Below are 57671 nucleotides of genomic sequence, written 5' to 3'. Positions count from 1 at the left end.
TGTTTAGCAGCGCCAAAGATTTTTTCACCATATGCACCCGCGTTTGCTTCATTTTCAATGAAGACGGGTACTTGGAAAGCGTCTTGGAGCGTTGTTTTCAGGTCAACATTTTTCCATTTGGAATGAGGCGTAAACACGATTTGTTCATCGGTATCCACTAACCCAGGTATACATAGGCCAATACCTATGAGCCCGTATGGGGAAGAGGGGATTTGTGCCATCAACTGCTGTATTAATTCAATTAAAATGCGTATGGTCACATCAGGAGAGCTTGATGGGAGCTTGATCTGCTCTTCATGAAGAATGAACCCTTCGAGGTCGGTTAAAATGCCGTTGACATAATCAACGCCGACATCAATCCCGATGGAGCAGCCAGCACGTTTATTAAACATCAGTAAAACCGGTCTTCTCCCGCCGCTAGACTCACCTTGACCGATCTCATAGACGAGATGCTCTTTCATTAATGTACTTACTTGAGAGGAAACAGTCGATTTATTTAATCCAGTGCGTTCAGATAATTTTGCTCTGGAAATTGGCGCATGCTGGAGAATTTCTTTTAATAATAGCTTTTGATTTATTTTTTTCACAAAGTTCTGATCAGCAATATCCACGTTATCCACTCCATTTGTTTCGTCTTTAGATTAAGTTGAAAAAAAGTTACTTTTGTTTGCCTGTATTCTGTAAGAAGGATGATTTTAACTTTATTATAACGAAAATATTTCTAAAAAACTAAAAAATATGGAAAATTCAAAGTGAATTGATCATAGATTGAACATTAGTTTGTTGAATCAACTTACTAAGTATATTCATAGGAGGAATAAAAGATGGCCAACTCAAATATGAAAACGTTACACAACTTAGAAGGAATCGGAAAAATACAATATGAAGGAAAACAATCAAAAAATCCACTCGCTTTTAAACACTATGATCCAAACGAAATGATTGGCGGAAAAACAATGAAAGATCACCTGCGCTTCTCAGTCGCTTATTGGCATACATTGACTGCAGATGGAACAGACATGTTTGGAACTGGCACGATGCAGAGAGCCTGGGACTCCTATAGCGGAATGGATTTAGCGAAAGCTAGATTAGAAGTGGCCTTTCAACTTTTTGATCTATTGGATGTTCCGTATTTTTCCTTCCATGACCGTGACATTGCACCGGAGGGAGATACGCTTCAAGAGACCAATCAACAATTAGACATCATTTTAGATAGAATGAAAGAATACATGCGGGATAGCGGAGTAAAGCTGCTCTGGAACACGGCCAATATGTTCAAACATCCTAGATTTGTACACGGCGCAGCGACATCTTGTCATGCAGATGTCTTTGCCTATGCGGCCGCACAGGTGAAAAAAGGCATCGAAACAGCTAAAGAACTCGGCGCTGAAAACTACGTTTTCTGGGGAGGACGAGAAGGATACGATACTCTGCTGAATACAGATATGAAAAGAGAGCTTGACCACATGGCGTCGTTCTTGCATATGGCTGTTGATTATGCAAAGGAAATAGAGTACACAGGCCAATTTTTAATTGAGCCTAAGCCAAAGGAGCCAACCACTCATCAATACGATGCAGATGCAGCGACATCTATCGCCTTTTTAAAGCAATACGGATTAGATTCACATTTTAAATTGAATATCGAGGCAAATCACGCGACGCTTGCCGGTCATACGTTTGAGCATGAATTACGAGTAGCAAGAATACATGGATTGCTCGGTTCTGTGGATGCGAACCAAGGGAATACGCTGCTCGGCTGGGACACTGATGAATTTCCAACAGATTTATATGCCACAACTCTTGCCATGTATGAAATTCTGCAAAATGGCGGACTAGGAACTGGTGGTCTCAATTTTGATGCAAAAGTTAGAAGAGCTTCTTTTGAGCTTGAAGATATTTTGTATGCCCATATTGCGGGTATGGATGCATTCGCAAAAGGACTGCGGGTCGCTCATAGACTCATAGAAGATCGTGTGTTTGAAGATGTGATAAAGCACAGGTATCGCAGTTTTTCTGAAGGGATTGGCCGTGACATTTCAGAAGGAAAGGCAAACTTTCATACATTAGAAGAGTATGCGCTCAAACACCCTTTGATCAGAAACGAATCGGGAAGAGAGGAACAGTTGAAAGCCCGGTTAAATCAATATTTGTTAGAAGATTGATTAAAGGAGCGGACCTGTTTTGAAGGAGTGAAGACATGAAGTATGTGATGGGAATTGATCTTGGAACGAGCGGAGTCAAAGCAATATTAGTAGATGAGAATGGAAAGGTGTGCTGCGAGGCCTCTAAGCCTTACCGCCTCATTCAAGATAAACCTGGATATTGTGAGCAGAACCCAGAGGATTGGGTTGAGCAAACAGTGGCTGCGATGAAAGAACTGATGGCAAGACAGCCTGTTCATTCAAAGAAAGTAGAAGGCATCAGCTTTTCTGGACAGATGCATGGTCTGGTTCTTTTAAATGAATCCCGCAAGGTACTCCGCCCTGCGATTTTATGGAATGATACACGAACGACAGCGCAATGTACACGCATCACAAAAAAGCTGGGGGAACGGCTGCAAAAGATCACGAAAAATCAGGCGCTAGAAGGATTTACACTGCCAAAATTATTATGGGTAAAGGAACATGAACCAGAAATTGATCAACAAATCGACATGTTTTTACTCCCGAAAGATTATGTCAGATTTCGTTTAACAGGGTCTGTTCATATCGATCATTCTGATGCGGCTGGCACATTGCTGTTAGATATTGGAGAGCAAAAGTGGAGTGAAGAGATTTGTCAGGCATTTGATATTCCTCCTCATATTTGTCCGCCGCTTGTCTCATCAGAGGATGAGGTCGGTACACTATTGCCGCATATTGCACGTGAGGCGGGGATCGAAGAGGGTGCAAAAGTCTTTGCTGGCGGGGCAGACAATGCTTGCGGAGCAATTGGAGCTGGCATTTTATCCTCTGGCCGCACGTTATGCAGCATTGGCACATCTGGCGTCATTCTCTCTTACGAAGAGGATCATGAAAGAGCGCTTCAAGGAAACTTGCATTTGTTTCATCATGCAAAAAAAGACGCTTTTTACACAATGGGTGTCACCCTTTCAGCAGGATATAGCCTTAACTGGGTAAAACACTTACTGGCTCCAGAGGAATCGTTCCAATCGCTTTTAGAGGGTGCGGTTGATGTCGCGCCAGGAGCGAATGGATTGCTCTTTACGCCATATTTAGTCGGGGAGAGAACACCTCATGCGGATTCTACCGTTCGTGGAAGCTTGATTGGATTAGACAGCAGACATGAAAGGACACATATCGTAAGGGCTGTGCTAGAAGGGATTACCTTCTCGTTAAATGAATCCATCGCCTTATTCCGGCAAGCAGGGAAACACATAGATTCTATTGTCTCCATTGGGGGCGGCGCGAGAAGCCGGACATGGCTTCAAATGCAAGCAGACACTTTTCAGGCTGAGGTCATCCAGTTAGACAATGAACAAGGGCCTGCTTTAGGTGCAGCTATGCTGGCCGCCGTTGGCTGCGGATGGTATCCATCGCTTGAGGCATGTGCAGATCAGTTTATTCATCAAGCTGCTGTCTATGAGCCAGAGCAGCAGCATGCAAGTATATATGCTGATCTATTTCATCTGTATCAAAAGATCTATACACAAACAAGAGACATCCATGCCGGGTTAGAACAATACCGTTCTGTCTAGCAAGAAAGGTTACATGAAAGGAGGTGATGGGCTCGTTTCATCTTAGAGAAGGCAGAATAATATGATGAAAAAAGGAGAGGGATGAAAAATGAATTTGAAAAGATTGAGGCTGTTGTTTGTGATGTGTATTGGATTTGTGCTGACACTGACTGCTGTACCAGCTCATGCGGAAACGATTTATGATAATAGAATAGGCACACACAGCGGATACGATTTTGAATTATGGAAGGATTACGGAAATACCTCAATGACACTCAATAATGGCGGAGCATTTAGCGCACAATGGAACAATATTGGAAATGCTTTGTTTCGAAAAGGGAAGAAGTTTGATTCCACTAAAACTCATCATCAACTTGGCAACATCTCCATCAATTACAACGCAGCCTTTAACCCAGGCGGGAATTCCTACTTATGTGTCTATGGCTGGACACAATCTCCATTAGCTGAATACTACATTGTTGAGTCATGGGGCACATATCGCCCAACAGGAACGTATAAAGGATCATTTTATGCCGATGGAGGCACATATGACATTTATGAAACGCTACGTGTCAACCAGCCTTCTATTATTGGGGACGCTACCTTTAAGCAATATTGGAGTGTACGTCAAACAAAACGTACGAGCGGAACTGTATCCGTCAGTGAGCATTTCAGAAAATGGGAAAGCCTAGGTATGCCAATGGGGAAAATGTATGAAACAGCATTAACTGTAGAAGGCTACCGAAGCAACGGAAGTGCAAATGTGATGACCAACCAGCTGATTATTCGATAAAACCAAATGAAAAAAAGCCAGCAGTTTTTGCTGGCTTCAGCGTGTAGACAAACCCTCGCATTCGTTGTCAGGTCTGCGCGCTGGTGCTCACGAATGTTAAATTCGCTCCGCGCCAGTGCTCGCCCTTCCTAGACTTCAAAGGTTTTCTATCACGCTGAAAAGAAGACAAAGTGCTAAAATAAAAATCATTTTAGCACTTTGTCAACAATCTAAAGCCAGCAGTTTTTGCTGGCTTTTCTTCTGTCTATGATAATTTTTCAACTTCCACTCTGCCAGAAAAGAACGTCGCGCCGCCGCCCATATCTGCCAAGCGATCTGGTGTTAATCCATTGACTAAATGCTTTTTGCCTTTTTGATCAGCCCATAATCCTTGACTGACCACAACACCGGATAATACATTTTGACCGACTGACACGACCAGCTCACATTCTCCCCGGTCATTCAGCACACGCACCATGTCACCGTCTTCAATCTGTCTTGCCTTTGCATCTTGTTCATTCATATGAAGCTTAGGAAACTTCTCAAGCTTTTGATGCTTTTCATGAAGTGAGAAGGTCGAGTTAAGAAAATTATGATTCGGTCCCGGTATAAAGGTAAGCGGATAATCGCTTTCCTGATAGAGGGGCACATAGGTTGGTAGTGCTGGATAGCCGTCTTTTTTCATTTGTTCAGAATAAAGCTCAATTTTCCCGCTTGGAGTAGAGAGCTTTAAGTCTTGGAAAGGTCCTCGTTTTGCTTTGATCCATTTCTTTTCTTTTAATGCTTCGTACGAAATGTCCTCATAATGCGGATTTTCCGGATGGTGAAGGGCTTGTTCCATGAGCTCCGCATCTGTCTCGCGGAAGGCTTCATCTTCAAAGCCCATCGCATGGGCTAACAGGCGGAACACTTCCGTATTGGATTTACTTTCTCCATAGCGTTCAATCACCGGCTCTTGAATTTGAATATAATGGTGCCAGTATGATGTATAGAAATCCTCATTTTCAAAAGCAGAGGTTGCCGGCAGGACAATGTCTGCATACGCAGCTGTCTCTGTCAGAAATAGGTCATGAACCACTGTAAATAAGTCCTCTCTCAGCAAACCTTCTCTTACTTTATTTGCTTCAGGTGTCACAACGGCTGGGTTGCACGAGTAGACAAAGAGTGAATCAATGGAAGGCGCTGCATTCGTCAGCACACTGCCTAGCTGATTCATATTAAATGATCTAGGCGTGCGGTCCTTTAATAGATCCGGCCGCTGAAGAGCGGTTTCATTATAGCTGAGAAAAGAAGAGTTTGATTTCATCGCACCGCCGCCCTTGTAGAGCCATTGACCAGTCAGGGCAGGGAGGCAGGAAATGGTTCGAATACTCATCCCGCCATTATCATGGTGCTGCAAACCATTGCCAATGCGAATGAGAGATGGCGATGTCTCTGCGTACATTCTCGAAAGTGTAAGGATGTCCTCTTTAGAAACCCCAGTGATACCCTCAACGGTATCTGGATCATACTGCTTCACATGCTCACGCAGCTCTTTATGACCGGTTGTATATTCCTCTAAAAAGGCTTCATCTGTCAGTCCTTCTTTAAAAAGGACATGCATGATGCCAAGGGCAAGTGCGCTGTCAGTACCAGGTCGAAGCGGAATAAACCAATCTGCCATCCGTCCGGTTTGGTTCTTGTGAACATCAATCACGACAATCTTTGCTCCTTGCTTTCGCGCTTTTTGTGCGAGGGTGATTTGGTGCATATTGGTCGACACAGCATTGATGCCCCAAAAGATAAATAGTTTCGTATGAATGGTGTCTTCTGGGTCTGTCCCGATGCTTGCACCCATTGTATATTTATAGCCAGTCGTTCCTGCTGACTGACAGATGGTCCGGTCTAACTGACTTGAACCAAGACGATAGAAAAAGCGGCGGTCCATGCCTTCTGCATTCAGATTGCCCATGTTCCCATAAAAGCTGTAAGGCAGAATACTTTCTGGACCTTTTTCTTCAATCAGCTTTGTCCATTTTTGACGAATGGTTTCAATGGCTTCTTCCCACGTAATCGGTGCAAATTGACCATCGCCTTTGCGTCCAACACGTTTCAAAGGAGTGGTCAGCCGTTTTTCATCATATAAACGGGCTGTGACATTCCGCACCTTGTTGCATATGTTGCCTTGGGTAACTGGGTGGTCTGGATCTCCCTGCACTTTTACGATCTTTCCATTTTCTTTATGTATCAAAAGACCGCACTGATCCGGGCAATCTAACGAACAAACTGATTTGAATATTCCGTCTTTCATTGCTGTATAATCGGTCATGAATTTTTGGCTCCCTTTCTGCAATCCGTTATCACTTTGTATGGACTTTATTTTAGCATGTTCGGAGATGGAAGGTAAGAAAGAGATGATGAATTGAAGAAAATGAAAAAGCCCCTCAAAAGGGACTTTTAAAAACGGGTGACCTGTACAGGAAATTCTTTTACCCCAAAAACAAATGTGCTTTGAATGGGTTTTAGCTGATCTGCCGCACAGGTGATGTCTTGAAACGTCTGGAGTAAAACCTCAAGGGCAATGTTGCTCTCAAGGCGGGCAAGCGGTGCACCGAGACAAAAATGAATGCCAAAGCCAAAGCTCATATGAGGATTTGATTTCCGGTCAAGGCGGAACGTATCTGGATCGTCAAATTTCTGTTCATCGCGATTTGCAGAAGCGACCCAGCTAATGAGATAGTCACCTTTTTCAATTTTTGAGCCTGCAATCTCCACATCCTCGGCCGCGATTCGCCCAATGGCTTGAACAGGCGGGTAATAGCGTAACGTTTCCTCGGTCAATTGAGGAATAAGAGAGAGGTCCTGCCGTACTGCTTCGGCGATATGCGGCTGCTCTGTAAGCAGTCGTACTGCATTTGTAATTAAATTGGTCGTTGTCTCATTACCAGCAACAAGTAATAGAATACAAAAGCCAAGCAGTTCATTCTCGGTTAAACGCTCACCATCGATTTCCGATTGAATGAGAAGTGAGATCAGGTCATCAGCAGGGGAGTCTTTTCGTTTTTGGATTAAGTGAGCAAAATAAGCGGACAGCTCTTCCTCTGCGCGTTTCTGCATATCGACAACTGCCTGAATGGCTTCTTTTGATTCATCCTTAGCACCTGCCACTAGGGCATCAGAATGTTTCTTAATCAGTTCTCTATCTTTTACCTCTGCACCGAGAAGCTCAGCAATAATCATCACAGGCAGGGGAGCTGCTAGATCTTGCACGATATCAAACGTACGTTGATCCTTGACTTGTTGCAGCAGGTCATGTGTCAGGTCTTTAATCTTACCTTCTAATTGCTTGATCGCTTTTGGCGTGAATGCTTTATTCACGAGTGCTCTCATCTTTGTATGTTTTGGAGGGTCCATTGTTAAAATACTCGTTTTTGAGGTGCTTCTTCCTCGCTGTGATGAGAACACTTTCGGCTGCTTGAGAACAGACTGGATATCCGCATATCGAAAGAGATCCCAGCACTTTCTTGTCTCATCATATCTCATATCACTCTGCGCACGTAGCTCATTGTAAATAGGAAATGGGAAAAGAAGGTCATCGGTAGAACGGATTTCTTTCATTGGAATGACATTGACATAGTTTTCTTTCACTTTCATTATGAACGCTCCTTTTTCACTTGGTTTCTCTTTCACCGTATCACCAGTAAAATGTCATTTCAACGGACATGTTTTCTAAAATATGTCAATAGTCTAATCGGAAGATTCAAGCACATTCATCGTATAGGAAAATAGAAAGTCATTAAAAATGATAGCGCTTTCTAAAAAATAGAATTGAAGTCACCGAATCAAAAATAAAATGGGGAATTCAGTCGAAAGAAAGGGTACTATGATGCAAATACGAATAGTTCTTTTGGTCTAATTTGTTGTTTCGTAAAAGCGCAGTCAGCATACATATAGCAAGCGGTTCGCTATACAATCGGGACTTTTGAAAAGCACTAGCTCTTTCTTGACACGATTTCTCATCATGTTACGATAACTAACGTGTGAAAAACACGAACAAAAAGCGAACAAGGGAGAGGATCCATATCATTGATCAAAAGAAAGTTGCTTTCATTGGAGCAGGTTCTATGGCGGAAGGAATGATTGCAGGGATTGTGCGATCAGGACAGATGCCGCTAGGCCAAATTTACGCAACAAACAGACAAAATCAACATCGATTGAATGAACTAACGAAACGATACGGAATACAAACAGCCACAATGGATTCTTTTCCTTTTGAAGAAATGGATATGTTGATCCTGGCCATGAAGCCAAAGGATGCTGAAACAGCACTTGAATCGTTAAAACCTCATATTCAGAGAGACCAGCTGATCATGTCTGTCCTTGCAGGCGTTAAGCAATCATATATTGAAGATATGCTGCATGAAGGGCAGCCTGTTATGAGGGTGATGCCCAATACGTCAAGTACGATTGGGGCTTCAGCGACCGCTTTATGTGCTGGACGTTATGTGAAAGACGACCATATCAGCATGAGTCAGGCTCTTTTATCTGAAATGGGCGAAGTCTATACCATTCAGGAAGAGCAAATGGATATTTTCACTGGAATTGCCGGAAGCGGCCCAGCCTATTTTTATTTCTTAATGGAGAGAATCGAAGAAGCAGGAGAAGAAGCAGGTTTATCTAAGGAATTGTCTCGTCAAATTGGCGCGCAGACACTTCTCGGTGCTGCGAAAATGCTGCAAGAAACAGAAGAAGACCCTTCTACTCTAAGAGAGAAAATTACGTCACCAAATGGAACAACGGCTGCTGGATTGAATGCATTAGATGATTTTGGCGGTGGAGAAGCGATCAAGCAGGCCGTCAAACATGCTGCTAATCGATCAAAAGAGATCAGCAATCAGCAAAAACAAAAAGTATCTATATAAATAGAGCTCAGGTACAGGAGTGATAAGGTGTACGCAGATAAAGAGAAAAAACGAATTGTTGTGAAAATCGGAAGCAGCTCTCTTACTAGCTTTCAAGGGGAGATTAGTTTAAAAAAACTAGAAAACCTCGTCAATCAAATTGTGAAACTCAAAGATGCAGGACACGAAGTCATTTTGGTTTCATCTGGTGCGGTTGCAGCTGGTTACCGAAAACTAGGATTTATCGATAGACCCAAAACACTGCCGGAAAAACAGGCATCTGCCTCAATTGGGCAAGGCCTTTTAATGGAATCATATTCTACTTTATTTTTATCACACGGTTATATTGCCTCACAGCTTTTAATCACAAGAAGTGATTTTTCCGATGAAACACGCTATCAAAATGTGCGCAACACGATGAATGTGTTATTAGATCGAGGCATCATCCCAATTATTAATGAAAATGACACAGTGACGATCAATCGGCTGAAGTTCGGAGATAACGATACATTGTCTGCAAAAGTAGCTGGATTGATTGATGCGGATTTCCTTGCCATTTTATCTGATATTGATGGCTTGTATGAAGATAACCCGCATACAAACCCAAATGCGAAGAGAATTCTTGAAGTCACAGACATCACAGAAGACATCGAAGCAGCGGCTGGAGATGCAGGCAGCAGTGTGGGCACAGGCGGAATGAAATCAAAGCTCGATGCGTTTAAAATTTCCATGGCCGCTGGCATCAATGGCTTTTTAGGAAAAGCGGATACGCCTCACATTTTAGATAAAGCGATCAATGGGACAGAGGACGGCACTTATTTTACGGCTGATGAAAATTTAGCTCCGCTGAATTACAAGAAGCAGTGGATTGCCTTTCATTCTGGACCAAAAGGCGAGATCGTTGTTCAAAAAAAATCACAGGAGCACCTCATGCACCGCGAGAAATGCCTTGATTCCGATGGCATTGTCAATGTAAAGGGTTCGTTTAAAAAAGGCGATGTCGTCCGTATTTTAGATCAAGATGGAAGAGAAATAGGGCTTGGTATTGTGAATTATCCATCTGATGAACTTGCACTGAGCAGTGACTCGTTACAGGATGAAGTGGTTCATGTCGTCGATCTTGAAGCGTTTGTTTGTCATTTAGATTTATCGATACCAGTTTGCTAACCAAAAGGGAGGAATTCCATGACACTGACAGCTGAAGTTGTCACATCGGTCAAAGAAAAAGCAAAAAAAGCAAAGCACGTTTCAAAAAAACTAGGTTTACTTCATACAGAGGATAAAAACGAGGCGCTGCTTAAACTAGCAGAAGCGTTAGAACAAAAAAGCACCTTCATTTTACAGGAGAACCAAAAGGATGTAGATGCAGGGAAGGAAAAGGGCTTCTCAGAGGCACTCTTGGATCGTTTAATGTTAAATGAAGAAAGAATTCATGAGTTTGCTGAAAGTTTGCGGCTTGTGACGAGATTAACAGATCCTGTTGGAGAAATATTGGATGAATGGACTCTTGAAAACGGCTTGCACGTGAAAAGCCGAAGAGTACCGCTCGGCGTGATCGGGATGATCTATGAAGCGAGACCGAACGTCACTGTCGATGCAGCAGGGCTTGCCCTCAAGGCAGGTAACGCAGTGATTTTAAAAGGCGGTTCCTCCGCTATTTCTTCCAACAAAGCCATTGTCCGTGTCATTCATGAAGCATTGGATCAAACAAAGATCCCGCGTGATGCGGTGCAATTGATTGAACAAACAGACCGTTCATCGGTTCAAGCGATGTTCCATCTGAAAGATTGGATCGATGTCTTAATTCCGCGAGGGGGAGCTTCTTTAATCAAAACAGTGGTTGAACAATCCACCATTCCCGTCCTTGAAACAGGGACAGGAAACTGCCATGTCTTTATTGATCAAACAGCCAATGTAAAAAAAGCCATTGAGATTGTCATCAATGCAAAAACGAATCGTCCGGCTGTATGTAATGCACTTGAGACGCTGATCATCCATCGTGATTGGCTGAAAGAGAATGCTGCATCATTGAATGAAGCTCTGCTGGAGCACCATGTCACTGTACATGGTGACGAGGCAGCACTGTCTCATTTTTCAAACGCCATTCCTGCTGAGGAAGTGGACTGGGCAGATGAGTATTTAAGTCTTGATCTTGCAGTAAAGGTAGTCGATTCAATCGAGGAAGCCATACACCATATTGATCAGTACGGTACAAAACATTCAGAAGCCATCGTGACAGAAGATGAAAAGCAGGCACTCACGTTTTTAAACGCAGTCGATGCGGCGGCGGTTTATCATAACGCATCTACCCGCTTTACAGACGGCGGCGCACTTGGATACGGGGCTGAAATTGGCATCTCCACTCAAAAACTGCATGCAAGAGGGCCAATGGGACTTCCTGCACTCACGACAACGAAGCTGCTTCTATCTGGCGATGGCCAGATTAGAGGCTAGAAGAGATGCAAAAAACACTACCTTTTTTATAGGGTAGTGTTTTTTAGTGTATGATGAAGAATTTCATTTGTTAGAGCAAGTTTTCTTCATGACTTTCTCAAATTTAAAGAATTCAAATTCCTCAGGTGCTGATGGCTCATTTTCTTGATCATCTGCATGAGGTGCGTTCGGATCTGGATGTTTCATGTGATAAAATTCAACAATTTGAAAGCCGCACTTATTGACATAAAAATGAATGTTGCGTTTTTCAAAATACGGGGTCACAACCTCCCATACCATCGTTTCTGGATATTGCGCCTCGATGGCTTTCCATGCTGCCTGACCAATGCCTTTTCCGTGTGAGGATGAAGAGATGTATAATAGGTCAACTGAGTTGTGATGGGTCTCTTTGTTGATTTTAATGACAACTCCGCCTGCCTTTTCACCATTTAGCTTAATATGATAAACAATGTGTTCATTTGATTGAAAAGATTCATCAATCACTTCATCTGGAGGAATCGGTCCATCATGCGCATCGCCAAATGCGTCGATCACGCCAGCTGTAAAAGCTTTCTGCAGCTCTTTTTTCATAAAAGGGAAATCCTCTTTATTTGCAATTTCTAATGTCACTTCATGTTGAGTTATGTTGTTCATGTTTTTATCCTTTCCCAGCGTAGTGGTGGTTCTGCATGTTATCATGATAAAGGGTGGAGTAACTCCATAGTCAAGAGAGGAGCCTTAATCATGATCAATGATGTGCAAAAAACGTTTTTCACTGGAGAATTTGCCAAGCTATTTGATGTAAAAAAAGATACCCTGTTTTATTACGATAAAATTGATTTATTTAAGCCAGCTGGTGTCCATGAAAATGGGTACCGTTACTATACACTCGAGCAATTTGATCATTTTATAGCGATTCAATCCCTTCGAGCTGTTCAATTTCCGATAAAAGAGTTAAAACAATATTTTACAGAGCCTTCCCGCGAAAGGCTTCAAAGCCTAGCAGCCGAACAAATAGAAAAGGTCAAACAAGAGATTGAAAAACTTCAAGATATCCAGTCTTTTCTTATGCGGGTGATGGAGACGACGCAAGAACTATCATCTATAAAAATAGGAGAGGTTCTGTTTCAAGAGATGCCAGAAGAACCTGTTGTATTAAGTGCATCGAACCCAATTGACATGAATACATCCGTAGAAGAAATATCACGTATTGTTGGAAAATTTCTAAAGGGAATTGGTATAAAAGGTGCTGCGGCAAATGGTGCTGTCTTAAAAAAGGAGCAGTTTCTTCAGCGTCACTATCATCAGTCAGATCAGCTGTTTTGCCGAATGGAAGCGCCAGGAGCAGTTAAAAAACCTGCGGGCCTCTATGCTGTGATGTATGATCAAGGATCATATGAGGAGATTGAGTCTGCTTATTCGCGCTTGTTAGATGAAATCGAGAAAGAGGAAATGATGCTGGATGGAGATGTATTTGAGGAGTATTTGCTTCATTCACTCATGTCTAAAGATGAAGCAGAGTATATAACGAAACTCAGTGTAAAAGTGAAAAAGCGAGCTGATTAACAAAAAAGAGGATAGACCGCATGGGCGCGTGTCTATCCTCTCTTTATATTTAACCCACTTGATTCTCCGAAAATTGGCTCATATATAAGTCTGCATAAAAGCCTTTTTGTTTCAAGAGTTCACTGTGCGTTCCTTTTTCAATGATGGTGCCATCTTTCATGACTAGAATAAGGTCTGCATCCTTGATCGTCGACAGCCTGTGTGCAATGACGAAGCTCGTTCTGCCTTTCATCAATTCATTCATCGCTTTTTGAATGTGCATCTCTGTCCGTGTATCCACACTGCTCGTCGCTTCATCTAATATCAAGATCTTTGGATCAGATAAAATCGCACGGGCGATGGTTAACAGCTGGCGCTGACCTTGGGACAGATTGCCGGCATCTTCTGTTAAGAGTGTGTCATATCCGTCTGGTAGTGTGCGGATGAAGTCATCAGCATAAGCATGTTTGGCGGCTTTGATGACATCCTCTTTTGAGACGTTCTGCCTGCCATAGGCAATATTGTCGTGAATCGTTCCTTCAAAAAGCCACGTATCCTGAAGAACCATCGCAAATAAGTCGCGTACTTGCTGACGGCTGAGGTCAGTTGTTTTGACGCCGCCGATGCGGATAGAGCCTTGATCTAATTCATAGAAACGCATTAAAAGATTGATGATGGTTGTTTTTCCAGCGCCTGTTGGCCCGACAATAGCAACCGTTTGTCCTTCTTTTACATCTAAAGTCAAATCTTTAATAATCGGATGGTCTTTTTCATACCCAAATTGAACTTGTTCAAAGCTCACATCGCCTGAAAGTGATTCAAGATCAATTGCTGCATCTTCCTCGGCACTTTCTTCTTCCTCATCGAGGATTTCAAATACCCTTTCAGCAGAAGCAATCGCTGATTGAACCAAGTTGGCGACGCTTGATGCCTGCACGAGCGGTTGAGACATTTGCTGCGTGTATTGGATAAACGCCTGCACATCTCCGACACGAATATTCCCATTAATGACAAGAATACCGCCGGCTACACTGACTGCCACATAGCCAAGGTTCCCGATAAACGTCATCAATGGCATCATTAAACCAGAAATGAACTGCGCTTTCCTTGATGATTCATACAGCTGTTCGTTTAATTGATCAAACGTATCAATCGCTTTCTTTTCGTAGCCATACGCACGAACCGTTTGATGCCCTGAGAACATTTCATTAATATGTCCGTTGATCATCCCGAGCTCTTTTTGCTGCGCTTTAAAATGCTTTTGAGAAAATGACGTAATGCCGCGAATCGCAAACAGGCTGAGCGGCAGCGTTAAACAAACAAGCAAGGTCAATAGCGGACTAATCAATAGCATCATGACGACAATCCCAATGACCGTAATGACAGATGTAATCACTTGGGTGAGTGCCTGCTGAAGCGATGTATTAATATTATCGATATCATTCATCACACGGCTCAGCGTGTCCCCATGGGTTGTTTTATCAAAATACCGAAGGGGGAGACGTGTGAGCTTGTCATTTGCTTCTTGCCGTAATTCAGCAATGGTCTGTTGGGAGACACCCGCCATCACATATTGCTGAACGAATGAAAAGAGAGAGGCAATGACATATAGCGCGACAAGCAGTAATAAAATACGTGAAATGACATCAAATTGAACAGCTGTTCCTTGAGTAAAGCTGTCAAACAGGGAAGAGGTGGCATCCCCTAGCAGCTTTGGACTAATGACGTTAAAGACGGTTGAACCGACCGCTGCAATGAAGACAATGATCAATTGAATTTTCCTCGGTTTTAAATAACCAATCAAACGAAGCAGTGTTTTCTTAAATTCCTTCGGTTTTGTGACAGGTCCTCTAAGGTGGCCGCCTTTATGGCCCATGCCGGAAGACATTTTCTTACTCATCCTCGCTCCACCTCCTGACCTTCCTGGGATGCAACAATCTCTTGATAGACAAGATTGTCCTTCAGTAATTGTTCATGTGTTCCGATACCTGCGATTTTCCCATCATCTAGTACGATGATTTTATCACTATGCTTCACTGTGCTGATTCTTTGCGCCACAATGATGAGGGCTGCATGCGCTTTTTCAGCTTCTAATGATGCCCGAAGCTTCGCATCTGTTTTGTAATCAAGTGCTGAGAAACTATCGTCAAACAGATAGAATGACGGCTTTCTCACTAGCGCTCTTGCAATAGAAAGACGCTGCTTTTGACCGCCAGATAGATTCGATCCACCCTGGTCAATTTCCGCATTGATTCCGCCATCTTTTTGCAAAACAAATTCTTCTGCCTGCGCCGTTCGCAGCGCTTGCCAGACGTCCTCATCGCTTGCATCCTGCCTGCCAAAACGCACATTATCGGCAATGGTGCCGCTAAATAAAACCGCTTTTTGAGAGACATAGCCCATCTGGCTTCTTAGTTTCTCCTGAGGCAGCTCTCTAATGTCTACACCATCTAGTGTAATCCGGCCATCTGTTGCTTCATAAAAGCGTGTCATCAGCTGGAGAAGAGTGGTTTTCCCAGAACCTGTACTTCCGATAATAGCTGTCGTTTCGCCAGTTTTGGCTTCAAACGTAATGTCTTGAACTGCCGGTTTCTCAGCTTTTGAGTAATAAAATGACACATCTTCAAAACGAATGGATTGGGCTGGCGCGCGCAGGTCAATAACAGTTCCTTCATTGTCTTTAATCTTCGGTTCCATGTTTAACACTTCGTTCATGCGTTTAGCTGATGCTTGTGCTCTTGGAACCATAATAAAGCTCATCGACAGCATAATAAGTGCCATTAAAATCATCATCGCATATTGAATGAAAGCAATGAGATTCCCAACTTCCATCTCTCCGGCATCAATTCGGTTTGCACCTAGCCAGACAATACCGATATTCGTGAAGTTCATGATGATCAGCATAAATGGAAACAAGTAAGCCATTAATCGGTTGACTCTAAGGCCAGTATCCTTGTAGGATGTGTTGGCTTCTTGAAAACGCTCCTTTTCATCATCTACACGGTTAAAAGCACGAATGACCCGGATGCCTGAAAGAGATTCTCGCATAATTAAATTCAGCCGGTCTGTTTTCTTCTGAAGCTGGCCGAATAATGGAATGGCTTTTCTCGATACCAAATAGATAAATCCGCCAAGAAGGGGAAGAGCTGCTAAAAAAATGAGAGACAGGACAGCATCTCGGGATACAGCCAAAATAATTCCGCCCACAAGCATGAGCGGTGCTCTCGTCATCATTTGTAAAATCATGATCGTGACATCTTGGACTTGTTTCACATCATTTGTTGATCTTGTAATAAAGGAAGACGTCCCGATCCTTTGAAATTCTTCTAGTGAAAATTGTTCGACATGCACAAACAGCTGTCTTCTCATATCACGCCCGAAGCCAAGTGCAGTCTTTGATGACAAGTAAGACTTCCAGATAGTGAGCAAGATGGCAAGTAAAGAACAGGCCACCATCCAGCCGCCAACCTTCCATATGTAAGCAATATCTCCTTGGACGATTCCGACATCGACGATATCTGCCGTAAGCGTCGGTAAATACAGCTGGAGCATGCTGCTTAAAAAGGTGAGGATAACAATGGACACAACGGACAGCCGATACGGCTTTAAAAACGATAAAATTGATTTCATACGAATACCTTTCTTCCATATAGTGTGTTGTTCTGTAACCCATCATATACAAAGAGGGATTATTTCCACAAATGAAATGTCCTGTTTTAATAAATTATTTATATTGTTCAATTTTAGAAAAGAAATCCTTCACAAACACATAAAAATCATGGGCAGAAGGAGACATTTCTCGTGACTTAGACGCAATAATTCCAACAGTTCTTCTCACTTGCGGAAAATCGATCGGAATTTTCGCTGTAAATCGCGGTGTGGTTTCATAAAAGGCGCTTTCGGGTAATAAGGTAACGCCCATACCCGCTGATACAAGACCTTTAATGGCGTCTAAATCCTCTCCTTCAGATGAAATGGTTGGCTTATAGCCTGCCTGCTTGCAAGCATCAACTGCAATTTGTCTCAGCACATACCCTTCAGGAAATAACACGAAATGATCCTTTCTTAAATCACTTAAATGAATACTCTTTTGTCCGCTAAAGGGGTGGCTAACCGGCAAAAGGGCATAAATGCTTTCTGAAAACAAAATATTTCCTTCTATTTGAGGATCGTTTGTCGGTACGGGTCCTAAAAAGGCGAGATCAATATCCCGATTTTTTACAGCTTCAATGAGAAATTTATAGGATCCTTGACGAAGTAAAAAATCGACCTCTGGATATTCCTGCTTAAAGGCGGAAATGACTGAAGGAAGCACTTGGCTTGCTAGACTTGTAGGAAAGCCGATATTCACCGTTCCTTTGTGCGGATCTAAGTATTCATCAATTTGCTCTTTCGCATAATCAATGGCTTTTAGTGCCGTTCTGACATGATCTAAAAATTGTCTGCCGATTTTCGTTAATTTGATATTTCGGCCTTCTCGTTCGAATAAGGCCACTCCAAGTTCTTCTTCTAAATTCGCAATCTGCCGGCTGATAGCAGATTGGGCGACATGTAAGTTTTCAGCCGCTTCTGACACGTGCTCACGGTCTGCGACTTCTACAAAATAACGTAACTGACGAAGCTCCATTTTTACACTTCACACCCATCTATCTCAAAAAGAGATTGTTTTCATCTAAATTATATATTGTTTATATTAATTTGAAAACTTAAAATAAGTTACAGAGTTTGTGAGATTTTATGACTGTGAAAAAACGGATCTTTTAAACGGGGGAGAGAAACGATGACTTATAATCAACTACCACAACCACAAGGTCTCTACCGTCCTGAATTTGAACATGATGCATGTGGAATCGGACTGTACGCTCATTTAAAAGGGGAAGCGACACACAGCATCGTCAAAAAGGGATTACAAATGCTTTGCCAGCTTGATCACCGCGGCGGGCAAGGCAGTGATCCGTATACAGGTGATGGTGCCGGCTTAATGGTACAGCTGCCAGACGCTTTCTTTAGAAAAAGCTGCAAAGACTTTGCACTTCCTGAAAAGGGCCGTTACGGGGTAGGAATGGTCTTCTTTTCAAAAGAGGATGACGAGAAAACGCGTCAAGCCATCGAGCAAAAAATCAACGGATTCATTAAACAAGAAGGTCAAACATTAATTGGCTGGAGAACAGTCCCTGTCGATGCCGGTAAAATTGGTACTGTCGCAGCGAAGAGCTGTCCGGTTGTAAGGCAAGTCTTTATCGGGGCAAACGACAACATCACAGATCGTTTGTCATTTGAAAGAAAATTATATGTCATTCGTAAGCAGGCTGAGAACTGGGGAACAGCAGAGGAAAAGCAATTTTACTTTGTCAGCTTGTCGAGTCAAACCATTGTATACAAGGGGCTTTTAACATCAGATCAAGTCGATGCTTTTTATCTTGATCTTCAGGATGAAACATTTGTTTCTGCATTTTCACTTGTTCATTCACGATTTAGTACAAATACATTTCCTACATGGGAAAGAGCCCATCCAAACCGTTACTTGATTCACAACGGTGAAATCAACACATTAAGAGGAAACATCAATTGGATGAGAGCAAGAGAACAACAATTCGTATCTGAAGCTTTCGGAGACGATTTAGACAAGATTTTGCCAGTGCTGAATGCAGACGGAAGTGATTCATCCATTCTAGACAATGCCTTTGAATTCTTTGTGCTTGCAGGCCGTACACCTGCTCATACAGCGATGATGCTGATTCCAGAGCCTTGGACTGAAAACACGCACATGTCAAAAGAGAAACGGGCATTTTATGAATACCATAGTTCTCTCATGGAGCCGTGGGATGGACCAACAGCCATTTCCTTTACAGATGGTAAACAAATCGGTGCCATCTTAGACCGAAACGGATTAAGACCGGCAAGATATTACGTCACAAATGATGATCATATCATTTTCTCTTCTGAGGTCGGCGTGATCGACACAAATGAAAAGGATGTCAAATACAAAGACCGTCTCGAGCCGGGCAAAATGCTGTTAATCGATTTAGAAGAAGGACGAATTATTTCTGACGAAGAAGTGAAATCGACGATTGCGAATGAACTTCCTTATCAAAAATGGCTTGATGAAGAAATGGTTCATGTCAATCGCTCAGAAGAAAATTCAGAAAATTCTAGTATAATGGATGATTTATTGACTCGTCAGCGTGCGTTCCATTATACGTACGAAGACATTCAAAAATATTTAATTCCTTTACTAGAAGAAGGTAAAGACCCAATCGGTTCAATGGGAAGCGACACACCGCTTGCTGTGTTATCAGATCGTGCGCAGTCTCTGTTTCATTATTTCAAGCAGTTGTTTGCACAGGTGACGAACCCGCCGATTGATGCTATTCGTGAGCAGCTTGTGACATCTACCATGACTTGGTTGGGTGCTGAAGGAGATATTTTACATCCGAATGAATATTCATGCCGAAGAATTAAACTTTATACACCGGTCTTAACGAGTGGACAATTTAACGGCTTGAAAACGATTGTTCATAATGCCTTTAAAAGCAAAACGATTCATACTCTATTCACCGATGATTTAAAGCGCGGATTGGATGCGATGTTTGAAGAGGCGGAAAAAGCGATCCGCGAAGGCGTATCTTTATTAATCCTTTCAGATCGTGAAATGACAGAACAAAAAGTGCCGATTCCACCGCTTCTAGCGCTAAGTGCACTGCATCAGCATCTTGTACGCCAAGGCTTACGGACAAAGGTTAGTCTGATCGTTGAATCTGGAGAAGTCAGAGAGGTCCATCATTTTGCCGCACTGATTGGCTACGGAGCAGATGCGATCCATCCTTATCTTGTGTATGAAACGTACAAACAGTTGATTGCAGATGAAGCGATCTCTTTCAGCTTTGATGAAGCAGTCACAAAGTTTGGTAAAAGCGTGACCGAAGGTGTCGTCAAAGTCATGTCTAAAGTGGGAATTTCCACTGTGCAAAGCTATAGAGGAGCGCAAATCTTTGAAGCTGTCGGCATTAGTGAAGATGTCATTCAGGCGTATTTCACGGGAACAGCTTCTCAGCTTGGCGGGATTGATCTTGAGACCATTGCACACGAGGCAAAACTCCGTCATGAAGCAGGGTATCAGGCAGCGACTGACCAAACACTCGAATCAGGCAGTGATTTCCAGTGGAGAAAAAATGGAGAGCACCATGCCTTTAACCCAAAAACGATCCATACGCTTCAGTGGGCATGCCGCAATGAAGATTACGATCTATTTAAGCAATATACAAAGGCAGCGGACGAAGAAAGAATCGGCTTCCTTAGAAATTTATTTTCTTTCCAGCCAAAACAAAAACCAGTTCGTTTGGAAGACGTTGAATCTGCTGAATCCATCGTGCGCCGATTCAAGACAGGTGCCATGTCATTTGGGTCTTTAAGTAAAGAAGCGCATGAAGCGCTTGCGATTGCCATGAACCGAATTGGCGGTAAAAGTAACAGCGGAGAAGGCGGAGAAGATCCTGCACGTTTTACAGTTGATGAACGCGGCGATGATCGCAGAAGTGCGATTAAACAAATTGCTTCTGGACGCTTTGGCGTAAAGAGTCATTACTTGGTCAATGCAGATGAACTCCAAATTAAAATGGCGCAGGGAGCAAAACCTGGAGAAGGCGGACAGCTGCCAGGAAATAAAGTATACCCTTGGGTTGCCGATGTACGCGGCTCTACACCAGGCGTCGGATTGATTTCACCACCGCCGCATCATGATATTTATTCCATCGAGGATTTGGCGCAGCTGATCCATGATTTGAAAAACGCGAACCGTGATGCCCGCATCAGCGTCAAGCTTGTGTCTAAAGCCGGCGTTGGGACGATTGCAGCAGGTGTAGCAAAAGGGACGGCGGATGTCATTGTGATCAGTGGATACGATGGCGGCACAGGAGCTTCGCCGAAAACGAGTATTAAACACACAGGACTTCCTTGGGAGCTCGGTTTGGCAGAAGCACATCAAACCCTTGTGTTAAATGGTCTTCGCGAGAGAGTCGTTCTTGAAACGGACGGCAAGTTAATGACTGGACGCGATGTTGTCATGGCAGCGATTTTAGGAGCAGAAGAATACGGCTTTGCAACAGCTCCACTTGTCGTATTGGGCTGTGTGATGATGAGAGCATGTCATTTAGATACTTGCCCAGTCGGCGTCGCTACACAGAATCCAGAGCTTCGCAAAAAATTCATGGGGAACCCTGATCACATTGTGAATTTCATGATGTTTATTGCAGAGGAAGTAAGAGAAATCTTAGCGGAACTTGGCTTTACATCAATGGATGAATTAATTGGACGCACGGATGTTCTAGGAGTCAGTGAACGAGCAAAAGCACACTGGAAAGCAGGGCAGCTAGACCTTGAAACACTGCTTTATCAGCCAGAAGGAGCTCGTACATTCAGAACACCGCAAAATCATAAAATTGATGAATCACTGGATATGAATGAAATCCTCCCTTATGTACAGGAAGCGCTGAATCATCAAACACCGGTTGATCTATCATTGAATATTCGCAATATCAACCGTGTGGCCGGAACCATTACTGGAAGTGAAGTGTCTAAGCGCTACGGGGAAGAAGGCTTGCCAGAGGATACGATCACACTAAGGTTCACTGGTTCCGCAGGACAAAGCTTCGGCGCATTTGTGCCAAAGGGCATGTCTCTCTATTTAACAGGCGATTCAAATGACTATATCGGCAAAGGACTCTCTGGAGGCAAAATTGCGGTCAAAACCTCTGATCACTTTGTACAAAATGGACATGAAAACGTCATTGTCGGAAACGTCGCATTCTACGGAGCGACAAGCGGAAAAGCCTTTATTAACGGGCGTGCAGGTGAGCGCTTTGCCGTTCGTAATTCAGGTGTGCATGTGGTCGTTGAAGGAATCGGTGATCACGGCTGTGAATACATGACTGGCGGACGTGTCGTCATTTTAGGAGACGTCGGAAAAAACTTCGGCGCAGGCATGTCTGGCGGCGTAGCTTACGTCCATACATCCGATGCGAAACAGTTCAAAAGAATGTGCAACATGGAAATGATCATGTTTGAAAAGCTCACAGATCATGAAGAAGAACAAGAAGTGAAACAGCTGATTAAAGAGCACCTTCATTATACAAACAGCTCAAAAGCATCGGCACTTCTAGAAAACTGGGCGCAAGAAAAGGATCAATTCATCAAAGTTATTCCGAGAAATTACAAAATGATGCTTCAAAACATTGAAGAACAAAAACAAGCGGGCCTCAGTCATGAAGAAGCGGTCATGTTCGCCTTTGAAGCAAACACAAAACCGAAAAATCAAGAAACGGCAAACGGGCAAAAAGCAGCCCTCGCTCATTAAGAAAGGGGAGAGGACAATGGGCAAAGCAACAGGTTTTATGGATTATAAAAGAGAAAAGCCAAATGAACGTGACCCTCTCACTCGTCAAAATGACTGGAAAGAATATTCAGCTCCTTATACAGATGACGTATTGAAGAAGCAGGGCGCTAGATGTATGGATTGCGGCACACCGTTTTGTCAAATTGGGATGGAGATCAGGGGCGGCGTCTCAGGCTGCCCGATCTACAATTTAATTCCAGAATGGAATGACCTTGTGTACCGTGGGAGATGGAAAGAAGCGCTCGAAAGGCTGCAAAAAACAAATAATTTCCCTGAATTTACTGGGAGAGTATGTCCAGCACCTTGCGAAGGGTCATGTACAGTTGCCATCAATGATCCAGCCGTTTCGATTAAAAATATCGAACGCACGATCATTGATAAAGGCTTTGAAAATGGATGGATCACACCAAGAATTCCTTCAAGCCGTACAGGCAAGAAGATTGCCATTGTCGGCTCAGGGCCAGCAGGACTTGCAAGTGCGGATCAATTAAACCAAGCAGGCCACGCCGTAACAGTGTTCGAACGGTCTGACCGCCTTGGCGGGCTGCTGACATACGGCATTCCAAACATGAAGCTGGACAAAGAAGTGGTGGAGCGAAGAGTCAAACTGTTGAGACAAGAAGGCATTGATTTTGTAACGAACACAGAAATCGGCGTCGATGTCACTGCCGACGAACTGAAAGAACAGTTTGATGCGGTCATCCTTTGTACAGGTGCACAGAAGCAGCGTGACCTGTTGATTGAAGGCCGGGAAGCTAAAGGGATTCACCTTGCGATGGATTATTTAACCCTCGCAACAAAAAGCATGCTTGATTCAGGATTTAAAGACAAAAACTTCATTGATGCAAAAGGAAAAGACGTCATTGTCATTGGCGGGGGAGATACAGGTGCGGATTGCGTCGCAACTGCACTTCGCCAAAAAGCAAAAAGTGTTGTTCAGTTCGGGAAGCACCCAAAACTTCCGGATACACGTGTAGGGGATAACATGTGGCCTGAACAGCCTTACGTCTTCTCACTGGATTATGCTTATGAAGAAGCACAAGCAAAATTCGGAGAAGATCCGCGTCAATATTCCATTCAAACCACAAAAATTGTGGCAGACAAAAATGGGAAATTAAAAGAGCTTCATACCATTCAAATGGAAAAGGTGAAAAACGAACAGGGGAAGTTTGAATTTCATGAGATTCCAGGGACAGAAAAGGTATGGCCTGCTCAGCTAGTCTTTATTGCAATTGGTTTTGAGGGAACTGAACAGCCACTCGTGAAACACTTTGGCGTGGACAGCAAAAACAATCGCATTGACGCAAAGTATGGGGAGTATACAACAAATGTAGAAGGCGTATTTGCAGCGGGAGATGCAAGACGCGGGCAAAGCTTGATTGTCTGGGCGATTAATGAAGGCAGACAAGTGGCGCACGAGGTAGACCGTTATTTAATGGGGAGTTCGGTTCTGCCAAAATAGGTCATACAAAGGGTGTTTACACATATAAAGAAAAGCCATGGCCAAAGAGTGGTCATGGCTTTTTATGATTCAGAAATGGTGTGGTTGATGATGACTTTTTTGCGTTTAAGCTGCGATATGACTAAACAAATAAAGACAACTAGAACAAAAAGAGAAATGGTCAAAAAGCCAAACATATATGAGCCCGTCACTTCTTTTAAACAGCCCAGAATATTAGGTAAAAAGAAGCCGCCAATGCCCCCAGCAGCACCAACAATTCCGGTCACGATCCCAATTTCTTTATGAAATACTTGAGGCACCAGCTGAAAAACTGCGCCATTCCCCATCCCAAGACACATCATCCCGGTAAATAAAAGGGTAATGACCAAAGGTAAAGCTGGAAGACTGCTCACCCCTCCTAAGCAGATGCCGATGACTGCGAATAATCCAAGCAGTACTTTCATTCCACCTATTTTATCCGCAATGAGACCACCGATGGGGCGAAAGAAGCTGCCCGCCGCCACACAAAGAGTCACAAAATCACCTGCATGAATTTTCGAGATACCATATTGATCCACAAAGAAAATACTGAGAAAACTGGAAAGCCCGACAAATCCTCCGAATGTAATCGCATAAAGCAGGCAGAAAAACCATGCCGATTTCACCTGAAATACTGAAAAATACGACCGTAGCGGCTTTGGAGCGGGCTGATTTGGTGCATCTTTTGCTGTGAAAATAAAAAACAAAAAGACAAGACTTAACGGAATCAGGGCGAGCCCCATGACTGCATGCCATCCATAAAACTCGGCAAGACGTGGACCAAATAGTGTGGAGATCAGTGTTCCGCTGTTACCGGCACCTGCAATCCCCATGGCCACGCCTTGTAAATGAGGAGGATACCAGCGGCTTGCCATTGGCAAAGCAACAGCAAAGCTTGCTCCTGCTACTCCTAACAAAATACCAATCAGCACGAGCTCGGAAAGGGTTGTACCAGCGATGAACCCCCAGATGAGCGGGATGGTGGTGAAAAGCATGCCAATTACCGCTGTCTTCTTAGGTCCTATACGATCAGTGAATAAGCCAAGTACAATCCGAAAAAAAGAACCAGATAAAATCGGAATGGCAACAATCATGCCTTTCTCTGCGGTCGATAAAGCAAAGTCTTGCGCAATAAAAGCACCCAGTGCCCCTAATAAGACCCAGATCATAAAGCTCACATCGAAATATAAAAAGGAACTTAGCAATGTCTTAGGGTGACCACTTGATTTTAACTCTGAGAATTTCATAAAATGCCCCCTCTATTTTGAATTTTCTGACTTAAAGATAGCGAGTTATCCCAAGTAATAAAAGTATCATGTTAGAAAAATTGACATGATTACACACTTTTTTACAGGCATGTGCCATAATCTATCCATACAATGTGTTGGGCAAGAAGCTTAGAGAGGTTGATTTCATATGGCAAAACGCAAACTCGTGTTTATCGGAAACGGCATGGCGAGTATGAAATGTATCGAGCAGATGATTCAAAAACAGCCAGAACACTATGCCATAACAGTTATTGGAAAAGAGAAGCGCCTTGCCTACAATCGAATAAAACTTTCATCGATTTTACAAAAAAGCGACTCATTATCTCAAATTGAACTCAAGGAAAAAGAATGGTACACCGCGCATGACATCATCATGTACAAAGGGGAAACAGTCGTCCATATCGATACAAACAAGAAGTGTATCATGACAGAAGCGCGCCGGGAAATTCCCTATGACAAGCTCGTCATCGCAACAGGATCATTGCCGTATTTTCTTCCAATTCAGGGCGTGTCCAAAAAAGGGATTTATGCTTTTCGTACAATTGATGATTATGAGGCCATTTGTGCGGATGCGATGCGTTATCAACGAGCAGCAGTGGTCGGAGGCGGTGTGCTTGGTGTAGAGGTGGCGGCTGGCCTGCAGATTGCGGGACTTGAGACAACCATCATTCATCATGCCGAGTGGCTCATGCAGCGCCAATTAGATGAAACGGCTGCTAGTCTATTACAGCAGCAATTAACGCGCAAGGGCATCCAGGTGAAAACAAATGCCCATACCATTGCATGCTTAGGGGACGAGAGGGTAGAAGGCGTTCTATTGAAAAATGGCGACATCGTGGATGCTGATCTTGTTGTTTTCACAACAGGTATCCGTCCAAACATACAGCTTGCAAAAAATCACGGCATTCATACGCGAAAAGCCATTGTCGTCAATGACATGATGCAACCAAATGTCCAAGATATTTATGCCATTGGGGAATGTGCAGAGCATAAAGGAATGGTGCATGGCCTTGTTCAGCCCATTTATGAACAAGCAAATGCACTTGCCAATCATCTATTAGGCGAGCAAATTACATCTGTACCTCATCCCATTTACTCAACAAAATTAAAAGTACCTGACATGCCTATCTATTCTGCGGGATGTATTGAACTCCATTCCCCGTATACGTCAGTGGTGACATATTTAGATGAAGAGCAAGAAGTGTATAAAAAATTCGTCTTTGAACGCGAGGCACTAACAGGTTTTTTATTAGTTGGAGAGCTGGAGAAAGCCGATCAGCTTTTGCAAGATGTGAAAGTGGGGCGTGATAAAAGTGTCGTCATGAAAGCTCTTCATGAGGAGCAACCATCTCCTCTAGATTCATTAAAAATGGACGATCTCGTCTGCCAATGTCAAAGCGTTACAAAACGGACGATTTTGAACACCATATCCGTCCATCAGCTGACAAGCTTAGAAGAGGTTCAAAAACAAACAGGGGCAGCAACTGGCTGCGGCGGCTGTCAAGAGCTCGTCCGTGCCTGCTGTCAGTTATCATCACATGAACAAATAGATGAGCCGGCCTCTTTTTGTTCATGTACAGAAGCTGATGAGCAGACCATTTTTTCGTTTATCAAAAAGCAACTGCTGCTGAATGTGGAGGAAATCAGAAGACATTTTCATTGGAAAACGGAGAACGGCTGCAGCAACTGCAGGTCTGCCATTCCATACTATCTCGAGCAATTCCAATCACCGATTGAAAAAATCAGCGATGCTGATCAAGAAGACATGTTGCCTCAGCTATACGGAGGGCGTCTTGAACTGGATTTCCTGAAAATCATGACGTCTTTGTTAGAACAAAAACTGATTGATCAGGCAGAGCTGACAGAGCATAAACGAATACGGCTCATCGGCGTGTCAAAACAGGCGGCACAGATCGTCAAAAAACATTGGCCCATCATGGCGAAAGAGAAAAGAAGACTATCTCATGTCCTTACATGTGATTGTAGTCACGATCCAGCTGTCACAGCACTAGTAATGGAGTTTGAAAGACAAGTAGAAGACACACTTTTACCAGCCGTCACCTCTATTCATGTCGCCGGCTCTTCCTGCACGTGTAAACTAGCTCCAATATATGACATTTGTATGAAGAGACAGCTGGGGGAATGGAACATTTATATAGGAGGTGACGTATGTCAGCCGAAGGCCGGCCAGCTTTTTTACACTTTGCCTCAATCAAGTGAGCTGATCCCTTTTTTAAAAGCGCTGCTTGAAGATTATAGAAAAAGTGCATACTTTCAAGAATCCATCGGCGATTGGCTTCTCCGATATGGACTTATTTCTATTCGAGAAAAATTGCTTGATGAGGAAAGAAGAAAAGAGCTCTGTGAACAATTTGACCAAAGCAGACAAAAGGATGTGAAGGTATGAGTCAGTCTTTTTTACGATATGCCCAGCAAATATCAGAGCAGGAAGAACGAAAGCGAGTGTATCCATCCCAATGTCCATTTTGCAGTATGCAGTGCAAAATGCAGCTAGTAGAGCAGCATGTGGAAGGACGAACCAGATATCAAACGATTGGCGTACACAATCCAACTACGCACGGGAGACTTTGTATAAAAGGGCAGCATGCACACCAGCACGCACTGCACAAAGAACGTTTGAATCACCCGCTCATCAAAAGAAACGGGCAATTTGTAAAAGCGTCATGGCAGGAGGCACTTAATGAAATCAAAACAAACATGGAATCCCTTCAGATGGCACACGGGCATGATGCCATCAGTGTGTACGGAAGCGCATCTATTACAAATGAGGAGGCGTACTTACTCGGAAAGTTTGCGAGAGTGGCGCTGAAAACGAAATACATCGATTACAACGGGAGACTTTGTATGTCGTCAGCAGCAACTGCGGCGAATCAAACATTCGGACTTGACCGGGGTCTTACGTTTCCTCTCAGTGACATCAAGCATACACGGGTATTGATATTGGTTGGAACGAATATAGCAGAATGTCAGCCAACCTTCATGCCGTACGTCGAAGAGGCGAAAAAAAACGGTGCATTTCTCATCGTCATCGATCCGCGCAAAACACCGACAGCCCAATTAGCCGATTTACATGTCAGCCTGAAACCAGGATCAGATGCTGCACTGGCAAACGGCATCTTGCACATTATGCTTCATGAACATTTAATAGATGAATCATTTATTCGTCATCGAACGTCAGGGTTCCAAAAATTAAAGGAGCACGTCTCGCGCATGTCCCTCTCAAACATTGCTGAGCAAACCGGTGTGATGATTGAAGTTCTGCAGAAAATAGCAAGGAAATTCGCACAAGAAAAGACAGGCATGATTTTCACAGCAAGAGGCATTGAGCAGCAAATAGACGGGACAGCATCTGTGCGAAATTTCCTGAATATTCTGCTTGTTACTGGGAAGATCGGCCGCGTTGGGTGCGGCTATGGCGCAATAACCGGGCAAGGAAATGGCCAGGGGGCAAGAGAGCATGGACAAAAAGCAGATCAGCTTCCAGGGTATCGAGATATCACAAATTCTGCTCACAGAAAAGAAATAGCTGACATATGGAACATTGATGAAAAAGAACTCCCTGGAAAAGGCGTGTCTGCTTTTGAGATGTTTGAAAAAATGCAGGAAGGAGAGATAAAAGCGCTCTTTTTAATGTGCTCTAACCCCGTTCAGTCAGGCCCGCATGCGCGCTTTATTCAACAAGCCATCAAGAAATTGTCCTTTTTTGTAGCTGTTGATTTATTTATGTCTGAGACAGCTGCGCTGGCAGATGTAATTTTACCTACTTCGTCATATTTAGAGGATGAAGGTACGGTGACAAATGTAGAGGGGCGCGTTACGCTTAGAGAAGCAACCTATCCACTTAAGCATCAAAGAAAACACGATTGGCAAATCATTTGTGATATAGCAGCTGTATTAGGCAAAAGCGGCTATTTCTCCTTTTCATCCGCAGAAGAGATTTTTGAAGAATTAAGAGCCGCAACGAAAGGCGCAAAAGCGGATTACTCAGGCATGACCTATGAAAGACTGAGGAAGGAGCAAGGCATATTATGGCCTTGTACGCATCTAGAAGACCCAGGAACCGAAAGATTATTTGAACATGCATTCTCACATTCTGACAGTTTAGCAAAGTTTGCCGTCGTCACACACGGAAAAAATGTGGCAAAGGAACCAGTCAGTCAAGAATATCCTCTTTATTTAACGACGGGCAGAGTGATGGCTCACTACCAAACGGGCGTTCAAACAAGAAAAAGTACCTCTCTTGTTGCCCGGCAGTTTGAATCTTATGCAGAGCTTCATCCTGACACAGCAAAAACGTATGGACTTCAGCACGGGGAGCTTGTGACCATCCAGTCAAAAAGAGGAAGTGTCATCATGAGATGCCGCATATCAGACACCATTCGAAAAGATACCGTGTTTGTTCCATTTCACTGGAGTAAACATCAATCCATTAATCAATTAATTAGTGAACAACTAGATCCGCACAGTAAAATGCCAGGCTTTAAATATTGTCCTGTAGAGCTGTCAGCCTATGTGAATTAAAAAATATGTGAGAAATCATAACATGTATTTTCCATCTATGTTTAGATGATGGTACTTTCTAAAAAATGATCACATGAGGGGTGTTTTATCGTGAAAGAAAAACTCGTATTAGTGGGGAACGGTATGGCTGGCATTCGAAGCCTCGAAAACATTTTAAAAACAGACAGCGAACGATTCGACATGACGGTATTTGGAAGTGAACCGCATCCTAACTATAACCGGATTCTTTTATCGAAGGTGCTTCAAGGAGATACGAAGGTTGAAGATATTACACTAAACGATTGGAATTGGTATCAGGAGCATGATATTCAGTTGTTTACAAATGAGACCATTGTGAAGATCGATACAGATAACCAAACAGTCACCAGTGATCAAGGACGGACCGTGCATTATGACCGATTGATTTTAGCAACAGGGTCACTTCCGTTTATCCTGCCGATTCCAGGGCGTGATAAAAAAGGCGTGACGGCCTTTCGTACATTGCAAGACACAGAGGAAATGGTCAATGCCTCTAGCAGGTACAAAAAAGCAGCAGTCATTGGAGGCGGCCTTCTTGGACTGGAAGCAGCACGCGGCCTACTCAACTTAGGCATGGAAGTGAATGTCATTCACCTCAGCTCTCATTTAATGGAACGCCAGCTAGACCCTATTGCAGGTCAGCTTCTACAAAAAGCATTAGAAGAACAGGGCATGAACTTCCTGTTAGGAAAACAGACAAATGAGATTTTAGGAGATACAAGAGTTGAAGGGTTATCATTTTCAGATGGCACGACACTTGAGACAGACCTAGTCGTCATGGCTGTAGGAATTAAACCAAGTAAAATGCTTGCAGAAATAAGCGGCCTTGAAGTGAACCGAGGTATTATCGTCAATGATTTCATGGAAACGAGTGTCCCAGGCATTTATGCCGTCGGAGAATGTGTAGAACACAGAGGACAAACGTACGGGCTTGTCGCTCCTTTATACGATCAAGCGAATGTGCTTGCTGGGCATGTATGTGACATGAATCCTGTGCCATATGAAGGCTCTGTTCTGTCAACGCAACTGAAAGTATCGGGGGTTGACGTGTTTTCAGCTGGTGACTTTATAGAAAACGATGAGAAAAAAGCGATCAAAATCTTTGACGAACAAAAAGGCATCTATCAAAAACTAGTCTTCCAGCAAAACCGATTAGTAGGTGCCGTCATGTTTGGAGAAACAAGCGATGGACCTCGTCTATTCTCGTATATTAGAGAAGGGGTAGATATGTCGGATATGGAGAAGGTATCTGTCTTAACCTCGAATGATCCGGCGCAAGAAAGCATGATTGAAAGCATGGCAAATGACCATATCGTTTGCGGCTGTAATGGTGTCTCAAAGGGTCAGATTGTGGAAGCCATTCAAAAAGAAGGCTTAACAACGATTCAGGAAGTGAAGCAATGTACAAGTGCCTCACGATCATGTGGAGGCTGCAAGCCCGTTGTCGAAGAGATTCTTTGGCACACGTTGGGCGATGATGCGAACCGAACAGCCCAAAAAGAAACCATCTGCGCCTGCACCACTCGTTCACGAGATGAAGTCATTCATGAAATCAAAGAGAAGGGCCTGCAGCATGTCAAAGAAGTGATGAACGTACTTGACTGGGAGACAGAGGAAGGCTGTTCAAAATGCCGACCTGCCCTGAATTATTATTTAGGCATGCTTCAACCTCTTGAGTACAAAGATGAAAAGAGCTCACGATTTGTGAATGAACGCATGCATGCCAATATTCAAAAAGATGGCACCTATTCGGTTGTTCCGCGGATGTACGGCGGCGTGACAAATGCAAATGACCTGAGAAAAATAGCTGATGTCGTCGACAAATATGAAATACCGCTTGTGAAAATGACTGGCGGCCAGCGTATTGACCTTCTAGGTGTCAAAAAAGAAGATTTACCTAAAGTATGGGCAGACCTGGATATGCCATCTGGTTATGCTTACGGAAAATCTTTAAGAACGGTCAAAACTTGTGTTGGAGAACAATTTTGCCGGTTCGGCACACAGGACTCGATGGCTCTTGGCATTGCACTTGAAAAGAAATTCGAAGGTCTTGCGACACCGCATAAAGTCAAAATGGCTGTCTCTGCTTGCCCTAGAAACTGTGCAGAATCTGGCATTAAAGACCTTGGCATTGTGGGAATTGATGGAGGGTTTGAATTGTACGCCGGCGGAAATGGCGGCACACACTTGCGGGCTGGAGATTTATTGATGAAGGTCAGTACAGCAGAAGAAGTAGAGCAAGTGGCAGCTGCGTACCTTCAATATTACAGAGAAACGGCAAATTATCTAGAAAGAACCTCTGCTTGGGTTGAACGACTTGGATTAGATCATATTCAATCAGTACTCCTAGATGATGAGAAACGAGAAGCCTTAATCCAAAGAATGGACATCGCACTGTCAACGTATGAGGAGCCTTGGCAGGAGCTGCGCGAGAGTCAAAAAGACACGAAACAATTATTTCAAAAAGCGACGGCTTCTGTATAAATCAATTGAAGGGATGAGATCATATGACAGTTTCAGTTGTAAAAGTTCACATTGGCACCCTTTCAGATTTTCCGCTGCAGCTAGGGAAAACAGTCGCAGCCGGTACTCTTGAATTAGCTGTCTTTCAAACCTCTAATAAGCAGTTCAAAGCCATTGAAAACCGCTGCCCTCATAAAGGCGGTGTTCTGGCTGAAGGAATGGTAAGTGGAGACCATGTCTTCTGTCCAATGCATGATTGGAAGATTGATCTTTCGTCAGGGAACGTTCAAGCACCAGATCACGGATGCGTTAAAACGTATGAAACATTGGTCGAGGGGGACGATGTCTTTATTTTATTGCCCTCATAAATAGTTTAGATCCTTCCTTTCATGTATATGCTGTATGTAAATGCAGCAAGAAAGGAAGGAATTTCTGTGCCGTTTTTTAGTATTTTGATTGAACTATTTATCGGGTTTTCCGCCTTATTTTTTATTACAAAATTATTAGGGAAAACACAGTTTGCACAAATCACGCCGTTTGATTTTATTTCTGCACTGATTTTAGGCGAAATGGTCGGAAACGCCATTTTTGACCCAGAAGTCAAGATTCAGCACATTTTGTTTGCTGTTGCAGTGTGGGGCGTTCTCATCTATACAGTTGAATGGTTTTCACAACGCTTTAAAGGTATTCGAGCCTTTTTAGAAGGAAGACCTACGCTTGTCATTGATAAAGGGAACATTCACTACAATCGTTTGAAGAAAAATATGCTTGATCTCAATCAGCTGCAGACACTGATTCGCGCGAAAGGTCATTTTGCCTTGCATGAAATAGAATATGCCATTTTGGAAACAGACGGCTCTGTCAGTGTTCTTCCGAAAATGAAATACGCAACTGCCACAGCAGAAGATGTGAACGTGAAGGGAAAAGAAGTCAAATTGCCTAGAACATTTATTATTGATGGCGAAATTTTAAAAGATGACCTACAAGAAGCTGGCTTTGACGAAACATGGCTGAGTGAGCAATTAAAAAAGCAGCACATTTCTTCTCATCGAGACGTTCTATTTTGTGAATGGATTGAAAATGAAGGGATTTATGCGATAAAATATGAAAAATCTAAAAAACATCCACAACAAAATTAAGTGGGTGTTTTTTTTGTGTGTCATGAATAGGATCAAAAAGAATGTTTGATTGAAAATGTTCACAAAGAGGAGGAGATGTGCGATGAAGTATGGAAAGGTATGGCTTGTATTCGTTTTGTCTTTATTACTATTTGACTCAGCTTCACTTCAAGCAGCCGGACATCAGAATCAAACAAACCGCGTCCTTGTGGTCGATCATAAGGGAAATGGCACGTTTCGAACCGTTCAGTCTGCCATTGATGCGATTCCAGCGAACAATCAACAGCGCGTAACGATCTATATTAAAAATGGTGTGTATAAAGAAAAGATCCTGCTTCCGCAAAATAAACCGTACGTGTCCTTTATCGGCGAAAACCAGCACAAGACGATTCTGACGTATGATGATACAAATGCAAGAACTGGCAGCACAACAAATAGCTCCAGCACTATGATTCGTTCGAACGACTTTTACGCAGAAAATATCACCTTTCAAAATACAGCTGGCAGACATGCTGGTCAGGCGGTTGCGCTGTATGTGTCTGGCGACCGGGCTGCGTTCAAACAAATACGGGTCTTAGGGTATCAAGATACACTTTATGCAACAGGCTCAGGCCGGCAATATTATGAAAACTGCTATATCGAGGGCACGGTCGATTTTATTTTTGGATCAGCCACAGCTGTGTTTAAAAGAGCTGAAATAAAAAGTCTTGGAAATGGGTATATTACTGCAGCATCCACAACAGAAGCACAAAGGTATGGCTATGTATTCATCGATTCTACGTTGAAAAAGGGGACGGCAGCTGCTCAATCGGTTTATTTAGGACGTCCGTGGAGGCCTCATTCCGCTGTGACATTCCTCTATACAAAAATGGATGAACATATTAAGGCAGAGGGATGGCATAACTGGGATAACCGTGATAACGAAAGAACAGCAAGATATAAAGAATATGGATCGACTGGGACCGGAAGCAATGTAGCAAATCGCGTTAAATGGTCCAACATTTTAACGAAAAACGAAGCAAGTCAAATCACGGTGCAAGCTGTTCTTGGCGGAACCGATGGCTGGAATCCAGAAAAGAGGTAAAGGGCTTGTCAGTTTTCGTCAAAGAAAGCTGACTTTTCTGTTTAAAAAACCTTTGAGAACAAACGTTCTTTTGTGTATAATGAACATATTCTTCTAAAATTGGCTGCGATAAAAAAGGAGGGATTGCGTGAAGCGTTTTTCACAGCTCTTGTTTTTACAAATATGTATCCTGTCGATTTTATTTCTCCCTTTTTCAGCAAAAGATGATCAACTTACAGCTCGTGACGACTCACTGCCGTGGATGACAGCTTTAGATGAATTCATACGAACAGCACCTGATTTAGAGGGCGCGATCTCCGGCGTCAGCGTCCGCAATACTTCTGACTCCTCTCTTCTTTATGAACATCAAGCCGATATTCGTCTTACTCCTGCTTCTAATATGAAACTGCTCACATCAGCCATCGCCCTTGATATACTAGGAGAAACACACACATTCCTGACAGATATCTGGATGGATGGTTCTATTCAAAAGAAAACGTTACATGGCAACCTGTATCTACGCGGTACCGGGGATCCGACTTTATTAGAGGAGGATTTTGCAGCACTTGCCAAACAAGTGAAAAAGGCCGGAATACATACGATTCGCGGACAGCTTGCGGCAGATGACACTTGGTATGATGATACGCGATATTCTATTGATTTGCCTTGGAGTGATGAAGATCAATATTACGGTGCACAAATCTCTGCTCTCACAGCTTCACCGAATCAAGATTATGATGCAGGAACCGTGATTCTCGAAGTAAAACCAGGAAAGAAAGCAGGGCAAAAAGCGACCTATGACATCATCCCGAAGACTTCTGTCCCTCAAGTCATGAATCAAGTAAATACCGTGCCAGAAGGCGGAAAAAAGAAAATTTCTTTTAAGCGCTCTCACGGCACAAACAAGATTACGTTGACTGGAACCATTCCGGTTAAAGCGAGTTCATCTAGACAATGGGTAGCGTTATGGGAGCCAACCACTTATGCGTTAGATTTAATGAAACGAGCGTTAAAGGCGGAAGGGATTCAAGTAAAAGGACCGCTTAAAACAAAACAAGTTCCTAAAAAAGCCAAGAAAATTGCCACCCATTCATCGATGCCTTTATCAGATCTGCTTGTTCCCATGATGAAACTCAGCAACAATACCCATGCAGAAATGTTGCTAAAGGAACTTGGAAAACAAGTGAAAAGCAAAGGGAGCTTTGAGGATGGACTGGATGTCATGAATGAAAGGCTTCCTGCTTTTGGCATCAATCCTTCGCATGCAGTGCTGCGAGATGGGTCGGGCATATCACCTATTAACCTTGTTTCTGCCAACCAGTTCACGTTATTTTTGACAAACATTCAAAAGGAAAAATGGTTTAAGACCTATGAACATGCGCTTCCGTTAGCAGGGGCAAGTGAACGAATGGTCGGAGGGACATTAAGGAACAGATTCAAAGAACCAGCTACACTAGAAAAAGTACGTGCAAAAACAGGTTCATTAACAACGGTTAGCACACTTTCTGGATATATTGACACGAAGAGCGGAAAGACGGTCGCCTTTTCCATTTTATTAAATCATCTTGTTGATGACGAAAAAGGGAAAGAGATAGAAGACCATATTGTCAGCATTTTAGCTGAGAATCTTTAGATAGAGAAGGAGTACCATCATGACGTTAGATAACAATCAATCTTTAGTAAAAACCATGTCCATTTTTCTCGTCCCGCTTTTGCTTAGCAATATTTTGCAATCAATCGGACAGCTTGTATCCATCGTTCTTGTCGGTAGATGGATTGGAGAGGATGCAGTAGCTGCTATTTCTGCATTCTTTCCGCTTTTCTTTTTACTCGTTTCTTTTTCCATTGGAATTGGATCGGGAAGTTCCATCCTTATTGGACAAGCGTATGGCGCGAAAAATGAAAAAAGATTAAAAGAAATTATTGGCACAACGCTTTCATTCACCTTTTTAATCGGACTTTCTTTAGCGATCATTGGAGGTTTATTTGCAACAGACATCCTAAATCTCATGGGAACACCTGCAAATATTGTGGAGGAAAGTGCGGCATATGCCAGAATTCTATTCATCTCAATGCCGATCTTATTTCTTTATTTTGTTTACACGACCTTCCTGCGAGGAACTGGGGATTCAAAAACGCCTTTTTATTTCTTAATGATTAGTACGGCAACGAATATTTTGACGCTGCCCATTTTATTATTTGGCTGGATGGGACTGCCGGCATTTGGTTTATACGGCGCTGCATATGCTTCTGTGATTTCAACCATTGTGACGTTTATTATTCTACATATCTACTTATATAAGACAAAGCACCCGCTTCGCATTGATGCATCAGTGAGAAAGCATTTATTGATGAAAGGGGATCTACTAAAAACATTATTAAAGCTCAGCATTCCATCGAGCATTAATATGATCCTTATTTCTTTATCAGAAATTGCTGTTATTTCTTTTGTCAACGATTATGGATCACAGGCCACAGCTGCCTATGGTGTTGTCAATCAAGTCGTGAGCTATGTGCAGATGCCGGCAGTGAGTCTTGGCATTGCAGTCTCTATCTTTGCAGCACAATTCATCGGTGCAGGGAATATCAACCGCTTGAAAGATGTGATAAAAATCGGGTTAGGGCTCAATTTTGCCATAGGCGGATTCATTATTATCATCGTTTATCTCTTTGCACCACAGATTTTATCTATCTTTTTAACAGATTCTAAGACGATTGACATTGCCTATAGCTTGGTCGTCATTACATTATGGAGCTATCTTATTTTTGGAACGGCCCAAATTGTTGCAGCCACGATGAGAGCAAGTGGAACAGTTTTATGGCCAACAATCTTTAGTATTTGCTCCATTTGGCTTGTAGAAGTACCAGTCGCTTATGTGCTATCGCACTACACATCCCTTGGCATCAAGGGCATATGGATTGGCTATCCTGCGGCTTTCTTTGTGAACTTACTCCTTCAATACGGCTACTATCAGCTCGTATGGAAGAAAAAACAAATTGTAGCGCTTGTTCAGTCATAATGTGAAAGTGTGAAGCAGCATATACATACGAAGATCTATCACTTTTCAGGAGGTCTGATCTTCTATGTTTTTGAATCAAAGAAGTGAACTGAGCTCGCACAATATCGGTGATTTTTCTTATGCCGGACCAGATTTCCAAGTGCTGACATGGGGGGAAGGTGCGACACTAAACATTGGGAAGTTTTGTTCCATCGCAAACGAAGTGAAAATTTTCCTTGGCGGTGAACACCGGACAGATTGGGTCACAACGTATCCGTTTAATCAAATTTTCAAAGAAGCTGCCCACATCAAAGGACATCCCAAATCAAAAGGAGATGTGCAGATAGGACACGACGTATGGATTGGATATGGCGCGACGATTATGTCAGGAGTATATATAGGGAACGGAGCAGTGATCGGAGCAAATAGTGTCATCACAAAAGATGTGCCGCCATATGCAATTGCTGCAGGAAATCCGCAGCAGTTCATGAAATATCGGTTTTCATCGGAAATAATTGAACAACTTCAATTATTAGAATGGTGGAATTTAGAGTTTGCAATCATCCAATCTATTTTTCACCTCTTACAGTCTCATGATATTGAACATTGTATAAATGTAATAGAAGACATAAAAAAGAAAGGCTGAAAAAGCCTTTCTTTTTTCGTTTAGCTGAGCCGTATAATGGTCAAGGCAGCACCTGCAGCAGCACCCCCGCCAACTAAAACAGCTGTGGCAACAGCCCCAAAAAACTGCAGTGAAATGATGCTTCCAGCTGTTAAATTAACGATTACAGTATTATGGATAAACGAAGTAGAGATAACAGGTGATTGAACAGAACCAGGCACAGTGGTTGCTCCATTTAAAAGCAAACATGTATTAATTAAAAGAGCTGCAGTGGTGTTGACTTGATACGTAATATAATATTTATCAGTTTGCAGAACGGTAAAAACAGTACTTGTGCCGTTTGCTGTAAAACCAGTAATGTTTTGAAAGTTTGGCAAAGGAATATTCGTTCCTCCGGCTACAGTAACAATGGTAGGGCCAGAACTATTAGCAGCATAAAGTGCTGTATCCGTAAAACCACCTGTTCCAGCAACACTAGTGATTCCTGTAACTCCAGTCGGACCAGTTCCCCCAGAAGCTGCCAAAAGTGTATAGTCGGGGGAGAGCCCAGGTATTCCTGATGGAGCATCTACATTGGCTATATAAATACTGCCATTAAACGTGACAACTTGACCCGCCTCGTAATCTTGTGATTGTGAGGGGTTAAAAGGGAGGGTGCCGGTTAATCCGCCAGCAGGTCCAGTTGGTCCGGTTGGCCCAGCGGGACCTGCTGGGCCTCTTCGTCCAACCCTTTGAATTGTTTTTGATTGTTTTTCTCCTTTTTCACAGGGGGATTCCCTCGAGACCTGTTTTGTTTTGAATGTTCTTGATTGATAAATGGACAGTCTCTTCTTTGAGGACGGTCATGACGTGATCTTTTGTAATGAGGCTGCTCATGATATTTACCGCAAAAGGGACATTTGTGATCGAATTGATTGTACAAATTGCCCATCTCCTAAAATTGATATTTCATTCTATGTGCAAATTTTCAAATTTGAAGTAAAACCTAGAAACTCATCATTTCGAAAATCATCGAATCAAATCATTTAAATGTTTCATGATTTTATGTTATGGTGTTGAAAGTATATAACTAGTATGATTTTTGACAGAAATGGGGACATCATTTATGAGTCAATCAGTTTTACAGCGCACAGCTTATTCCGTTTTAAATTTATCCTCTGTGACAGAAGGAGGCACCATTAAGGAGTCTTTTGAACATAGTATGGATTTAGCAAAAAAGGCGGAGAAGTGGGGTTATCATAGATACTGGCTAGCAGAACACCATAATATGGAAGGTGTTGCGAGCTCTGCAACGTCCGTTTTAATTGGATATATTGCTGGGGGAACCGAAAAAATTCGAGTAGGATCTGGCGGGATTATGCTGCCAAACCACTCTTCACTTGTCATTGCCGAACAATTTGGGACACTTGAGACATTATATCCGGGGAGAATTGATTTAGGTCTTGGAAGAGCACCAGGGACAGATCAGTTAACGGCAAGAGCTCTCAGACGTAACCTTCATAACGGAGAAGATTTCCCTGAGCAGCTAGAAGAACTTCGGCAATATTTTAAACCAACCGGACAGGTCAAAAAACATGTAAGAGCCGTTCCGGGAGAGGGTCTAGACATTCCGATTTGGCTGCTTGGTTCAAGCGGTTTTAGCGCAAGACTTGCAGGAGAGCTTGGATTGCCATTTGCCTTTGCGGCACATTTTTCACCTAAAAATACAATTCCTGCTTTAGAGTTGTATAGACAGTCATTTAGACCTTCTGATGTGTTAAAAGAGCCTTATGCCATGGTGGGTGTGACAGTTTTTGCTGCAGATCAAACAGAGCGAGCTGAATATTTGGCGACCTCTCATTATCAGCGGTTTTTGAGTCTCATTCGAAATACTCCAGGAAAACTCAAAGCGCCTGTTGACAGTATGGACGGCCTTTGGAGTCCGTATGAAAAAGCGATGGTGGATGAACAATTAAGTTCGACAATGATCGGGGATAAAGAAAAGGTGAAAAAAGAATTGGAAGCCTTTATTGAAGCCACTCAAGCAGACGAAGTGATGATTAATTCGGATATGTTTGACCATCAAGAAAGAATGCGCTCGTATGAAATCATCGGAGAGATCTTCCAAGAGGCACAAGAAAAATAAACATGAAAAAAGAACTGCACAAAGCAGTTCTTTTTTATTTATGCTTTTGTAAAAATACGAAATGGTTGTCCAATTGGCAGCACAGTACGGCCAAAATGAGTATTGAGCACAATTGCTGCTGAACCATAAAACGAAAGCAGGGAAATGATCAATTCTGCGATACCTGCAATGGTATGAGTCACATCGTACATCACACCAAACGAGCTAAGGGAAAGACCAAGGAATAAGAAATCAATAAAGACGAAAATCAAAAATAATACTTTATGTGTTTCCATTGCACCAATCGTCATAAACAAGCTGAAAATCAAATAACCGATAAACGCAAAACCTAGTTGTTTTGGATCTGCTGCTCCCGCAAGCGTTTTCCCAAAAACGCCGGCTTGAATGAGCCAAGTCGTTCCAACGCCCATCCAAAAAAGACCGAATGCGCCAAAGGCAGTGGCTCCAAAAATATTATGATGCTTTGAATCTTGTATGGACGCGATTAGCTGCGCGATGCCTCCAAGGAAGATAGCCCAAGGTAAAATAAGGGAAGTGCCATCTGTAATTCCTAGTTTTTGTGAGGACGCAACGAGCGTCACCATTGCTAAACCAAACAAACCAAGTGGTGTTGGGTCTGCAATTGATAATCGAATAGCTTGAACATTCTGTTTTTCCATAATGACCTCCTACAATTTGCACTTACAAAAGATACTCGAATTAGACCGAAACGTCAAGCTCTTTTTTAGTAGACACTTGCAACGTCTTCCAAATAAATCTATATTTAATACATATCAAATGTGATAGAAAAAGAGGGATAAAATGAGTAAAGGCTTAGCTGGAAAAACGATTGCCATTTGTGGAACGAGAAAAACAGAAGAAATGCGTACACTTGTCGAAAAGCAAGGAGGACAAGCCGTTATTCGTTCTCTTCAAGGAACTGTATTTTTAGCCAAAGAGGAGTTAAAGCCAGGCATTGAAACCTTTGTGAAGCAAGGTGCGGATTGGGTGATTTTCACAACAGGCATCGGGACAGACACATTGATTGAGAGTGCAGAAGAGCTTCATCTGGGGGAAGCATTTATGCACATTCTATCAAATGCGCATATTGCTTCAAGAGGGTATAAAACCTTTGCAGCACTCAAAAAACGCGGAATTCAGCCAGACGTATCTGATGAAGATGGAACGGTTCGTGACATGATCTCAAAGCTTGAAGACAAGGAGTTTCATGGCAAACGCGTCATGGTGCAGCTTCACGGGGAAAACGCTCCGGCTCTCATCCAGTTTTTACATGACAAAGGGGCTGATGTTTTGCCGCTTTTACCTTATCAGCACACACCTCCTGAACCAGAGGCCGCAGAAACATTGCTTCAAGAAATGAAAGATGATAAAGTCCATGCCGTCTGTTTTACAACCGCTGTTCAGGTTCACGCCTTTTTCACACTAGCGGCAAAATGGGGCAGAAAACAAGAACTCCAAGAGCTATTCGAGCAGCACGTACTGGCAGTGGCCGTCGGAAAAGTCACAGCTGAAGCTTTAAAAGAAGAGGGAATAGACAGAATTCTAGCTCCGTCACTTGAGAGAATGGGTGCAATGATTATGGAATTATCCCAATATATGAAAAAACAATCATCACATTCATAGAAAAAACGCCTTTCACCCGATCAGTGGAAGGCGTTTTTCATTAGATTGTCCGTTTTCGGTTCGTACGAATTTTTTTGAGGACGAAATAGAGAACGATCAGGACGATCGCAATGGCCATAATAGGGGTTGTATAAGCGTGAGCAACACTTTGAATGTGATCCCACTTTGTCCCAAGCTGCATACCGAGATAGATAAATAAGATCGACCAAGGGATGGCAGCTAATCCTGTCAAGAGGACAAATTTCAAAAAAGGCATTTTGGCAATACCTGCTGGAATGGAGATGGCGTGGCGGACAACAGGAATAAAGCGCGCTGTAAACACCACACCGGTTCCATATCGGTCAAACCAGCGCTCTGCAGTTGCGATATGGTGTTCATGGATGAATAAGTATTTTCCGTACTTTGTTAAAAAAGGTCTTCCGCCATAAAGACCGATCCAGTATATAAAACACTGTGCGAGCGTACCTCCGATGACGCCAGCGATAACAGCTCCAACAAAACCGATTGTTCCTGTTGACACCATATATCCGCCATAAGCAAGAACAATTTCGCTCGGAATGATTTCAATCATCAGACCTAGTGCTACACCTACATAACCAAGGCTTGTCAGCCAGGTTAAAATTTCATTGAACAAGGTTCCCATTCATTTCACTCTGCCTTTAAATACGAATTTTCTTCAAGCATCCTTATAAAAGCCTATGCTTGTTTTGCTTTTCTAATGAGTATGCTTTCCGCTTACCTCCCACGGCTAAACCGAAAGACGCCTCATGAATGCCTGGCTTTTCCACCAAGTCTGTGACGATAAACTCTCGTCTAGCAAACTTTATCATACCATATTTGCTTGTACCTAGACGATCTACTTGCTGAACACTTGTTATGTGAAGAACTATCATGATGTCAGTGGTCAAATCAGTAAAGAAAATATGAACAGGCTGCATCCGTTTTTTTCAACAGATCATGATATAATTTGTTAGATGAAACGAACGGGTGGTGCACAAACATGTATTTAACAATCGCAGAAACAGCTGAATACTTAGAAGTAGCTGAAGCGTATATTGAGAAATTAATCCAGCAAAAAAAGATCCGCTATGTATTTGACGGCGAATCCTATCTGATTTATCAAGGACAGTTTCAAACGCATATGAAGCAGCTTGAACAATACAAAGAGCTCGTCCAAGAGATTTTAAATGAACCGATTCCTGAAGATCCAGATGTAAAGGACGAAGATTAGAAAACATTGTTCTTTTCACATGATTCAATGATGACAAATATAAAAGATCATACATATGCAATAAAAGGAAGTGAATGGAGTGGAAAAAGCCGCTTTATGTGAAGCCTGTCAAAAAAACGCAATGAATGTAGTAGAGAATTCTGATGAGCCGAAACAGCCTTATCAATTATGTCATCCGTGTCACAAGAGACTACTCAACTATTCATTACGACCTATTGAATGGTATAACTTAGCCGTTCTCCATTCTCCTAAACAATTTTTACTGCACGATGACTTTTATGGAGAGGACGGACAGGCTTTCCAATTAGAGGATGATGTCATCGTCACCAAAGAAGATAAAGCACCCACATTACAAGACGTTCGGCAAGATTTGGCGTCTTTATTAGACTTTTCAATCACTAGGTGGTTTCTTGAGGGTGATGTCATCGATGCTCTGAAACAGCACGATGAGAAAAAGATCTTAGACTCTGTTCAAAGTCGGTTTGATGAAACTCGGCATGTCGAAGTGAAATCACGAATGATAGAAATCGCGGCTGATGTTTTAGGTACATCTGCCGCTGGGTGGGTTAGGGAACTTTTGGATCAGGCTGACGAAGAATTTCTTTATCCACTTTCCTGGGCAGCAGCCAGCAGCCTGCCAGAAGATGAGGGTTTACAACATGTGATAGAGAAATTGAAATCGATCAGTGAAAAAGAATTGCCGACAGCTGCTTTTATCTGCCTGTACCGTTTCCGTTCTTACAAAATCATGGATTGGATGGAGTCTGCCTGTACCCAATTTCACGATCATTGGGGAAGGCTGGCAGCCGTAAGCTGTCCAACCTGGGATAGAATGAAAACATGGCTCGACAAAGGAAGACCTTTCAGCTTAATTGCACTGGATACAATGGCAAACTGCGCTAAAGGGAATAGACCAGTCCTTGTGGAACAATGTTCACCTAAAATCCTTAGAACAGATAAAAATGAAGTAGATAACACTTTAAATGACTATCTTCAAAAAGATCGCGTGCCACGAGTCAAAATGAAAGTGTCTAAAATAATGAATAACAAAGAAGACATTTTCGAATAATTTTTCACTCATTTATTGACTGACACCGGTTTGAACAATTTTCATATGGCATTTAATTTGTACATCCGCATCAGGATAGATTTCCTGCCATTTTTCTGGTGTCATTGCTTTGTCTTTTGATCGATACCTCAAACCCAGCCCAAGCGGATCTATGTTTTGCTTTTTAAAGGACTGAACAAGGTCTTGTCCTTGCTTAGCGACACGTTTTTCAACTTTTTTTTCAACATGGTCCAATATAGAAGGTTTATCAATTTTTTTGGACTTCATAAATTCTTTTAATTCACCTTTCAGCTTGATATCAATCGTGATATGAGGCTTTTTTGTTAGGTTTTTCGTTGGTTTGATCTGGTAAGACACATGTGATTTGATATTTTCAATGACGACATGAGTCTTTGCTTGATCATCCAATTGAAACTCGTAGATGCCATTTTTATGATTTTCAATCATCGCTTTAAATGTGAACGTTTCTTCTCCAGGGATATGACCCACCATTTTTTCTTGATCAAACAGAGCGACTCCTGTGACCTTGATGGCATTGCTTGTTTTTTTGATGTAAGGGAGGTAAGCATCGACCCCTTTTGCCAGCATCTGATTCATAAAAATATGCTGATTGGTCACAGGTTCATTGCCATTTCGCATATTTTGGGTTAACAGATCAGAGAGATACACGCCAATATTCAAGTTCGTTTGATTCATTTTTGTGTATAATAACTCTTCAACTTCTCCGCCTACAATCGCAAACACTTGGCGTGAACCAATGATAGGATCACGATAAATGTAATTCATTAAATCGATCATGCCGACTTCTTTTGCTAATTTTTCACTGATTAAAATAACGAGCACCTGGCCCATGACCACTGGAAAAGGTGATTTTTCTGACACGAGAAACTGAATATTACTAATGGTGTTTGACCTCGCACTTAATATTTGATAACTTCCTTGCTCTTCACTTTTAAAGACAGGGAAGACGAAGAAGCCCTTCATTTCGCCATCTTCTACTAAATCAAATCCTGCCGCCTGAGAGATATTTAATTCATCTAAAAGGCGAGGCTGTGCACAGCTAGTTAACAAAAGACTAAACAACATGAGACCCATGAGTATATAACGTTTCATGCTCGTTTTTTCACCCACCTTTTTTTCAGCATCAGCCCAATGACCATACAGACAATCAATCCATATATAAGAATGTATCCGCTATATTCCACCCATTGATTAAAGGCTTCAAAAGAGGTTGCCCCGGCAAAAAACGAAAACATGACCAAAATGAGGATGCTGAGACAGATTAAAGTGACGCGCTGACTCGTATGAAATACTTGTTTCGCCATTCGGCTCGCTGCCCATAATGGAATGGCGATATTTGGAATGATCAGAAGCAGCCAGAGGGACACTTCAATAAATTCAAAGCGCTGGATAAAGGGAAGTTTCACAATACTTGTTAACGTTAATGTCGGCCATTTTGTTAATTTGAGCTGAGCACTAGAGTAATACGCAATGGAGACGAGAAAGACAAGTAAATTTAAGCATGTCGTGAATAATGCCCCCATGTGGGCAAATTTTTGTGACGTCTGTGCTTGTTTAATAAAGGGATAATAGACAAGCAGCGTGCCAAAACCAAACATGGATAAGGAGGCATCTTTGACGCCCATTACCAGCTGCGAAAATGTATGATCAAACATCGGAAACATGAAGCGAATGTGACTATATTTCATGACATAAAAGCAAATAAACGTCATCCAATACGTCAGTACAATGCTAAAAAATGCCCATCCAGCAATGGTTCTAAAGCCGCCGGTATGAATGTAATACACAAGCAGCAGCAGTACAGACGCAAACAATAGACCAGGAATTTCTTTAAACAGCCATACATGGATCACATCCATATAGTGGACGAGAACGGTCAACGACAAAGAAGCAAAATATAAGATATAGAGTATGTTGAATAATTGCCCAATCCATTTGCCAAATACGTATTGCGTGATATCACCAAATTCATCCGAAGGGGCCTTTCTAAACATCAAGTACATCAGAAAGATCATCACATTGACGCTGATGCCAGAAATAAGAATGGCGATCCATCCATCATTATTCATAGAACGAACAAGGTTTGTTTGAAAGTTTAAAATGCCGACACCTACTTGATTGGCATTGATGAGAAAAAACACAAAAAAAGGGGAAACTTGAAATTTTTCTTTCACAGAAGAAGAACTCATGCTTTCACTTCCTTATTCATAAAAATCATTTTTCCCCTTACGGCCTTGCTTAGGCTTTTGCCGGTGAATCGTTTCATTTTGCGGGCGTAAATTTTCCGGTCTTTTATTCAAAAAGCGGAGCTGAGGACGAATCAAACTGCCCTTTAAATCCGTCAGACGCAGCGGAAAAATAGGCTCTAGATACGGCCTTCCAATAGATGTTAATTTCATTAAATGGGTGAGTAGGAAAGATCCCATCACGGCAATGCCTAATGCACCCCAAATCTGTGCTGCAAATAGAAATGGAAATCTCAGCAGCCGAATGGCACTGCCCATTTTGTAAATAGGGGTGACAAATGAGGCAAGAGCAGAAAGGGCGACAATAATGAGTAAAATATTACTTGTTAAGCCTGCTGCCACAGCAGCCTGTCCAATGACAATCCCGCCAACAATCCCGAGCGTCTGCCCGACTTTAGCTGGGAGCCTCGAACCTGCTTCTCTTAGTAATTCAATCGAAATCTCTAAAAATAGGGCCTCAATAATCGGAGGAAATGGAACAAGATAGCGCGAGGACACAATGGTTTCTAATAAATCCTTTGGGATCAGCTCATAATGAAAGGTTAAAACGGCTACATATAAAGGTGTCGCAAAAATGGAGAATATCACTGCAAATATGCGTAACAGCCGAAAGCAAGAAGCCGCCATCCACGACATATTGTAGTCTTCCATTGTGGAAAAATACTCAAGTAAAATAGTCGGGGCAAGCAAGACATGAGGCGATCCATCGACTAAGATGGCAATTTTCCCTTCTGTTAAACCTGACGACACGCGGTCGGGTCTTTCTGTATTTAAAAACAATGGAAAGATCGTATTGGATACATCATAAAGCATTTGAGCGAGGTAATTCGCATCTAAAATCTGATCATAATCAACGTCCTCAATGCGCTGGAGAACGGTTTCGATGTTTTGCGGGTTGGCGATTTCTTCAATATATAACACCGCTACTTTTGTTTGAGATAGCGTGCCAACTGTCTTTTCTGCCACTTTCAGGTTCGGCGTCGGCAGCCGCCGCCTGACCAAATTTAAATTGGTATCCAAAACCTCCACAAATGCTTCCTGGGCACTGATAATGCCAAATTCAATCTCGGGGGGCCCAACTTGTCTGCCTTTCTTTTCTTCAATCGGTATCAGAAGTGCTTTGCCCCAGTCCGTTTCGAGCCGAATGGCCATATTGCCCAGATGAAGGGCTTCTTCCACTTTTTGAAGATCGGTCGTGATGACAGACTGTTCAATGGGGATTCGTTCTTTCAGCTCCTCAAGAGTGGGGGTGAGGTGCAACTCTTTCATGCAGGGCAAAATTTGTTCATGGAGTAGATGACCATTAATTAAAGAACGAAAAAAAGAGATTCGATAAAGAAAACCTTCACTTCGTGACAATTCGTTTGTAAAATCAGAGGAACGTGACAATGCCTCAAATACTGAATTTGGGTCCTTTTGATGTTGTTTGTTTTTCTTCAGCACTTGAATCATCTCCTTCCGCGATTTGCCTCTATTATCCAACTAATTGTCTGAAGATATGCATGAAAAAAAGCGTTCAGCTTGATGAGCTAGACGCTTTTTTTCCATATTGAACGGCTTCTAATAAAAAATCTGCGAGATGGACGGCACGCATGCTGGGCGATTGTCCTGAACGTTTGATACCCGCTGCCATTTGCAAATGACAGCCTGGATTGGACGTGACAATGGCAGCCGCCGCTGTTTGACTAGCTTCTGTCATTTTATGATCTAAAATTTGCATCGACATCTTTGGCTGCAAAATATTATAAATTCCGGCGGATCCGCAGCAGCGGTCGGCATCCTTCATTTCTTTAAATGATACCCCGTGAATCGCCTTCATCAGCACCCTTGGCGCTTGCTCTACACCCATTCCATTTCGTAAGTGACAAGAGTCTTGATAGGTGATGATCTGCTCTGGCAAGGCAAGCGATGTACGCCGGTGAAACTTAAGCTCCACGAGAATATCTGATATATCCGTGATTTTATTTGAGAAGGCTTCACCTCGCTTTTGAAAAGCCGGATTATCCTTTAGCAAATGATCATAATCACTTAAAAAGGCACCACATCCGCCCGCATTCATGACAATGGCATCTGCCTCAATCTCCTCAAATGCTTCAATATTCCGCCTTGCTAACTGTTTCGCTTGCTCCTTTTCTCCGCTATGGCCATGAAGTGCACCGCAGCAAGTCTGAACAGGAGGGACGACAACGTCACAGCCGGCCAGCTGCAAAAGCTGGATGGTCGCTTCGTTTGTGCTGGAAAAAACGGTGTCCATTAAACAGCCAGTAAAAAAGGCCACACGCTTTCTTGCCGTGCCAATGGCTTTGTATTCTAACGCACGGCTTTTTTGTTGACGCGGCACCTTTGGAAGGGCCTGCTCCATCAGCTGTAAATGCGGCGGAAGCACCTTTAGCATGCCAGACTTGCGGGCGGCCGTTTGCAGACCAGAGGTTTGATAAAATCGCAGAAGTCCAGCCGCTTGACGCATTCGACTTTGTGAAGGAAAGAGTCCTTTAAACACAACACGTCTCACAAATTTGACAGGAAGAGATTGTTTTTTGTGCTGCTGAAGGATGTCTCTCGCATCCTCAAGTAAACGTCCATATTTGACGCCGGAAGGGCAGACCGGTTCACATGCACGGCATCCAAGACAAAGGTTCAGTGAATGTTCGACATCTTCATCCGGCTCAATCACGCCGTCTCTCACCGCCTTCATTAAAGCAATCCGGCCGCGGGGAGAGTGAGTTTCTTGTTGACCGGATTCAATATAAGTAGGGCAGGAAGGGAGGCAGAAGCCGCAGCGCATGCAGTTGAGCAGCTCCTTTTCATCCATTTGCTGCTGAAAGTTTTGCTGAATCTCTGATTGTTTAGGGGAATTCATGAGACCACCACCCGCTTTCTTGCTGCTTTTCCAAACACCTTATCAGGATTCATAATATTTGCTGGATCTAGCGCTTGTTTGATTGCTTTCATTGCAGCGATTCCTTCTTTTTTGACCTTTAGCTCTAAATAGGGGGCTTTCATCAGACCCACGCCATGTTCACCCGTAATGGTGCCGCCAAGGGAGACTGCTTTTTCAAAAATGGCCTGAAAGGCTTCTTCGACCCGCTTCATTTCTTCTTCATTTCTTGCATCGGTTGCACAAGTAGGATGTAAATTCCCGTCACCTGCATGACCAAATGTACAGATTTTCACTTCGTACTCTCTCGCAATGTCTTCGATCGCCCGCACCATGTTCGCAATTTCAGACCGGGGGACTGTAGCATCTTCTAAAATCGTTGTGGGGCTTAAACGGGCGAGGGCAGATAAAGCGGCTCGTCTCGCTGTTAAAAGGGCACTTGCCTCTTCTTCAGAATGTGCGATATTTACTCCTTTTGCACCGTGCTGCTGACAGACCTTTGCGATGTTCTCTATATCACGGGAAACGGCCTCAGGGTTGCCGTCCTGTTCGATTAATAGCACCGCTTGAACGTCAGTCGGCAGGCCGATTTTGGCAAAGTCTTCGACGACTTTCAGTGTCGGCTGATCCATAAATTCTAATGTGGCGGGGATAATACGCTCTGCAATAATCGCCGAAACTGAAGCGGCTGCTTCCTCTAGGCTTTCATATAAGCAAAGCATCGTTTGTTTGGTTTCTGGAAGCGGCAAAAGCTTCAGCGTGGCTTCTGTGACAATTCCGAGCGTTCCTTCTGATCCAACAAATAAACGGGTCAGATCATATCCGGCCACGTCCTTTGCGAGCTTGCCGCCCGTTTTGATGATGTCACCGTTTGGCAGAACCACTTCAAGTCCAAGTACATAATCTCTCGTCACGCCATATTTTAACCCCCGGAGACCACCTGAATTTTCATTAATATTGCCGCCTAACGTGGAGATTTTCATCGAGCTTGGATCTGGTGGGTAGAAGAGACCTCTTGCCTCTACTTGGCGAATAAGTTCCTGTGTGATCAAACCAGGCTGGACCGTTGCGGTGAGGTTTTCTTCGTCTATTTCGATTAATTGGTTCATTCTTGTAAACAACATCACAAGTCCGCCTTGTGTAGGACAGGTTCCTGCACAAAGGTTCGTTCCTGATCCTCTAGGCACGATCGGCACCTTATATGAAGCGCAGAGCCGGACAATTTGCTGGATGTCCTCAGCCGCGCGCGGGCTTACGATGACATCTGGCATATGCTGAAAATTAGGTGTTGCATCATAAGAGTAGGCAAGCCGATCGGCTTTACTGTCTTGTACATAGGGCGCCCCGACAATCTTTTTTAATTGACTTAAAAATTCAGAATTTAACATGCGCATTCACTCCTACTGATTAGACATACCGTTTCTTTCAGTATAAAAAAAGAATCGCCTCATGCCTATGGACGATTCTACAAAATATTGGGCTGTTCGCCTCGTTTATTTGGATGATGATCTAATAGCATCAAGGCTAAATAAAAGAGCATCGCATCTTGCATGCGTTTTGGATCAAGTGTCGTTAAATCTTGGATACGTTTTAGTCTGTAATGCAGTGTATTGATATGTACGTGCATCGCTTCCGCGGTATACTTCAATGAGTAATCTGATGTTATGAGTACACGCAATGTTTTCACTAGTTCAGGGTAGGGGAGAAGTGGGGCGATCGTTCGATCAAGGAACACTTCTTTTGTTTCCTGACTCACTTCTTCTATAAAAAGTTCAAGTGTTAAATCCTCATCAAACACAATCGGTGTATCCACATTCGCCAATTTTAAGGCACGAAAGGCTTGATGAAAGGATTGCTTCATCATATGTCCAGCTGCTGGTTTTCCCGCACCTATCAAAACCTTTGACGTGGAACGTGAGGTGAGGGAAGCATGGATGTGAAAAAGACGCTGCTGCAAGGTATCACGATCATTTGCCGAGGTTTGCAGCATGAGCAAAAAGCGGGCATGTCCCCAGCGAACGATCATTTCCTGACTTGTGAGATGCAGCATTTCCTTTACTTTTTTGTATTGATCCTGCTTCATAAACGATTCATCGTGACAATCAATGAGGACGACGATACGCTGCTTGTTGACATCAAGCTGAAGCCGCGCTGCTTTTTCAGTGAGATTGATTGCTGTCTCTGGCAGATGAAGCCAGTCGAACACAAACGCTTCAAGCTGCCGTTCATCGGTTTCCGTTTCTAGAAAAAATTCATGCTCTTGAATAAGCAGTTCGGTCATTTTTCGTAATATTTCGCCAAATGGAGAGACATGGACGGGATTTCCTGTCATCCCAATCACCCCAATGACCTCTTGCTTAAAATAAATAGGCAGATTGATGCCGGCTTTGACCCCTTTCATTTGCTGCTCATCATCCTTTGTGAGGATTCGTTTTTGTCCTTCAAAGGATGTCAGATACGCCCCTTCATGAAATTGACCAATGCGCGCTGGATCTGTTGCCGCAATGATGGTGCCGTTTGTTTGTGCGATGATGATTTCCTCAGTCAGCACTTTTTTGACCTCGTCTACGATTTTTTCTGCCAGTGTCATTGTGAGCAAAACGTACCCCTCCGAGATGTTTCTTTTGACACTATCATACCATCATATGCTGAGTCATATCTTTCTTTTCATGAGTTATGCTAAAATAATAAACGCACATGAAAGAGAAGAAAGGAGACATAGCCATGTCATTGCAAAATCGCTTACAAGATTTACTGAAAGAAGGACAAGCGCTGCCAGACTTTGAATATGACGAAGCGGCGCGCCACAATTGGCCTTTAGAAGGTGCAAGAATAAAGGAAGAGGCACGCTTTAGCGATGTATATATAGAGCGTGTAGACAAAGAATCCGAGGACATGATTCAAACAGAAGGCGCCTCATTTCTAAACACACCGCTTACATATGTAAAAAAACATCAAAAAGAATTCATTTATATCGAATCAAAGTGGTTTGATGTGGTGAGAGTCGATGGATTAGCCATTGAATGGGACGAAGTGTTTCAAACGTATACCGTGTTATTCGGTTTAAAACGTCCTAAAAAAGACACAGGTATTTTAAAAGACATGCTGGCTCCATTAAATGGTGCGCAGCTTCAATTTAATGGGCAAGACGGCTTATTCGATGTGAATTTACAGCTTCTTGAGCTTGAGGACATCCACGAAGATATGCCTTTCATTGAAGTCATCTCAGCCGTATACCGTTTTTTATTCCGCATGATCATGCAGCTTGAAATGAATGAATCAAAAAACGGCTCAAATTCCTGAGCCGTTTTTTTGTGATCCATTTATTTACGTCTGCTCATTTGATGAAGGCGTGGCAAACCGTACATCATGCTCTTTTCCATATTGAAGATAATCTTCACTTGGCTGTTTATTCGTGACGACGACATCAAGATCGTGTAAATCACAAAACGTGGTCAAAGCGTAGTGATCGAACTTACTATCATCAACTAATAAAAACGTTTTGGCACTTTTTTCAACAACTGTCTTTTTAATATCCGTTTCAAGTGGGGACGAATTCGTGACTCCGTGATCAATGGATAAACCAGTTGATGCGATAAAGGCTTTATTGACATTGTAAGCTTTCAAACGCTCTACACTTTGATAGCCAACGAAAGAATTCGTTTTTCTCTCAAGCATCCCGCCGGTGGAAAAGATAGTGAGATTTTCATAAGGCATCGCCTGTGTAATAAAATCTACATTATTGGTCACAACGGTCACCTGTTTCTCAGTCAAATAGGGAAGCATCTCAAGTGTTGTCGTACCAGAATCAACAAAAATCATATCCCCATTTTCCACAAAAGCAGCAGCCGTTTGTCCGATCAATTGCTTTTTACTGAGCTGGCGGGTCTTTCGCTCTTGATATACTACTAATGTTGAATGGTTCACAGCGACTCCGCCATATACTTTTTTGAGCACGCCGGATTCGACCAATGCTTGTACATCTCGGCGTATCGTGTTTTTTGAGACGCCAAAATGCGCCACAAGCTCATCAAGTGAGGCAGATTCCCGGTCAAACACATACTCTTTGATTTGCTGAATCCGTTTTGTTTTTATCATGCTTCATATCTCCAATCCATCCGAATCTCCTTTTTCCATTATACCAAATGGCTTCTCTTTTCCCCATCTCAATAAAAGCGTATGATAGAGAAAAGAACGTAACGGAAAGGATTTTCACTTCTATGAATCAATCAAACAACCCATTTTCAAAGCTTGCGAATTTTAGAGAAGTAGGGGGACTTCAAACAACAGGTGAGATGGTGATCAGGCAGGGAATGATTTATCGATCCGCAGATCTATCGCGTCTCACAAAACAAGATATGTTGACGTTCTCAAAGCTTAGGATTCAAACCATTTGTGATCTCCGAACAAGCTCAGAACGCAAATCACATCCGCCAAAAATCAAGGAACACAACAAAATCGTTCATATCCCGATGCAGCCTGACAGTAAGATGCCAAGTAAGTGGACCATGTTTCGTATGCTGACAACTGAAGGGAAATCTCTTTCATTTGCACCGATTATGAAAGATTTATATCAAAGTATGCTCACAGAACGTAAAGAAGAGATTCAGCAGCTGTTCTCGCTGCTTTCAGATAAGAGCAATTACCCGCTGATGCTTCACTGCACGAGCGGTAAGGACCGGACAGGCTTTTTATCTGCCCTCATTCAATTAGCAGCAGGTGTACCGATGCCGGCCGTTTTAAGTGAATATATGCGTTCCAATGAAGGTGTGAAAATGCTTGTCAGAAGGCAGCAGCGATTTGTCCGCATGATGAGTTTATACCGGGTGTCAAAAGAGCAAATTCAACCGCTTCTCGGTGTGCAGCAAGATTATCTGGAAGATGTGCTAAACGAAATGATGGACACATACGGAAGTGCAGAGCGGTATTTAATCGAGGCTTGCGAAATACCTGAAGCTCAGCTCAAGGAAATGAAAAACATCCTGCTGACACCATCTGCTGGCATTCGATCTCAAAAAGCGGAATAAACTGAATATGAGGTGATGCAAAAAATGCTGAAAAAAATCAGTATGACGTGTCTAACACTAATTTTGATGTTTGTATTCTTATTGATTCCTTCTAGCAGTCTAGCTCGTCCAATGCCAAAAGGGAAGCTTGAAAGCACAAGAGAGATGCGCGCGGTATGGATCGCATCGGTTTATAACCTAGATTGGCCTTCAAAGAAAGGACTGCCTGTCAAAGAGCAGAAACAAGAGTTTATTCATTTGTTAGATGAGATCAAAGCGATGAATATGAATGCCGTGATCATGCAAATTAAACCGACAGCAGATGCCTTTTATCCTTCGGCATACGGCCCGTGGTCCGAATATTTGACCGGCACGCAAGGGAAAGATCCCGGGTATAACCCGCTTGAATTCATGATCGAAGAAGCTCATAAACGCGGGCTCGAATTTCACGCTTGGTTTAACCCGTATCGAATCACAATGAATCATACCGACCTCAGCCGTTTATCAGCCGATCACCCTGCAAAAAAACATCCAGATTGGACTATTGCGTACGGTAATCAGCTTTACTACAATCCAGGCATTCCTAAAGCTCAGGAGTTCATTGTCGGCAGCATAGAAGAAGTCGTGAAAAACTACGATATTGATGCAGTGCATATGGATGATTATTTTTACCCGAATAAAATAGCCGGTGTGCCGTTTCCAGATCAAGAAACGTATGAAACATATGGAAAAAAGGCATTCACGCATATAGAAGATTGGCGAAGAGATAATGTGAACCAATTGGTCAAGCAAATCAACGACACCGTGAAGAAAGTAAAGCCGTATGTGAAGTTTGGTATTAGCCCCTTCGGAGTCTGGCGCAACATAAAGGATGATCCGACTGGTTCAAACACCACAGCAGGGATGACCAACTATGATGATTTGTATGCTGATACAAGAGAGTGGATTCAGCAGCACGATATCGATTATGTCACCCCGCAAATTTACTGGAGCATCGGCTTTCAGGCAGCCGCATACGATGTGCTAACAAAATGGTGGTCAAATGAAGTGAAGGGAGAGCCTGTTCACCTGTACATTGGTCAGGCGACGTATAAAATTAATCAAAACAGTGATCCTGCTTGGTCTGATCCAGAAGAATACTTTCGGCAGATCAAACTGAACAGACAGTCGCCTCTCGTGCAGGGAAGCATGCACTTTAGCCTAAAGGATATCAATCGCAACCCTTTGAATGTCAAAAATCGATTGATAGAAGATGCTTACCGTAAACCGGCTCTCATTCCAGAAATGCCTTGGCTTCATCAGAAAGCGCCAAAAAAACCAATCATTCAATCTATTAAAAAGACAGCAGAGGGTGCGGCTTTACAGATCAAAAATGATCCGCAATCTACCGCATCCTATTACGCGGTCTATCGCTTGACGACGAAAGGAACATATGAATTGCTGCAAACCGTTAGAAAAGAAACCGGCACGCTGACATCTGTCAAAGATCTTTCAGTTCATCAGAATAAGAGTGATACTTACAAAGTAACGGCTCTCAATCGACTTCATCACGAAAGCAAGCCTTCTACAAAAAGAGTGAGATAACGAAAAAGCATGAATGAGGATTTTCTTCGTTCATGCTTTTTTCTATTATTTTTGTTTTAATTTTCTGAATTCAACCAAGCTTGGCATGAAGCAGCCACTTGATTAATAAATATGATAGAAAAGAGCCAAAGGGGGAAACAAGATGGATTTTGAATTAACGAAAGAACAACAAATGATTCGGCAGATGGTCAAAGAATTCGCCAAGGAAGAAATTGCACCACTCGCTCAAACCATTGATGAACAGGCCGTATTCCCGGTCCAAACTTTTCAAAAAATGGGGGAACTCGGCTTGATGGGCATCCCTTTTCCAGAGAAATACGGAGGCTCAGGAGGAGATACAATCTCATATGCGCTCGCTGTAGAAGAAATCGGAAAACAGTGTGCCAGTACAGGCCTTAGCTATGCCGCAGCCGTTTCCTTAGGCGCAAGCCCGCTTTATTACTTCGGTACAGAGGAGCAAAAGATGGATCACCTTGTCCCGCTGGCATCTGGAACAGCACTCGGTTCCTTCGGATTAACAGAGCCAAATGCAGGGTCAGATGCAAAAGGGACGAAAACAAAAGCGGTCAAAGACGGACAAGAGTATGTGATTAGCGGGGAGAAGTGCTGGATCACAAATGCCAATTTTGCCAGAACCATTATCGTCACCGCTGTCACGGATCATGATGAGCACGGCCGCCCGATCATCTCCGCCTTCATTGTAGAAAAAGGTCAAAAAGGGCTGTCCATTACAAATCCATACGACAAAATGGGGGTGCGCGGTTCAGATACGGCTGAAATCATTTTAGACAACGTACGTGTACCAGCACATCATATATTAGGAGACCCAGCCAAAGGCTTCAAGCAATTTTTATATACATTAGACGGGGGACGCATATCAATTGCTGCCTTATCTGTTGGTATCGCGCAAGCTGCACTAGATGCTTCTCTCTCCTATGCAAAGGAAAGAAAGCAATTTGGGCAGACCCTCTCGTCCTTTCAAGCCATTCAATTTAAACTGGCAGATATGGCGATGCAAATAGAACTTGCTCGTCAAATGGTGTGGAAAGCCGCCTGGCTGAAAGATCATGGCAAGCCATTTACAAAAGAAGCTGCCTATGCCAAGCTTTTCGCTTCGGAAATGGCCACAAAAGCAAGTCTTGATGCTGTCCAAATTCACGGAGGAACAGGCTACATGAAAGAGTGCGGGGTAGAACGGCTTGTGAGAGATGCCAAGCTCATGGAAATCGGGGAAGGCACCTCTGAAATTCAGCGTCTAGTCATCGCGAGACAACTGCTATCATAACCCTTTTATGAAAACGCTTACCACTGATGGAGGAGGAAAATCATGATGTCGATTCATCCACAAACGATCGGCTCCCTATTAAAAGAGAAAAAGGAGCAGCACCCAGCACATGAAGCCATTGTGTATCCAGAACGTTCATTACGTTATTCATACGAAGCGTTTTTTAGAGAGGTCAAGGAAACAGGGAAAGGTCTTATGGCATTAGGGGTTCAAAAAGGGGATCATATCGCCATCATGGCACCTAATGTCCCTGAATGGCTCATGCTGCAATTCGCCTGCGCCTCCATTGGAGCCGTTCTTGTCACCGTGAATACGAACTTTCAATCACAA

46 protein-coding genes (2 of these 46 running past the window's edge) are annotated in these 57671 nt (G+C 42.9%); 27 read left to right on the top strand and 19 right to left on the bottom strand.

The genetic code is table 11. The annotated features are described in order from the left end of the window. A protein-coding gene (gene xylR, locus C6Y06_RS17330; RefSeq protein ID WP_066030783.1) for a transcriptional repressor XylR crosses the window boundary here: on the bottom strand, positions 1-611 show its 5' portion. 550 nt of this gene lie to the left of the window's left edge; 611 of the gene's 1161 nt are visible here — the first part of the coding sequence; its start codon is at positions 609-611; its stop codon lies beyond the left edge, outside the window. Positions 612-824: 213 nt separating this feature from the next. On the opposite strand from xylR, the gene xylA reads away from it, so the two are divergent. The 3 genes from xylA (at position 825) to C6Y06_RS17315 (ending at position 4469) form a co-directional block, all read left to right on the top strand. Beyond that, on the top strand, positions 825-2162 hold the full coding sequence (gene xylA / locus C6Y06_RS17325; RefSeq protein WP_106031105.1) for a xylose isomerase: 1338 nt from the start codon (positions 825-827) through the stop codon (positions 2160-2162). Between the two features lie 35 nt (positions 2163-2197). Next, positions 2198-3697, top strand: coding sequence for a xylulokinase (gene xylB / locus C6Y06_RS17320; RefSeq protein WP_066030785.1), 1500 nt, complete (start codon positions 2198-2200; stop codon positions 3695-3697). Positions 3698-3785: 88 nt separating this feature from the next. Beyond that, the gene (locus tag C6Y06_RS17315) at positions 3786-4469 is read left to right on the top strand and encodes a glycoside hydrolase family 11 protein (RefSeq protein WP_034660895.1); all 684 of its coding nucleotides are present in this window, start codon (positions 3786-3788) and stop codon (positions 4467-4469) included. Positions 4470-4713: 244 nt separating this feature from the next. On the opposite strand, the gene C6Y06_RS17310 is transcribed toward C6Y06_RS17315, so the two are convergent. Next, a complete protein-coding gene (locus C6Y06_RS17310; RefSeq protein WP_106037302.1) occupies positions 4714-6756 on the bottom strand; it encodes a molybdopterin oxidoreductase family protein in 2043 nt (680 codons plus the stop codon). Between the two features lie 128 nt (positions 6757-6884). Continuing rightward, on the bottom strand, positions 6885-8081 hold the full coding sequence (locus C6Y06_RS17305; protein ID WP_095285273.1) for a cytochrome P450: 1197 nt from the start codon (positions 8079-8081) through the stop codon (positions 6885-6887). A gap of 470 nt (positions 8082-8551) precedes the next feature. Between C6Y06_RS17305 and proC the strand changes: the two genes are divergently transcribed. From proC to C6Y06_RS17290, 3 genes are read left to right on the top strand one after another with little or no spacing between them, the layout of a single operon-like run. Further along, a complete protein-coding gene (proC, locus tag C6Y06_RS17300; protein ID WP_411265989.1) occupies positions 8552-9349 on the top strand; it encodes a pyrroline-5-carboxylate reductase in 798 nt (265 codons plus the stop codon). Between the two features lie 27 nt (positions 9350-9376). Then, positions 9377-10495, top strand: a complete 1119-nt coding sequence (proB, locus tag C6Y06_RS17295; RefSeq protein WP_106037301.1) for a glutamate 5-kinase — start codon at positions 9377-9379, stop codon at positions 10493-10495. A gap of 18 nt (positions 10496-10513) precedes the next feature. After that, the gene (locus C6Y06_RS17290) at positions 10514-11782 is read left to right on the top strand and encodes a glutamate-5-semialdehyde dehydrogenase (protein WP_095285270.1); all 1269 of its coding nucleotides are present in this window, start codon (positions 10514-10516) and stop codon (positions 11780-11782) included. A gap of 63 nt (positions 11783-11845) precedes the next feature. On the opposite strand, the gene C6Y06_RS17285 is transcribed toward C6Y06_RS17290, so the two are convergent. Beyond that, positions 11846-12415: a GNAT family N-acetyltransferase gene (locus tag C6Y06_RS17285; RefSeq protein ID WP_095285269.1), complete on the bottom strand. Its 570-nt coding sequence runs from the start codon at positions 12413-12415 to the stop codon at positions 11846-11848. Positions 12416-12505: 90 nt separating this feature from the next. Here C6Y06_RS17285 and C6Y06_RS17280 point away from each other — a divergent pair, with 90 nt between their 5' ends. Further along, positions 12506-13327, top strand: coding sequence for a MerR family transcriptional regulator (locus tag C6Y06_RS17280; protein WP_095285268.1), 822 nt, complete (start codon positions 12506-12508; stop codon positions 13325-13327). Positions 13328-13376: 49 nt separating this feature from the next. Here C6Y06_RS17280 and C6Y06_RS17275 read toward each other — a convergent pair whose 3' ends face one another. The 3 genes from C6Y06_RS17275 to gltC form a co-directional block, all read right to left on the bottom strand. Continuing rightward, positions 13377-15206: an ABC transporter ATP-binding protein gene (locus C6Y06_RS17275; protein ID WP_106037300.1), complete on the bottom strand. Its 1830-nt coding sequence runs from the start codon at positions 15204-15206 to the stop codon at positions 13377-13379. Next, positions 15203-16936, bottom strand: coding sequence for an ABC transporter ATP-binding protein (locus tag C6Y06_RS17270; protein ID WP_095285267.1), 1734 nt, complete (start codon positions 16934-16936; stop codon positions 15203-15205). Before C6Y06_RS17270 ends, C6Y06_RS17275 begins: the two co-directional genes overlap by 4 nt. 94 nt (positions 16937-17030) lie before the next feature. Further along, positions 17031-17933: a glutamate biosynthesis transcriptional regulator GltC gene (gltC, locus tag C6Y06_RS17265; protein WP_034660886.1), complete on the bottom strand. Its 903-nt coding sequence runs from the start codon at positions 17931-17933 to the stop codon at positions 17031-17033. A gap of 153 nt (positions 17934-18086) precedes the next feature. Between gltC and gltB the strand changes: the two genes are divergently transcribed. Together gltB and gltD are read left to right on the top strand one after the other, a co-directional pair. Then, a complete protein-coding gene (gene gltB, locus C6Y06_RS17260) occupies positions 18087-22658 on the top strand; it encodes a glutamate synthase large subunit (RefSeq protein ID WP_106037299.1) in 4572 nt (1523 codons plus the stop codon). Between the two features lie 16 nt (positions 22659-22674). Then, on the top strand, positions 22675-24159 hold the full coding sequence (gene gltD / locus C6Y06_RS17255) for a glutamate synthase small subunit (RefSeq protein WP_034660884.1): 1485 nt from the start codon (positions 22675-22677) through the stop codon (positions 24157-24159). Between the two features lie 62 nt (positions 24160-24221). Here gltD and C6Y06_RS17250 read toward each other — a convergent pair whose 3' ends face one another. Further along, positions 24222-25424 carry a nitrate/nitrite transporter gene (locus C6Y06_RS17250; protein WP_106037298.1) on the bottom strand — a complete coding sequence of 401 codons (1203 nt, stop codon included), beginning with the start codon at positions 25422-25424 and terminating at the stop codon, positions 24222-24224. 169 nt (positions 25425-25593) lie between these two features. Here C6Y06_RS17250 and C6Y06_RS17245 point away from each other — a divergent pair, with 169 nt between their 5' ends. From C6Y06_RS17245 to C6Y06_RS17205, 9 genes are all read left to right on the top strand, one after another. Continuing rightward, on the top strand, positions 25594-27852 hold the full coding sequence (locus C6Y06_RS17245; RefSeq protein ID WP_106037297.1) for an FAD-dependent oxidoreductase: 2259 nt from the start codon (positions 25594-25596) through the stop codon (positions 27850-27852). After that, positions 27849-29987, top strand: a complete 2139-nt coding sequence (gene nasC, locus C6Y06_RS17240) for an assimilatory nitrate reductase catalytic subunit NasC (RefSeq protein WP_106037296.1) — start codon at positions 27849-27851, stop codon at positions 29985-29987. The genes C6Y06_RS17245 and nasC overlap by 4 nt, the downstream gene beginning before the upstream one ends. A gap of 87 nt (positions 29988-30074) precedes the next feature. Beyond that, entirely contained in the window at positions 30075-32489 is a 2415-nt protein-coding gene (nirB, locus tag C6Y06_RS17235; protein ID WP_066030796.1) for a nitrite reductase large subunit NirB, read from the top strand. A gap of 23 nt (positions 32490-32512) precedes the next feature. Then, entirely contained in the window at positions 32513-32836 is a 324-nt protein-coding gene (nirD, locus tag C6Y06_RS17230) for a nitrite reductase small subunit NirD (RefSeq protein ID WP_034660879.1), read from the top strand. Between the two features lie 27 nt (positions 32837-32863). Beyond that, on the top strand, positions 32864-33607 hold the full coding sequence (locus C6Y06_RS17225) for a DUF421 domain-containing protein (RefSeq protein ID WP_170938391.1): 744 nt from the start codon (positions 32864-32866) through the stop codon (positions 33605-33607). Between the two features lie 82 nt (positions 33608-33689). After that, positions 33690-34670: a pectinesterase family protein gene (locus C6Y06_RS17220; RefSeq protein ID WP_106037294.1), complete on the top strand. Its 981-nt coding sequence runs from the start codon at positions 33690-33692 to the stop codon at positions 34668-34670. Between the two features lie 127 nt (positions 34671-34797). Continuing rightward, complete coding sequence (gene dacB, locus C6Y06_RS17215; protein ID WP_095285260.1) at positions 34798-36282, top strand: D-alanyl-D-alanine carboxypeptidase/D-alanyl-D-alanine endopeptidase; 1485 nt, start codon at positions 34798-34800, stop codon at positions 36280-36282. Between the two features lie 19 nt (positions 36283-36301). Beyond that, positions 36302-37669 (top strand): MATE family efflux transporter, encoded by a 1368-nt coding sequence (locus C6Y06_RS17210; protein ID WP_060596512.1) that lies wholly within the window; start codon positions 36302-36304, stop codon positions 37667-37669. A 64-nt stretch (positions 37670-37733) separates the two neighbouring features. Next, positions 37734-38294, top strand: coding sequence for a CatB-related O-acetyltransferase (locus C6Y06_RS17205; RefSeq protein ID WP_106037293.1), 561 nt, complete (start codon positions 37734-37736; stop codon positions 38292-38294). 20 nt (positions 38295-38314) lie between these two features. On the opposite strand, the gene C6Y06_RS20380 is transcribed toward C6Y06_RS17205, so the two are convergent. Next, positions 38315-38797: a BclA C-terminal domain-containing protein gene (locus C6Y06_RS20380; RefSeq protein ID WP_223251473.1), complete on the bottom strand. Its 483-nt coding sequence runs from the start codon at positions 38795-38797 to the stop codon at positions 38315-38317. A gap of 137 nt (positions 38798-38934) precedes the next feature. After that, positions 38935-39195: a hypothetical protein gene (locus tag C6Y06_RS20375; RefSeq protein ID WP_141227720.1), complete on the bottom strand. Its 261-nt coding sequence runs from the start codon at positions 39193-39195 to the stop codon at positions 38935-38937. A gap of 183 nt (positions 39196-39378) precedes the next feature. Here C6Y06_RS20375 and C6Y06_RS17195 point away from each other — a divergent pair, with 183 nt between their 5' ends. Next, entirely contained in the window at positions 39379-40398 is a 1020-nt protein-coding gene (locus C6Y06_RS17195) for an LLM class flavin-dependent oxidoreductase (protein WP_060596504.1), read from the top strand. A gap of 38 nt (positions 40399-40436) precedes the next feature. On the opposite strand, the gene C6Y06_RS17190 is transcribed toward C6Y06_RS17195, so the two are convergent. Next, positions 40437-41057, bottom strand: a complete 621-nt coding sequence (locus C6Y06_RS17190) for an acetate uptake transporter (RefSeq protein WP_106037292.1) — start codon at positions 41055-41057, stop codon at positions 40437-40439. A gap of 142 nt (positions 41058-41199) precedes the next feature. Here C6Y06_RS17190 and C6Y06_RS17185 point away from each other — a divergent pair, with 142 nt between their 5' ends. Continuing rightward, entirely contained in the window at positions 41200-42021 is an 822-nt protein-coding gene (locus tag C6Y06_RS17185; RefSeq protein ID WP_060596502.1) for a uroporphyrinogen-III synthase, read from the top strand. A 40-nt stretch (positions 42022-42061) separates the two neighbouring features. Here C6Y06_RS17185 and uptA read toward each other — a convergent pair whose 3' ends face one another. Continuing rightward, entirely contained in the window at positions 42062-42664 is a 603-nt protein-coding gene (gene uptA, locus C6Y06_RS17180; protein WP_095285257.1) for an undecaprenyl phosphate transporter UptA, read from the bottom strand. A gap of 357 nt (positions 42665-43021) precedes the next feature. Here uptA and C6Y06_RS17170 point away from each other — a divergent pair, with 357 nt between their 5' ends. Beyond that, positions 43022-43252, top strand: coding sequence for an excisionase family DNA-binding protein (locus C6Y06_RS17170; protein ID WP_034660863.1), 231 nt, complete (start codon positions 43022-43024; stop codon positions 43250-43252). 79 nt (positions 43253-43331) lie between these two features. Further along, positions 43332-44321 (top strand): hypothetical protein, encoded by a 990-nt coding sequence (locus C6Y06_RS17165; protein ID WP_223251472.1) that lies wholly within the window; start codon positions 43332-43334, stop codon positions 44319-44321. Between the two features lie 12 nt (positions 44322-44333). Here C6Y06_RS17165 and C6Y06_RS17160 read toward each other — a convergent pair whose 3' ends face one another. From C6Y06_RS17160 to C6Y06_RS17135, 6 genes are all read right to left on the bottom strand, one after another. Beyond that, entirely contained in the window at positions 44334-45434 is a 1101-nt protein-coding gene (locus tag C6Y06_RS17160) for a Ger(x)C family spore germination protein (RefSeq protein ID WP_106037291.1), read from the bottom strand. Next, positions 45431-46531, bottom strand: a complete 1101-nt coding sequence (locus C6Y06_RS17155; RefSeq protein ID WP_060596498.1) for a GerAB/ArcD/ProY family transporter — start codon at positions 46529-46531, stop codon at positions 45431-45433. The genes C6Y06_RS17160 and C6Y06_RS17155 overlap by 4 nt, the downstream gene beginning before the upstream one ends. Positions 46532-46543: 12 nt before the next feature. After that, positions 46544-48031 carry a spore germination protein gene (locus C6Y06_RS17150; protein ID WP_060596497.1) on the bottom strand — a complete coding sequence of 496 codons (1488 nt, stop codon included), beginning with the start codon at positions 48029-48031 and terminating at the stop codon, positions 46544-46546. Between the two features lie 73 nt (positions 48032-48104). Next, positions 48105-49448, bottom strand: a complete 1344-nt coding sequence (locus tag C6Y06_RS17145; RefSeq protein WP_106037290.1) for a (Fe-S)-binding protein — start codon at positions 49446-49448, stop codon at positions 48105-48107. Further along, positions 49445-50854 carry a glycolate oxidase subunit GlcD gene (glcD, locus tag C6Y06_RS17140; RefSeq protein WP_060596495.1) on the bottom strand — a complete coding sequence of 470 codons (1410 nt, stop codon included), beginning with the start codon at positions 50852-50854 and terminating at the stop codon, positions 49445-49447. The genes C6Y06_RS17145 and glcD overlap by 4 nt, the downstream gene beginning before the upstream one ends. Positions 50855-50931: 77 nt before the next feature. Then, positions 50932-52065, bottom strand: coding sequence for a CdaR family transcriptional regulator (locus tag C6Y06_RS17135; protein WP_060596494.1), 1134 nt, complete (start codon positions 52063-52065; stop codon positions 50932-50934). A 125-nt stretch (positions 52066-52190) separates the two neighbouring features. Between C6Y06_RS17135 and C6Y06_RS17130 the strand changes: the two genes are divergently transcribed. Further along, complete coding sequence (locus C6Y06_RS17130) at positions 52191-52769, top strand: hypothetical protein (protein ID WP_060596493.1); 579 nt, start codon at positions 52191-52193, stop codon at positions 52767-52769. Between the two features lie 24 nt (positions 52770-52793). On the opposite strand, the gene C6Y06_RS17125 is transcribed toward C6Y06_RS17130, so the two are convergent. Further along, positions 52794-53564, bottom strand: coding sequence for a DeoR/GlpR family DNA-binding transcription regulator (locus tag C6Y06_RS17125; protein WP_060596492.1), 771 nt, complete (start codon positions 53562-53564; stop codon positions 52794-52796). A gap of 122 nt (positions 53565-53686) precedes the next feature. Between C6Y06_RS17125 and C6Y06_RS17120 the strand changes: the two genes are divergently transcribed. From C6Y06_RS17120 to C6Y06_RS17105, 4 genes are all read left to right on the top strand, one after another. Continuing rightward, entirely contained in the window at positions 53687-54493 is an 807-nt protein-coding gene (locus C6Y06_RS17120) for a tyrosine-protein phosphatase (protein ID WP_060596491.1), read from the top strand. A gap of 24 nt (positions 54494-54517) precedes the next feature. Next, the gene (locus C6Y06_RS17115; protein WP_060596490.1) at positions 54518-56056 is read left to right on the top strand and encodes a glycoside hydrolase family 10-like protein; all 1539 of its coding nucleotides are present in this window, start codon (positions 54518-54520) and stop codon (positions 56054-56056) included. 142 nt (positions 56057-56198) lie between these two features. Further along, a complete protein-coding gene (locus C6Y06_RS17110) occupies positions 56199-57341 on the top strand; it encodes an acyl-CoA dehydrogenase family protein (RefSeq protein ID WP_106037289.1) in 1143 nt (380 codons plus the stop codon). A gap of 42 nt (positions 57342-57383) precedes the next feature. Further along, on the top strand, positions 57384-57671 hold the 5' end (the start) of the coding sequence (locus C6Y06_RS17105; RefSeq protein ID WP_106037288.1) for an AMP-binding protein. The gene runs 1350 nt beyond the window's last position; 288 of the gene's 1638 nt are visible here — the first part of the coding sequence; it begins with the start codon at positions 57384-57386; its stop codon lies off the right edge, out of view.

The sequence above is a fragment of the Bacillus sp. MZGC1 genome (assembly GCF_002998605.1).
Lineage (GTDB): Bacteria > Bacillota > Bacilli > Bacillales > Bacillaceae > Bacillus.
Note: the sequence above shows the minus strand (reverse complement) of the source record. Positions and strands in the feature narration are given on the sequence as shown.

Bases quoted from the DNA above. Each gene is read 5' to 3' on its own strand.
- xylA (WP_106031105.1), top strand. From the start codon at position 825: ATGGCCAACTCAAATATGAAAACGTTACACAACTTAGAAGGAATCGGA.
- xylB (WP_066030785.1), top strand. From the start codon at position 2,198: ATGAAGTATGTGATGGGAATTGATCTTGGAACGAGCGGAGTCAAAGCA.
- C6Y06_RS17315 (WP_034660895.1), top strand. From the start codon at position 3,786: ATGAATTTGAAAAGATTGAGGCTGTTGTTTGTGATGTGTATTGGATTT.
- C6Y06_RS17310 (WP_106037302.1), bottom strand. From the start codon at position 6,756: ATGACCGATTATACAGCAATGAAAGACGGAATATTCAAATCAGTTTGT.
- C6Y06_RS17305 (WP_095285273.1), bottom strand. From the start codon at position 8,081: ATGAAAGTGAAAGAAAACTATGTCAATGTCATTCCAATGAAAGAAATC.
- proC (WP_411265989.1), top strand. From the start codon at position 8,552: ATGGCGGAAGGAATGATTGCAGGGATTGTGCGATCAGGACAGATGCCG.
- C6Y06_RS17290 (WP_095285270.1), top strand. From the start codon at position 10,514: ATGACACTGACAGCTGAAGTTGTCACATCGGTCAAAGAAAAAGCAAAA.
- C6Y06_RS17285 (WP_095285269.1), bottom strand. From the start codon at position 12,415: ATGAACAACATAACTCAACATGAAGTGACATTAGAAATTGCAAATAAA.
- C6Y06_RS17280 (WP_095285268.1), top strand. From the start codon at position 12,506: ATGATCAATGATGTGCAAAAAACGTTTTTCACTGGAGAATTTGCCAAG.
- C6Y06_RS17275 (WP_106037300.1), bottom strand. From the start codon at position 15,206: ATGAGTAAGAAAATGTCTTCCGGCATGGGCCATAAAGGCGGCCACCTT.
- C6Y06_RS17270 (WP_095285267.1), bottom strand. From the start codon at position 16,936: ATGAAATCAATTTTATCGTTTTTAAAGCCGTATCGGCTGTCCGTTGTG.
- gltC (WP_034660886.1), bottom strand. From the start codon at position 17,933: ATGGAGCTTCGTCAGTTACGTTATTTTGTAGAAGTCGCAGACCGTGAG.
- gltB (WP_106037299.1), top strand. From the start codon at position 18,087: ATGACTTATAATCAACTACCACAACCACAAGGTCTCTACCGTCCTGAA.
- gltD (WP_034660884.1), top strand. From the start codon at position 22,675: ATGGGCAAAGCAACAGGTTTTATGGATTATAAAAGAGAAAAGCCAAAT.
- C6Y06_RS17250 (WP_106037298.1), bottom strand. From the start codon at position 25,424: ATGAAATTCTCAGAGTTAAAATCAAGTGGTCACCCTAAGACATTGCTA.
- C6Y06_RS17245 (WP_106037297.1), top strand. From the start codon at position 25,594: ATGGCAAAACGCAAACTCGTGTTTATCGGAAACGGCATGGCGAGTATG.
- nasC (WP_106037296.1), top strand. From the start codon at position 27,849: ATGAGTCAGTCTTTTTTACGATATGCCCAGCAAATATCAGAGCAGGAA.
- nirD (WP_034660879.1), top strand. From the start codon at position 32,513: ATGACAGTTTCAGTTGTAAAAGTTCACATTGGCACCCTTTCAGATTTT.
- C6Y06_RS17225 (WP_170938391.1), top strand. From the start codon at position 32,864: ATGCTGTATGTAAATGCAGCAAGAAAGGAAGGAATTTCTGTGCCGTTT.
- C6Y06_RS17220 (WP_106037294.1), top strand. From the start codon at position 33,690: ATGAAGTATGGAAAGGTATGGCTTGTATTCGTTTTGTCTTTATTACTA.
- C6Y06_RS17210 (WP_060596512.1), top strand. From the start codon at position 36,302: ATGACGTTAGATAACAATCAATCTTTAGTAAAAACCATGTCCATTTTT.
- C6Y06_RS17205 (WP_106037293.1), top strand. From the start codon at position 37,734: ATGTTTTTGAATCAAAGAAGTGAACTGAGCTCGCACAATATCGGTGAT.
- C6Y06_RS17195 (WP_060596504.1), top strand. From the start codon at position 39,379: ATGAGTCAATCAGTTTTACAGCGCACAGCTTATTCCGTTTTAAATTTA.
- C6Y06_RS17190 (WP_106037292.1), bottom strand. From the start codon at position 41,057: ATGGAAAAACAGAATGTTCAAGCTATTCGATTATCAATTGCAGACCCA.
- C6Y06_RS17185 (WP_060596502.1), top strand. From the start codon at position 41,200: ATGAGTAAAGGCTTAGCTGGAAAAACGATTGCCATTTGTGGAACGAGA.
- uptA (WP_095285257.1), bottom strand. From the start codon at position 42,664: ATGGGAACCTTGTTCAATGAAATTTTAACCTGGCTGACAAGCCTTGGT.
- C6Y06_RS17170 (WP_034660863.1), top strand. From the start codon at position 43,022: ATGTATTTAACAATCGCAGAAACAGCTGAATACTTAGAAGTAGCTGAA.
- C6Y06_RS17160 (WP_106037291.1), bottom strand. From the start codon at position 45,434: ATGAAACGTTATATACTCATGGGTCTCATGTTGTTTAGTCTTTTGTTA.
- C6Y06_RS17155 (WP_060596498.1), bottom strand. From the start codon at position 46,531: ATGAGTTCTTCTTCTGTGAAAGAAAAATTTCAAGTTTCCCCTTTTTTT.
- C6Y06_RS17145 (WP_106037290.1), bottom strand. From the start codon at position 49,448: ATGAATTCCCCTAAACAATCAGAGATTCAGCAAAACTTTCAGCAGCAA.
- glcD (WP_060596495.1), bottom strand. From the start codon at position 50,854: ATGTTAAATTCTGAATTTTTAAGTCAATTAAAAAAGATTGTCGGGGCG.
- C6Y06_RS17130 (WP_060596493.1), top strand. From the start codon at position 52,191: ATGTCATTGCAAAATCGCTTACAAGATTTACTGAAAGAAGGACAAGCG.
- C6Y06_RS17125 (WP_060596492.1), bottom strand. From the start codon at position 53,564: ATGATAAAAACAAAACGGATTCAGCAAATCAAAGAGTATGTGTTTGAC.
- C6Y06_RS17120 (WP_060596491.1), top strand. From the start codon at position 53,687: ATGAATCAATCAAACAACCCATTTTCAAAGCTTGCGAATTTTAGAGAA.
- C6Y06_RS17115 (WP_060596490.1), top strand. From the start codon at position 54,518: ATGCTGAAAAAAATCAGTATGACGTGTCTAACACTAATTTTGATGTTT.
- C6Y06_RS17110 (WP_106037289.1), top strand. From the start codon at position 56,199: ATGGATTTTGAATTAACGAAAGAACAACAAATGATTCGGCAGATGGTC.